Origin of the sequence: Novosphingobium sp. UBA6272 (assembly GCF_002440635.1) — a bacterium.
Classification (GTDB): Bacteria; Pseudomonadota; Alphaproteobacteria; order Sphingomonadales; family Sphingomonadaceae; genus Novosphingobium.
This window is the reverse complement of record NZ_DJUW01000011.1, coordinates 1-57,671: the sequence shown is the minus strand read 5'-3', so window position 1 is coordinate 57,671 and position 57,671 is coordinate 1. Positions and strand designations below refer to the sequence as shown.

Sequence of the window (57,671 nt, the reverse complement as noted above, 5' to 3'; positions counted from 1 at the left end):
GATCGCGGCAAAGCGGTACACATCGTCGGAAACCGGCGTCATGCTGCGGCTGTCGGTTCCGCCAACCACCAGATAGGGCGCGGCGATCACGCCTTGATGCCCGGCCTGTGCGGCGGCGACGATCAGCTGCCAGCCGAGCGATGTCGACGACGAAACCGGGGTCGGCTCACGCGGCCCTCGCTCGGTGAAATCGACGGTCACCGGCAAGCCCTTGGCCGCGGCGCGGGCGCGTTCCAGCACCTTGGCCGAGCTGTCCCATGGCGCGATGCGGTAGTTGATCAGGGCATTGGCGCTCTGCGGCAGGACGTTTTCCTTGGGCGAGCCTTCCAGCATGGTCGGCGCAACCGTGGTGTGAACCATCGCCGCCGCCGACGGGCTCTTGGCCATGGTCGAGACGATCTGTCGGCCGAGCAGCCACTTGTTGGCCGCCGCGATCTTTGCCGTGCCTCCGGCCTTGGCGGCCAGCACATCGACCATGCCTGCCGCCGGGCCGCGCAGCTCCATCGGGTGCTGGTCGGCATGAATTGCGACCACTGCCTTGGCCAGGTTGACGGTGCCGATCTCCTCGGGCGGCATCGAGGAATGTCCGCCCGGCGCACCGGCCCGGACCCGCAGCGTCACATAGCCCTTTTCGGCCACCCCGATCATTATCGCCGGAGCATTGATCATCGGGGTATCGGTGGTGATCACCCCGCCTTCGTCGATCGTGAACAGCGCCTTGACCTTGCGGCTGGCGAGCAGCTTCGCGGCCGCCGCCGCGCCGGTCCCGCCGACTTCCTCATCATGTCCCGAGACCACGATCACGGTCCGCCTGGGCTTGAAACCCTGCGCGGCCAGTGCCTCCATCGCTTCGAACATGGTGACCAGCTGGCCCTTGTCGTCGATCGTTCCGCGGCCCCAGACTGCCCCATCCGCGATCGTCCCGGCGAAGGGATCGTGCTTCCAGTCCTTTTCGGTGCCGGGAGTGACCGGAACCACGTCCTGGTGGGCCATCAGGATGATCGGCTGGGCGGCGGGATCGCTGCCGGGCCAGGTATAGACCAGCGTCTGGCCCAGCTTCTCCTGCTGCATTGCCGCATGGGCCTTGGGGTAGGTTGCGGCCAGCCAGGCGTGGAGCTTGTCCCACTCCGCCAGTTCGTTCTTGGCCGGATCCTGGTTGCTGATGGTGCGGAACCGGACTGCTTCGCTCATGTGTCGGGCGGCCGTCTGGGTATCGACCGGAACGGCGGCCGCCACCTTGATCGTCGAGCCATCGGCGACCGCATCGGGCGTGAAAGTCGCTGTACGAACCGCCACGACCCCGCCCAGCGCAACGACCGCCGCGCCGGCGGCCAGAACCCATTTCTTCATCGAACCCGCTCCTCTGCCCCGTTTTGCCAATGGCTAGGCGGGATGCGGGATCAAGGCAATCACCTATCCGCTGGCCATCAAACTGGCATTGCCCCCGGCGGCAGTGGTGTCGATGCAGGTCACCCGCTCGGTCGCGAAACGGGCCAGATAGTGCGGTCCGCCAGCTTTGGGTCCGGTGCCTGACAGGCCCTCGCCGCCAAACGGCTGGCTGCCGACCACGGCGCCGATCTGGTTGCGGTTGACGTAGAAATTGCCGACCCGGGCCTTGGCCTCGATCAGGCGGCGGGTTGCGTCGATCCGGCTGTGCAGGCCCAGCGTGAGGCCAAAGCCGGTGGCGTTGATGTCGGCGATCACCTGATCGAGCGCTTCGGCCTTGAACCGCACGACATGCAGGATCGGGCCGAAATGCTCGCTCTCCAGCTCGCGGATTGATCCGATCTCGATAATGGTCGGGGCAACATAGGTCCCGGCCTTGCAGGCCTTGGGCAATTCGCGCTGCCACACCCGGTGGCCGCGCTTCTTCATCGCCGCGATGTGCTTGTCGAGCTTGGCCTTGGCCTCGGCATCGATCACCGGGCCGACATCGGTGGCCAGCTCCTCGGGATTGCCGATCACCAGCGCTTCGAACCCGCCCCGGATCATGTCCAGCATGGAATCGTAGACATCGTCCTGCAGGAACAGCACCCGGCAGGCCGAGCAGCGCTGCCCGGCGCTCTGGAAGGCGCTGGCCAGGACATCGCGGGTAACCTGTTCGGGCAGGGCCGAACTGTCGACGATCATGGCGTTCTGCCCGCCGGTTTCGGCGACCAGCGTTGCCAATGGCCCATCGCGCCCAGCCAGGCTGCGGTTGATCGCGCGCGCGGTTTCAGTCGAGCCGGTGAAGGCCACCCCGGCAACGCGCGGATCGCCGGTCAGCATCGCGCCGACCTTGCCATCGCCGGGGGCAAGCTGGACCGCTTCGATGGGAATTCCAGCCCGGTGCATCAGTTCCACAGACAGCGCGGCGATCAGCGGGGTCTGCTCGGCCGGCTTGGCGATCACCGTGTTACCTGCGGCCAGCGGCCCGGCAACCAGCCCGGTGAAGATCGCCAGCGGGAAGTTCCACGGGCTGATCGCCACAATCACGCCTCGCCCGTGCAGGGTCAGGCGGTTGCTTTCCCCGGTCGGGCCGGGAAGGGCGGTACCCTCGGCAGTGAAGTGAGCGCGCGCCTCGGCCGCGTAGTAGCGCAAGAAATCGACTGCCTCGCGCAGTTCGGCCACGCTGTCGATCAGGCTTTTGCCGGCCTCGCGCTGGCACAGCGAAAGGAACTGGCTGGTGTGCGCCTCGTAGAGGTCGGCTGCTGCCTCCAGCCGCTCGGCGCGCGCTGCACCGCCCAACGCGTCCCAGCCGGGCTGGGCAACAACCGCGCGCTCAATCATTTCCGCTACTTCGGCCGCGCTGGCTTCGCGCACATGGCCGATCGTAGCGCCATTGTCATAGGGTGAGAGCACCGCTGCTATCGCTCCGCCGCGCTTGTGTTCAAAGCTCGGTCCAGCCCGCCAGTCGTTCCGCTCTGCCAGTGTTGCCAGTTCGTCCAGAAGCGGCCCCCGCACCAGCGGATCGGCCAGATCCACCCCTGCGCTATTGATCCGGCCCGGGAAGATATCGCGCGGCAAAGGGATCGCCGGATTGCGGCGCGGCGACAGGGCCGTCAGCTCCACCACCGGATCGCCAACCAGTTCGGTCACCGGCACTTCGGCGTCGGCCATGCGGTTGACGAACGACGAATTCGCGCCGTTTTCCAGCAGGCGGCGGACCAGATAGGCCAGCAGCTCCTTGTGCCCGCCCACCGGGGCATAGATCCGCACTGGAGTGCGGGGGTGATCGGCCTCGGCCTCGATCCGCGCCAGTTCCTCGTAAACGTCCTCGCCCATCCCGTGGAGGCGCTGGAATTCGAACTCGGCCAGGCCGGCCAGCGCCTTGATCGCTCCGATGGTATAGGCGTTGTGCGTGGCGAAGGCCGGGTAGATCGCATCGGGTGCGGCCAGCAGCTTGGCCGCGCAGGCGAGGTAGGACACGTCGGTCGCGACCTTGCGGGTGAAGACCGGATAGTCCTGATGCCCGCCGACCTGACTAAGCTTGACCTCGCTGTCCCAGTAAGCGCCCTTTACCAGCCGGACCATGATCCGGCGGTGGTACTTGCGGGCCAGCGCCGTAACCCACTCGACAAGCGGCACCGCACGCTTCGAATAGGCCTGCAGCGCCAGGCCAAAGCCCTGCCAGCCGCTGCCGAACAGCTCTTCATCGGCAACCAGCTCTTCGATGATGTCCATCGACAGCTCCAGCCGTTCGGCCTCTTCGGCATCGATGGTGAAGTGGATGTCGGCGCGGCTGGCCTGCAGCGCCAGTTCCTTCAGCATGGGTACCAGCACTGCTCGCGCGGCGGTCGCGTGGAAGAAGTCATAGCGCGGGAACAGCGCCGAAAGCTTGACCGAAATTCCCGGCGAACGGACCACGCCCGAGCCAGCCTCCTGGGCGATTCGCACCAGTGCACCGGCATAGGACCGGCGATAGCGCTCGGCATCGTCAAAGGTCATCGCCGCTTCGCCCAGCATGTCGAAGCTGTGGGTCAGGCCTTGCTTGCGTTCGGGCGCGGCGCGCTCCAGCGCTTCGTCAATCGTCCGGCCGAACACGAACTGGCCGCCCAGGATCTTCATCGCCTGCAAGGTCGCCTGACGGATCACCGGTTCGCCCAGGCGGCCGACCGCGCGCTTCAGGCTCGCGCCGAACCCGCCAGCCTGCTTCTGCTGCAGGACCTGCCCGGTCAGCATCAGCGAGAAGGTGGCGGCGTTGACGAAGGTGCTTGCACTTTCGCCGACATGTTCGCCCCAGTCGATCCCTGACAGCTTGTCGTGGATCAGCGCGTCGGCGGTCGCCGCATCGGGCACCCGCAGCAGGGCCTCAGCCAGGCACATCAGCGCGATGCCTTCATCGGTGCCGAGGCCATAGGTTTGCAGGAAGGCATCGAGCCCACTGGCCTTGCGGGCCCGCGCGCCTTCCACCAACCGCGCGGCGATCCGGCTGGCTTCGCCGTGGACCGCGCTGGCCGGAGCAGCTTGCCTGATTCGCTCGGCAAGGCAGACTTCCTCCTCCATGCGGTAGGCGGCACGCAGGGCGGAACGGTCAATCTGTCCAGGCATGGGACAGGCCTCTAGCACCGGTTGCATTGGAAACCAATCCGAGGGGGCAACCTGTAGAAAAACTTAGTCTCCGCGCGGCACAGACGCTATTCTCCTGCCTGCAACACCGCGCTAGGGCCACAGCTGCATGAAGCTGAAAGCCGTCTTTCCTGTCTTGCCCTTGCTGGCCCTGACCGCGCCGCCCTTGCTGGCGATGGCGGACATGCCGCTTGGCTCGCGTTCGAACGGTGGCAGCGTTTACACCGGGGCAGTGGCCCGGACAGTCCGGGCAATGATCGAGTATACCCGCTGGCCATCCCGCCAGGAACCTGTCCGACTCTGCGTTGCCGGTGCGGCTCAGCACGCGGGGCAGTTGGACGGGATCAGGCTCAGCGACGGCCGCCGGGTTGAGCGGCGCAACGTCAGCGCTTCGCCCGGCGGAATTGCCGGCTGCAACGTGCTCTACCTCGGCAATCTTTCGATTGCCCAACAGCGCCAGCTGACCACAGCGGTGCGCGGACGCGGCGTTCTGACCATTGCCGAAGCCGATCCGGGGAACGCCGCCGAGGCGATGTTCGCGCTGACCTATCAGCCCAAGGGCCTCAGCTTCCGCATGAATATCGACGCGATCTCGCGCTCAGGGCTAAAGGTCGATCCGCGCGTGCTGCGCGTGGCGCAGGGAGGGCTGTGACCATGGCTGATCCCGCCAAGCGCCTGCCGACTTTGCGCGATCTGCTGGCCCGGGCGCACCTGCGGCTGATCCTGTTCACGATCCTGCTTGCCACGCTCAGCCTGGTGCTAAGCGGCGGGCTGGTGATCCGCAACTATGCCCAGCGCAATCTGGAACTGGTCGCGCGATCTGTTGCCTATACGGTTGAGCCGGCCGTGCTGTTTGAAGACCGCGATGCGATCCGCGACGGCGTGGTTTCGGTAGCGGCCGGGCGCGGGATCGAGCGGGTCGAAGTGCTTGACCCCACGGGCCAGATGCTGGCTGAATGGCAAAACCCGGCCAGCGGCCCTCTGGCCTCGCTCAGCCGCGCCGCCAACCGGCTGTTCTGGCCCCAGCCTGCGATTGATCAGATCCACCGCGGTGAGCAACACATCGCCGAAGTGCGGATCTACGGCAATTCGGAAGGGCTGCTGCGCTACATCCTGGCCGGGACAATCATCGCCTTGTCGTGCCTCGGACTGACGGTGCTGGCGACGCGCGTGCTGGCCCGGCGGCTGCAAAATGAGGTGGTCCGCCCGCTTGAGCACGTTGCCGAAGTGGCCCACGCGGTCCGCGAAGATCGCGCATTCGAACGGCGCATTCCGGCCTCTGGTATCGCCGAGATCGACCGTTTTGGACAGGATTTCAACGCGCTGCTGGCCGAGCTGCAAGGCTGGCATGCCGGTCTGACGTCAGAGAACCGCGAACTCGCCTGGCGGGCCAGCCATGATGGTCTGACCGGCCTCGGCAACCGCCAGCTGTTCGAAAGCGTGGTCGGCGATGCGATTGCTCAGGCCCAAAGGGGCGGACATTCGTTTGCCGTGCTGTTCTTCGATGTCGACCGCTTCAAGTCGATCAATGACAGCCATGGCCATGAAAGCGGCGACGCAGCGTTGATCGCGGTGGCGGACCGGCTGCGCGGCGCGATCCGCCAGCACGATTTGGCCTTCCGGATGGGCGGCGACGAATTCGCCGTGCTGCTCGCTCCGCTCAGCGACCAGGGCAATGTCGATCTGGTGCTCGAGCGGATCCGGACCGAAATGGACAAGCCCTATCGCCTGCCCAGCGGGATTATCGCCCGGTCCAAGCTCAGCGTCGGAGTTGCTCTGTTCCCCGATCATGGGGAAACCATCGAAGACCTCTTGCGCAAGGCCGATGCCGAGATGTACCGCGACAAACGCGGCGACGCGGGATCGGGAGCACTGGCAAATGCGTAATATTATCCTCATGTTGGTGCTGGCGGCGCTGGCCGCCTGCGCCACGGTTCCCAAGAAGCCCGGATTTAACAAGGCCCAGGTCGCGGCGATGACCGAACTGGGGTTCAAGCCGGTCTCCGACAATTACGAGCTCGGTCTGGAAGACCGGGTGCTGTTTGCGGTCGACAAGAGCGACCTCAGTCCTGAAGCCAGCGCCGTGCTTGGCAGGATTGCGACAAGCCTGGTTGCGGTCAACATCCGCGGTGCCAGCGTGGTTGGCCACACCGATTCGACCGGATCAAGCGAATACAACCTTGGCCTGTCCCAGCGCCGCGCCGCGTCGGTCAAGGGTGGACTGGCGGCCTCCGGGATGGATGCAGCGCGGATTCGCGATCAGGGTGTGGGTGAAACCCAGCCTGTCGCGAGCAACGACACCGACGAAGGCCGCGCGCAGAACCGCCGGGTGGTGATCATCGTCAGCCCGGAAGACGCGAACTGAGATTGCCCCGGCCGCGCCAGCGCTTATGAGCAAGCAATGAGCGCGGCCTGGCAATTCTGGATCGATCGCGGCGGGACCTTCACCGATGTCGTCGCGCGCGCACCCGATGGCACGGTCCGCACCGCCAAATTGCTGTCGGAAGACCCGGCGCGCGGCGAAGACGCCGCAATCGCCGCGATCCGGCAGCTGACCGGGACCCCCGCAGGCCCGCTCCCGCCATGCGCGGTGCGGATGGGTACCACCGTCGCCACCAATGCCCTGCTCGAGCGCAAGGGCGAGCCTTGTGTGCTCGTGATCACCAGGGGCTTCGGCGATGCGCTGACCATCGGCAGCCAGGACCGGCCCGAACTGTTCGTGCGCAAGATCGTGCTGCCCCAGCCGCCCCACGCCCGGGTGATCGAGATCGATGAGCGGGTGACGGCGGAAGGAGAAGTCCTGCGCCCGCTGGACGAGGCGGCGGCTGCCACTGCCTTTGCCGCGGCCTTCACCGAAGGCTTCCGCTCGATTGCAATCGTCCTGATGCACGGCTGGCAACATACTGCGCACGAGGCGCGACTGGCCGAGCTGGCGCGCGAAACCGGGTTCAGCCAGGTCTCCGTCAGCCATGAGCTGGCCCCGTTGATCAAGCTGGTGCCGCGCGGCGACACCACGCTGGTCGATGCTTACCTGTCCCCAGTGCTGCGCCGCTATGTCGATAGCTTCAGCGCGCAGCTCGGCGGGTCTGGGCAAGCGTTGTTCATGCAATCGAGCGGCGGGCTGATTGAAGGCGCGCGGTTCCACGGCAAGGATGCGATCCTCTCCGGCCCGGCCGGCGGGATTGTCGGCATGGCCCGAACCGCTAAGGCCAGCGGTGCGGACAAGATGATCGGCTTTGATATGGGCGGCACCTCGACCGACGTTTCGCACTATGCCGGACATTATGAGCGAGACAGCGAAACGCGGGTCGCCGGGGTCCGGATCCGCACCCCGATGCTGCGGATCAACACCGTCGCTGCCGGGGGCGGGTCGATCTGCCGCTTCGATGCCGGGCGGCTGGTGGTCGGCCCGGAAAGTGCGGGAGCTGTGCCCGGCCCGGCCTGCTATCGCCGCGGCGGGCCGCTGACCGTGACCGATTGCAACGTCATGCTGGGCAAGCTGATCCCGGATCATTTCCCGCGCCTGTTCGGCCCCGGCGGCGATGAGCCGATTGATCGCGCGGTGGTCGAGGAAAAGTTCGCCGAACTGGCCGATCAGATCGCGGCCGAGACCGGCCAGCGGATGGCTTCGCAGGCCATCGCCGAGGGCTTCGTGCGGATCGCGGTGGCCAACATGGCCCAGGCGATCCGCCAGATTTCGGTGGCGCGCGGGCACGACGTGACCAGCCATGCGCTGGCCTGCTTCGGCGGGGCGGGCGGGCAGCACGCGTGCCTGGTCGCCGATGCACTGGGGGTCGAGACGGTGCTGATCCATCCGCTCGCCGGGGTGCTTTCGACCTATGGCATGGGCCTCGCCAGCGAAGCAGCAGTGCGGGAGGCAAGCCTGGGCCTGCCGCTTGATTCCGGCGTGGAAGGCGCGGTAGAGGCGCTGCGCGCGCGGCTGGCAGATGAGGCGCAGGCCCAGCTTGGCCGCACGCCAAGCCGGATCGAGGCGAGCCTGTTCGTTCGCCCGCAGGCATCGGAGAACGCGATCGCACTGCCGCCCGGACCGGCGGACGAGCTGACCCAGGCCTTCGCCGCCGCGCACCGCGCCGAGTTCGGCTATGACGGCAGCGGTCCGTTGGTGATCGACCGGGTCCGGGTCGAAGCGGTGATCGAGGATGCCTCGGCGCTGGATATAACCTGGCCCTTGCCGGCGAAGACCGGCGCGCCACTTGAAGCGGCAGAGTGCTGGCTGGATGGCGCGGCGCACGCGGTACCGATCTGGGATCGCGCCGCGCTCGCCGCCGGGTTCAACGCGTCCGGTCCCCTGGTGGTGATCGACGAACTGGCGACCACGGTGGTGGAGCCGGGCTGGGCGCTGCGGGTCGATCCGGACGGAACCCTCAGGCTGTCGCGCCTTTCCGAACAGGATCACCCTTCGACAAGCACAGGGAAGGCAGGGGCGGTAGAGGCCGACCCGATCCGGCTCGAAATCTTCAACGGCCTGTTCATGGGCATTGCCGAGGAAATGGGCACGGCGCTGGCCCGCACCGCCAGCTCGGTCAACATCCGCGAGCGGCTCGATTTCTCCTGCGCGCTGTTCGATGCGGCTGGGCGGCTGGTTGCCAATGCTCCGCACATGCCGGTGCATCTGGGCTCGATGGGCGAGAGCGTGGCGCGGATCATCGCGGCGCGCGGGCAAGGTCGCGACGGGAGGGGCATAAGGCGCGGCGACGCCTATGTCCTCAACGCGCCCTATGCCGGGGGCACGCACCTGCCCGACATTACCGTGATCGCCCCGGTCTTCGTCGCTGGCGATCGCGAAGTGCCGAGCTTCTACGTCGCCGCGCGCGGGCATCATGCCGATGTCGGCGGGATTGCGCCGGGATCGATGCCGCCGACCAGCACCTCGATCGAGGAAGAGGGCGTGCTGCTCGACAATGTCCTGTTGGTCGACGAGGGCCGCTTCTGCGAGGCGGAACTGCGCGCGCTGCTTGGCTCAGGACCATGGCCGGCGCGCAACATCGATCAGAACATCGGCGATCTTTCTGCCCAGATTGCCGCCTGTCGGCGCGGCGCGGTCGGGCTGGAGGCGGCCTGCCGCGAACATGGGCATGAAGTGGTCAAGGCCTATATGGGCCACGTCCACGCCAATGCCGAAGAAGCCGTGCGCCGCCTGATCGGGAGGCTGGAAGACGGCACGTTCCGGCTGGAAATGGACAGCGGCGCGGTGATCGCAGTAGCGGTCTCGATCGACCGGAAGGCGCGCCACGCCACGATCGACTTCGCCGGGACCAGCGCGCAGTTGCCTGGCAATTTCAACGCCCCGTTCAGCGTGGTCCGCGCGGCGGTGATGTACGTGCTGCGGACCATGATCGACGATCCGATCCCGATGAACGAAGGCTGCCTCGCCCCGGTTACGATCCTGGTACCCGAGGGCTCAATGCTGTCCCCGCGCTATCCGGCAGCCGTTGTCGCTGGCAATGTCGAGACCAGCCAGGCGGTGACAGATGCCCTGTTCGGCGCCTTCGGCGCCATGGCGGCCAGCCAGGGGACAATGAACAACTTCACCTTCGGCAATGACCGCTACCAGTATTACGAAACGATCGCCGGCGGCTCTGGCGCTGGACCGGGCTTCGCTGGGGCCGATGCGGTCCAGACCCACATGACCAACAGCCGCCTGACCGATCCCGAAGTGCTGGAAAGCCGCTTCCCGGTGCTGGTCGAGGCGTTCCACATCCGCAGCGGATCGGGCGGGGCAGGCCAATGGCGCGGCGGCGACGGCGCGGTTCGCCGGATCCGGTTCCGCGAAGTGATGGAAGCTGGCATACTCTCCAATCGCCGCCGCACCCGGCCTTTCGGCCTAGCCGGCGGCAGTGATGCCTTGCCCGGAGAAACCCGGGTCAAACGAACCTCAGGTGAAGTTGAGGTTCTTGGTTCGACCGCTGGTGTGACGGTCGGCCCGGGCGATGTCATCGTGATCGAGACGCCGGGCGGGGGAGGGTACGGCAGTTTGTGAGCAAAGCCTTCGCCATTTACTCGGAAGCCTTCGCGGATACCCACGCCTTCTATCGCGAGCACCATCAGGGCCTTTGCGACCGCGGCTATTACTTGATGTACGGCCCGTTGCTCGATGCCCCGCCAATACTCTTTGTCGGCTACCAGCCGGGCGGAGACCAGACCGATCCCGAGCTTCATTTGCGCGAGCCTGTGCATGATCTTCCGGCAGTCTCCTACTATGCCACCGACGATTGGAAACTTGCGGTTGTCATGCGCAAGTTGTGGGGACGCGAGCTAATGGCGGCCTCCACCGGGCTCAACGCAATCTTCTTCCGTTCACCGCGCGTCAGCGTCTTCGAACGGGAGGTCGCAAGTCCGTTGCGAAGAAGGATCGAAGCCCACTGTCTGCCAATTGTCGAGGCTCTGGTTGAAGCCATGGAGCCGCGTTTGGTTGTGGCAATCGGCTTTCGCACATTGGAGCTTTTCGGGCCAACTTTGCCTGCTCTCTCGAGTCCGAATGGAAGAGTCCTTGTAAGGAGCGGAAGGATCGGCAAGCATCAGGCGATTGGCACTCTTCACCTCAGTGGAGCGCGAATCTCGGCCGTTGATCTTTCGGCGATCGGAAGCTTTGTAATGGACAATCTTGCACAGGCTGGCAGCGCGTGAACTACTGGGTCCTGACCGGCATCGCGGTGATGATCGGCGGCTTCATGCTGCGGCTCAATGCGCTGGTGGTGGTCGTGCTGGCGGCGCTGGTAACGGGGCTCGCGGCGGGGCTCGATCCGGTCGCGATCGTGTCTGCCTTCGGCAAGGCGTTCAACGATACCCGCTATGTCAGCGTGGTCTGGATCGTCCTGCCGGTGATCGGGCTGATGGAGGCGCGCGGCCTGCAGGAGCGTGCTCGCGCGCTGATTGCGGGAATGAAAGGCGCGACCCTGGCGCGGCTGCTGACCGGCTACCTGCTGCTGCGCCAGGTCACTTCGGCCATGGGCCTAACCTCGATTGCCGGGCACGCCCAGACGGTGCGGCCGCTGCTTGCTCCGATGGCTGTCGCTGCCGCCCAGCCGCAGGATGAAGCCGAAGCGGAGCAGATCAAGGCGATGGCCGCCGCGACCGACAATGTCGGGCTGTTCTTTGGCGAGGACATCTTCATCGCGATCGGATCGATCCTGCTGATGAAGGGCTTCATGGAGCAGAACGGGATCGTGCTTTCGCCGTTCGAGCTTTCGGTCTGGGCGATCCCCACCGCGATCGCGGCCTTCGCAATCCATGGTTTCCGGATCTGGCGAATGGGGAGTGCGCGCAAGTGATCGGGCTGTCGGAGGTTTATCTGCTTGCCGGTGCGGTCTTCGCGGCATTTGCGGCGCTTTCGGCGCGCGAGGCCGGCAACCCCAAGCGCTGGGGCAATGCCGCCTTCTGGGCGCTGTTGGCGCTGTCGATGCTGACGGGTGACCGGCTCGGCGATTTCGCCAATGGCCTGCTGGTGCTGGCGCTGGTGGCGATTGCCGGGCTGGGCGGGCTGGGCAGGGGCGCGGCGCAAGGTTCTGCCGCAATGCGCGAAGCCGAAGCCGCGCGCCACGGCAACCGCCTGTTCCTGCTGGCGCTGGTGATCCCGCTGGTCGCGCTGATTGGCACACTGGGTTTCAAGGCGCTGCCAGATCTTGTCGATCCCAAGAATGTCACCCTCGTCAGCCTGGCACTGGGGGTGCTGATTGCCTTGGCGATCGGCATGGCCTGGCTGCGCGCCGGTCCGGCCGAGCCACTCCACGAAGGCCGCCGCCTTATGGATTCGGTCGGCTGGGCGGCGATCCTGCCGCAGATGCTGGCCAGCCTGGGCGCGGTTTTCGCGCTTGCCGGGGTCGGAAAGGTGGTCGGCGCGGTGATGACCACGGTGATCCCCGATGGCAGCCGCCTCGCCGCAGTGATCGCCTATGGCCTGGGCATGGCGCTGTTCACCATGGTGATGGGCAATGCCTTTGCCGCCTTCCCGGTGATGGCCGCCGCGATCGGCCTGCCGCTGCTGATCGGGCAATACCACGGCGATCCGGCGGTGGTGGCGGCAATCGGCATGCTGGCCGGCTTTTGCGGCACATTGATGACCCCGATGGCGGCCAATTTCAACGTGGTTCCCGCTGCGCTGCTTGAGCTGAAAGACCGCAATGCGGTGGTCAAGGCGCAGATCCCCACCGCGCTGCCGCTGCTCGCGGTCAATATCGCGCTGATCTGGTTCCTGGCATTCTGATGCAGCTGACCCCGAAAATCGCCGCGCAGTTCATAGCGCTGACCAGCGGGCACCTGACTCGCGAATACCCGCACAAGCTCGATCACGTGATGGACGGACCGGACGATGTGCTCGCCCCTTCGGTCCTGCATCCAATCTTTCACGGCAGCTTCGATTGGCACTCCTGCGTCCACGGCTGGTGGCAGGTGCTGCGGCTCGCACGGCGCTATCCGGAACTGCCCGAGGCTGAGGACGTCCGCTCGCTCGCGGGGCGGATGCTGACGGCAGACAATTTCGCCGCCGAATGCGCTTATCTCGACCGGCCCTCAGCGCGCGGGTTCGAGCGGCCTTACGGCTGGGCCTGGGCCTTGGCGCTCCATAGTGAGATGGCGCGGCATGATGCCGAATGGGCGCGCCATGCTGATGGCTTTGCCCATCGCTTCGCGCGCCGCTTTGCCGCCTTCTTGCCCTTGCAGACCTATCCGATCCGCACCGGCACCCATTTCAACAGCGCCTTTGCGATGATCCTGGCGCGCGACTGGGCGCTGGATCACGATCCCGCGCTCGCCAAGCTGATCGATCGCCGCGCCCGCGACTGGTTCGGCGCGGACCGGGCGGCACAGGCGTGGGAGCCCGGCGGTGACGAGTTCCTGTCAGGCACTCTGTGCGAAGCCTTGCTGATGAGCCGGGTGCTGGGCACTGACTTCGCGGTCTGGTTCGACGCCTTCCTGCCGAACCTTGCACAGCGCGAGCCGGCGACCCTTTTTGCCCCAGCCACGGTCAGTGACCGCAGCGATGGCAAGATCGCGCATCTCGACGGCCTCAACCTCAGCCGCGCCTGGTGCTGGCGCGGCATAGCGGCGGCGCTTGGCGAGGGTCACGCGGTCCATGATGCTGCTCTGAACAACGCCGAATTGCACCTTGCTGCTGCTCTGCCTCACATCGCGGACGATTATATGGGTGAGCACTGGCTGGCGAGTTTTGCGCTTTTGGCCTTTGTGGGGGCCGAACCTTAGATGTTGCCTTAAATGTCACTTTTTGATCGAGATTTTGGCTGCTCGGGCAGATTTTCTTCAGTGAGTTTGGAATCAGGAATTGCGTTTCACATGCCCCCGATTGGGTTGTTGCGAAAATCCGGACAGTCATTACAACGGTGGGGCTTTTTGAATACAATTCGTCACGAATAGATTAGCAGAGGGAAATTGCATGCGAACCAGTTTGCAGCGTCAGCAACGCGGTTCCTTGGCATTTCTGATAGGATGCATAGTAATATTCGCCGGAGGTGCGCTGCATTTGCCAATGCTGGTGATGGCGCATGAGATGGGCAATCGGCTGGTCGGCATGCCGATGGACCAGCCAATGTACGCCGGCATGGTGCTGATCGCCCTAGGTGTTCCTCTCGCCATTTTTGGCGCCCTGTCGACGCGAGAACGAGTCAAAGAGCTGGACAGCTCCGTACGTTTCGAAATCAGCGATGAAACGCCGCTAACCGCACGCCATTACTTAGTATTGGCTGTACTGTCCGTGGCGCTCGTCATTGACCTGATGAAGCCTGCAACCTTGAGCTTCGTTCTTCCCGGAGTTCGCAGTGAGTACGGACTGGACAAGGCCACAACCGCCTGGTTGCCGTTCTCGGCCCTTTCCGGAACCACCGTTGGTTCATTTCTTTGGGGCTGGATTGCCGATCGTTATGGCCGCCGAATTTCGATCCTGCTTGCGGCGGTGCTGTTTGTCGCCACTTCGGTTTGTGGTGCGATGCCAACTTTTGCCTGGAATCTTGTGATGTGCTTCCTGATGGGCTGCTCGGCCGGCGGAATGTTGCCGGTCGTATACAGCCTGGTGGCAGAGTTTGTACCCACGAAATCGAGAGGCTTGGCCCTGGTTCTGGTCGGCGGTCTTGGTGCGGTCGGCGGGTATCTTGCCGCAAGCCTGGCAGCCCAGACGCTGGAGCCAACCTATGGCTGGCGCGTACTTTGGCTGCTTGGTGTTCCAACCGGTCTGATCCTGTTGATTTTCGCTCGGATCATCCCCGAAAGTCCGGGATTCTTGCACGCCAAGGGCAGAACCGACGAACTCGATGAAATGGCAAAGCAGTACGGAATCGTGCAGGTTCCAGGTCATCGGGAAGCGGGTGGAGATGCTTCGCTGGCCACTTGGCTCACCTGGACCTTGGTGCTGACTGCCCTGACGTGGAGTACGATCAACTTCGGATTGCTGCTTTGGTTGCCGAGCGAACTTGCCATGCGTGGCTATGAAGCGGGAACAGCAAGCGGCCTGCTGGCGCGCTCTGCCCTGTTCGCACTTCCCACGATTATAGTGGTCTCGCTGCTTTACAGTCGGTGGAGCAGCAAATGGACTCTGGTTGTCACGATGGCGGTGACAGTTGCGGGATTGGTAGGTACGGCACTGCCCAGTGAAATTCTGGCAAATCGGACAAGTCTGATTGTCGTCATGGCGGTCCTGTTGGTCGGAACCAACGGCATGATGGTGGTCCTGATGCCATATGTAGCCGAAAGCTATGCAACCGCAGTTCGCGGGCGGGCGACAGGCTTGGTGGCCGGATCAAGCAAGCTGGGCGGAGTCGCAATTCAAGTCTTCGCAATGGGCGGGCTGGTGCCGGGGCTTGCAATTGCTTCGTGGATTTTGATTGTGCCCATGCTGTTGGCGATCATTCTGGTAGGCTTGCTAGGCCATGAAACGCGTGGTGTCGCTTTGGAGCAAAGCTCCGCTTGAAGGCGGTCCCGGCACCCGAATCCAGTTCCACAACGCTGATTTGATTATGTATGATGCGCTTCGATTGATGTTCAAGCAGTGTGAGGATGTTCTAATTTAATCGGATGCTTGGGCAGTTGGGTTGTTTGCTTTTGGATGTAGCGAATCAAATGCCCGCAGTACCCGCCAAGGAAATGACAAATATCAAGACCAAATTTTGCTTGATTCCAAACTTTGCAGTGGCATTCTTCCTTTGAATTGCTTTTTTTGAAAAAGAGATTCGCCAGCCTGGGTTTGGCGGGGCGGCTCTGTGCGTCTGTTTGGAATGGGGTGGGTTTATGGGGCATGGCAAAGGTCAAGCATTGTCAGGTCCGATAAATGCTTATGCTGAGTCGGTCTTTTGATACAGCAGAACCCAATTTGTGGAATTTTCCACCATACACATGTATGGCTTGGGTTTTTGCTTCGCAGGCTGAATGATTATTGCAGTGGTAGTTGCAGCACCTTACGCGCAGCTGAGGCTTTTGCGCCATGTTGACGCGGGCACTCAAGCTTCGATCAGACGCCGCGTCGTCAGTGGTTCTTAGCCTTCATAATGGGCCTGCCACAGCGAAACTGGAAGCAATCGGCACAACCTTTGTTGATGCTTTTAATGCTTACATGGACGATCCGAGGCCAAAGCAACTGGCAGGCCGAATTCAGGCCACAGCGACTGAATTGCAGGGCTTCTATGCCGAAGGAACCACGATGGCCGCTGCCATTGCGGCCACGGTTTTGCCTTGGGGAAACCGGCTCGGCAAAGTCCTGGCCGAGCTTGAGCCGAGATTTGTGCATCTTGCGCATGTTGGCGCAGGATGGGCGCTTGCCCGCGTCGGAATTGCCGGAGCGCCGGTCCGTCGCCAGTTGGATCCAGGTTACCTGGGACTGGCTTGGGACGGTTATGGCTTCCACGAAACCTTTTTCTCGCGGCGGAACTGGCAGCAGGCCCGGGGCAAGTCACAGTTTGAAGCCCAGGCTTATTACCAGGGGGTCGGGCGGGCCCTGTGGTTTCGCTCGGGCGGCGATTGCGCGCATTTGATCCAGTCCCTCGAGCAGTTCCCAGAGCGTTGGAAATCAGATCTCTGGTCGGGGGTTGGCCTGGCCTCGTGCTATGCAGGCCCGGCGTCGAATTCCACCGCAGGGGCGCTGAAGGCGGCAGCGGGGGAACATCTCGGTTATCTGCGGCAAGGAGCGGCTTTTGCGGTCTCTGCTTTTGCCCGGGCTGGTCATCAGCCCGAACACTGTATCGCCACAGCCAGCGCGCTAACGGGCAAAGAGTGCCGTGGCCTAACAGCGATGGTCGAGGATCACCGCCTCGCCGCCTTCGCCAGCAAGACTGACGGACTGGCTGGCTACCATCTTTGGCGAGACAGAATTGCGACGACCTTGGAGGGAACATGAAACGGATCGGCGGGCGAGCTCTTGCAGGGCTGATAACTCTGGCCATGGCGACCGCCATGTTTGCGGCGGCAAAGACCTCGACCGCCCAGCCGCCTGAGCCAGTCAGTCCGATTGCCTTTGCCGAAGTTCCTATCAGTCCGCCAAATCGCGCTGATCTGGTTCCCTTGCGGCCGGTCAATCCGAATTATCAAGAGATTGCAGGGTGGATTTCCGCTGTCGGCGCCGGCATCGCTGCTGGCGACATTGACGGAAATGCAAAGCCCGATGACGCCTGCCTGGTCGATCCCAGAACCAATCAAATCAGCATATTGGCTGCACCGGGAACCGAGGGCCGGTTTTCCTCATTCTCCCTGCCGATCTTGGCAGGTGGCCACAATCCTTCAACTATCGCTCCGATGGGGTGCCTGATCGGGGATCTCAATGAGGATGGATTGCCCGACATTGTCAGCTATTACTGGGGAAGGGCCCCGGTTATCCATTTTCGGGAAGCTGGGCGGCCCCTGTCAGCAGACGGCTATCGGGCTGTTTCACTGATTGCATCCGACGAAGCCTGGTTCACCAACGCGGCGCTCATCGCCGATATTGATGGCGATGGCCATGCCGACCTGTTGTTTGGCAACTACTTCCCCGAAGATGCGAAAGTGCTCGATGCCGCGGCGGAAGACGGCGGCAAGATGCAAAAATCGATGTCGAGGGCCTACAACAGCGGCCGCAAGCGGCTGTTCCTTTTCGATCCTGCCTCTTCGCACGCTTCAGGCTTTACCGATCATTCTTCGGCACTGACCAAGAAAATGGCCAATGGCTGGACCTTGGCGCTTGCCGCTGCTGACCTTGATGGCGACTTGAAGCCGGAAATCTACGTTGCCAACGATTTCGGTCCGGACCGACTTTTGGTCAATCGTTCGCAGCCAGGCCGCCCTGCATTTATCCTGGCCGAAGGAGACCGCGGCTGGTTCGATACCCGTTCGCGCGTAATAGGCCGCGATTCCTTCAAAGGAATGGGCGCGGATTTTCTCGATGTAAATGCTGACGGCCAACTCGATCTGGCCGTTAGCAATATCGCCCAGCCTTATGCATTGCTGGAAAGCCATTTCCTTTGGATTAACCAAGGTGACCCCGATAGTCTGAAAAACGGCCATGCCGCATTTACGGATGCCAGCGGCACCCTTGGTACAGCCCGCAACGGCTGGGCATGGGACATCAAAGGGGCCGATTTCGACAACGACAGCCGGCCGGAGATCGTCCAGGCAGTCGGCTTTCTGGCCGGCAAGGTGGATCGCTGGCCCGAGCTGCAGGAATTGGCAACAGCCAACGATGACTTGCTACCAAACACGCAGATTTGGCCGAAGTTTCGCGATGATGCGGACCTTTCCGGCCACCTGACCAATGCGTTCTACATTTCCGGACGAGACGGCCGGTTTCGCGATATGGCGTCGAAGGTCGGGCTGGGCCGGACCGGCGTTACCCGCGGAATCGCAGTCGTCGATGTCGATCTCGACGGACGCCGTGACCTCTTCATCGCGCGGCAATGGGACCAGTCTTCGTTCTACCGCAACCGCACCAAGGGCGCTGGAAATCAGCTGACCCTTGATCTGCGATTGCGCAATCCAAACGGCAGCTCGCGGCTTGCCTATGGTGCAAAGGTCGTCGTGACCGATGCCGCAGGGAAACGCCAGATTGGATATGTTGATGGCGGCAATGGCCACAGCGGCAAGAATGCGCCGCAGGTCCACTTTGGCCTCGGCAAGCAAGCGGGACCCATCCGTGTTGAAATCAAATGGCGCGGTTCGCAAGGCGTGCTGCGGCGTAGTTTCGATCTGACTCCCGGTTTTCACAGTCTAATTCTGGATTGAGGCGATTATGAACCATCCTGTCATTCCGTCAGAGCTCGCGAATGCCGTGCCGATCGAGGCAATGCCAGATCCGGATGCCATTCGGCGCCGTGATGCTGCGCTGTTGCGGTTCGCGATTGCCATTTCAGTGCTCAATATCCTTGGTCATCTGTGGTTCGGGTTCGAAGCGAGCTGGGTGACGCCATTTGTGGCGCTTGCCTGCACCTACACCACAGAACTGGTTGGCGAATGGGCTCGGGCGCGGGGTGAAGGCCGCCTGCCGCGATATCGCGGTGGCCTGCGTGCCTTTGCGAAGTTCCTGCTTTCTGCTCACATCACCGGTTTGGCCGTTGGAATGCTGCTGTTTGCGGCCGAACAACTATGGGTCATCGCCTTTGCTGCGGTCACAGCGGTGGCCTCCAAATATGTTTTCACCGTGGGCACCGGTGGCGGCAGGCGGATCCATTTTCTGAATCCGTCGAATTTCGGGATTGCCGCGACTTTGGCCCTGTTCCCCAACGTCGGAATTGCGCCGCCATACCAATTCGGTGAGAATCTGGTGGGCGCGCTCGATTGGTTGTTCCCCCTTTTGATCTGCACAACAGGATCGCTGATCAACTACAAATTGACCAAGCGGATGCCATTGATCCTGGGGTGGTTGGGTGCTTTTGCGCTACAGGCCATTCTGCGTTCCCTGGTCAATGACACACCGCTGTTTGCCGGCCTGGCACCGATGACGGGCTTCGCCTTTGTGCTGTTCACGTTTTATATGGTGTCCGACCCCGCGACCACGCCCAATGACCCGCGCCGGCAAGTGTTGTTCGGTGCCGGCGTTGCGCTTGCCTATGCGCTCTTGATGGAATTGCACATTGTCTTCGGGTTGTTTTTTGCGCTTGTTGCGGCCTGTTGCGTAAGAGGATTGGGTCTGGCCATTCGGGGGTGGTCACATGATCCTACCCCCATCTGGCCCCGCCCCGATGCCAAGGCGGCCTGACAGTGCCCGAAGCAGGTCAGGTTTTTCTTGCCGGTTATGCGTGCCGCTACCCCGACGCGGACGAACCCGCCGCATTGTTGGCAAACGTCATTTCCAGACGCCAGAGCTTCCGCCGCATCCCGGAGGAGCGGTTGCCGATGGCCAGCTACCTTGGCTCGGCAATTGGCGAGGTAGATTCAATCACGCCGGTTCTGGCTGGCTTGCTGACTGATTGGCAGTTTGACCCGCAGCAATTTCGGATCCCGAAAGACGCCTTCGCCAGCACCGATCTGGTCCATTGGCTTGCACTTGAGGTCGCCAGTGCCGCGATTGCCCAGTGCGGCGGTATCGATGGCCTCCCACGCGACACGACCGGCGTGGTAGTTGCCAACACGCTGACTGGAGAATTCAGCAGGACCAGCCAGTTGCGGCTGCGTTGGCCATGGTTGGACAGCCAGCTTGCTGCCGCTCTGGACGGGCAGGACATCGACCCGGCGCTGCGGCAACAAATTCGGGAGGGCTTTCGCGACCGGATAAATTCAATGTTGCCAGCGCCGAACGAAGAGACTCTGGCCGGGGGGCTGGCAAACACGATCGCAGGACGAATTGCCAACTACTTCGACCTCCATGGCGGCGCCTGGCTGGTCGATGCGGCCTGCGCTTCATCCATCGTGGCAGTTGCCAATGCGGCTGAGCAAATTGCCTGCGGCCGCGCCGAGGCCATGGTCGTGGTGGGTGTAGACCTCAGTCTCGATCCGTTCGAACTGGTAGGTTTTTCGCGCAATGGCGCGTTAACGGCGCAGCGCATGCGGGTGTTCGACCGCCGCGCGGATGGCTTTTGGCCAGGCGAGGGGGCAGGCGCGATCGTGCTGGCTTCCGAGGACTGGGTCCAGCGGCGCGGGCTCGACAGGCCAGTCAAACTCGCCGGATGGGGGCTTTCGAGCGATGGCAGCGGCGGACTGACACGCCCCGAGGTATCGGGCCAGTTTAGAGCATTGAGCGAAGCCTATGGCAGATTTGGGCTTGATCCATCCGATCTTGCCTTTGTGGAAGCACACGGCACGGGGACCGCAATTGGCGATCCAACTGAAGTCGAGGCACTGGCGCAATTGCTTGGTCCCGCTGCCGATGGACGCAGGCTTCCAATTGGATCGATCAAAGGCAATATCGGCCACACCAAGGCCGCCGCAGGCATGGCGGGCCTGATCAAGGCGGCCGAGGCGCTGCGTGCCGGGATAGTGCCACCCCATGTTGGTTGCAGCGAGCCGCACCCGATATTCGCAAGGACCGCCGATCGGCTGGCCGTATCCGAGGCTGCAGAACCGCTGCCGCGCGGAGCAAATGAAGTCTTGGCCGGGATCTCCTCGTTTGGCTTTGGAGGCGTCAACGCCCATGCGGTCCTGAGTGCGCGCCCGGTTGCGCATTTCGCGCTGCCTGCACTCCATCCCTGGTCCGAGGATGAATTGTTCGTCTTTGGCGCAGAAAGCGCCGCTGCGCTTGATTCAAGTCTGGAACAGGTGGCCGAGCGCGCCAGAAGCCTCTCGGTCTCGGAAATGCGCAGTCTCGCAGGTGAGCAAGCACGTAGGGTTGCCCAGGGTCCGTTTCGATTGGCCTTTGTTGCCGGACGGCCCGACGAGTTGATCGATCGGATCGCGCGGGCCCGCCAGGTCCTGACAGGCGATCACGATGTCTCCATCCAATTTGGTGTGAGCGAAAATGTTCCACGAATTGGCCTGCTGTTTCCAGGGCAAGGTGCCCCAAGCCGGATCAAGGGCGGGGCCTGGGAACAACGTTTCGCTTTGCCGCAGGTCAGCCTTGAGCTGGTCGGCGATCCTGCACACACCAGGAATGCCCAGCCACTGGTTATCGGCGCAGCGCTTGCAGGCCTGGATTTGCTCGATCGGCTTGGCGTCACGGCGCAAGCCGCGCTGGGTCACAGCTTGGGCGAGATTGCGGCATTGCATTGGGCGGGCTGGCTTGACCGGTCACAGGCGCTGGAGATTGCTTTGGCCCGCGGCCAGACGATGGGTGATTTGCCGGCTGGCGCAATGTTGCTGCTTGCCTGCGAGCCAGAGCTTGCGCGATTGCTGGTTGACGGTACCGAGGCAGAAATCGCCTGCCTGAATGCGCCGCGGGAAACAGTCGTTTCCGGTCCTGCTGACGCTGTTGCAGAGGTACAGCGCCACGCATCGCGCCGCGGCATCGCGGCACAGGCGCTGCCGGTCTCCCATGCATTTCATTCCCGCATGATGGCGCCGGCTGCGGCAAATCTCCGTGCGGCAATTGCGGCGTGTGAGAATTTGCAACCCGGCGGCCAGATCTGTTCCACCGTGACCGGCGGGTTGCTCGGTTCACGCACTGATATTGCGCAGCACCTTGTGGACCAGCTGACCCTGCCGGTTCGCTTTGTCGAAGCGGCTGAACACCTGGTCAAACAATGCGACTTCCTGATTGAAGTGGGGCCGGGCGCAAGCATGACGCGTCTTGTCCAATCCCATGGCCTTAGCGCCGCCAGCCTCGATGTATTTGCCGTCTCTTGCCGTCCCGCGTTTGAATGCCTGGCACAGCTGCATGCCGCCGGCCTGAAATTGGATCTTGCCTCGATTTATCCCGAGGCCGCATTTCCTAATCTGGCTGTCACGCAGCCCAGCTTTTTGTCAAATCCGTGTGGCGGGGGCAGCGCGGCGTCGGCAATTACGCCTTCGCTCGACCCAGCTTTGGAAAACGATGGGGCTGGCGATCTCAAGCCTATTCCGGCCGGGCAGGATTGCTTGGAACAGCTTTGTGCTCTGGTTGCGGAAAAGACCGGATTGGCGCCACAATCGCTTAATCCGGAACTGCGATTTCTGGATGACTTGCACCTCAATTCTCTGGCCGTAAGCCGGATTCTGGCCCGATTGGCCCAGCATCGGGGGATTCAGCTTCCAGGGCATCGCACGGCCTTTGCCAACGCATCGCTGCAGGAAGTTGCGGAGGAATTGGTCCAGCTTGAAGTATTGGGTCCGGTGGCCGTGCCAGAGCGGATTGCCGGTATTGCGCCATGGGTGCGCAGGTTCAGCCCGGTCTGGGCAGACCATGGTTCCGGTCCGCTCGATCTGTTCGACTGGTATGAAATTGCGCTTGGAGATCCAATTCCTGCCGGGCCAACGGCATTGGCGATCCGGATTGGAAGCTGGGACGCAATGCGTGACGCGGCAGCGCTGTTTGCGGCGGTCAGACAGGCCTGCATTTCTGTTCGGCACCTGGCACTGTTGCACTGCGGAGCGGCGCTGGACGGGTTTGTCGGATCATTGCAGGCTGAAGGGCTGTTCGATTCGATCCGGGCAGTCGATGTTTCCGAATGGAGCGGTCCGCTTCCGGCGCTGCCGAGTGATCACCCGGTCATCTCGCTGGATGGTAACGGCATCGTGCGATGCGGCTCAATTCGCCTTGAGCCGGAGCCAGACCGAACCGGTCAGCAGCAAGATAGCAAGGCGAGCGTTATTGTGGTTACTGGGGGCGCACGCGGGATCGGTGCGGAAGTCGCTATCGAACTTGGCAAGCGAACCGGTGCGGCACTTATCCTGATCGGCAGGTCTCCGGCTGATGCGCCCGATGTCATTGCCTTGCTGGATCGGGCCGCAGCCCTGAACCTTAGAGTCGGTTACGGCCAGGCCGACGTCGAGGATGGTGCCGGGTTAATGGCCGCGGTCCGGCGATGGACGGAAAAACTCGGCCCGCCCAGCCATCTCGTTCACACTGCAGGCGTCAACGAACCGGCAACATTCATGGATCTCGATCCGGAGCGGCTCCGTCAGACGTTGGGGCCGAAGTGTCTAGGCCTGCTCAATGCTCTCGACGCATGCGGTCCCAGTCTCCGCCGAGCGGTTGGTTTTGGTTCGATTATCGGCCGCCTCGGTCTGGCGGGCGAAGCGCATTACGCACTGGCCAATGCCGAGCAAGGACGATTGCTTGCCAGGGCAATGGAAAATTTCCCGGACCTGCTTACTCTCAATATCGAATGGTCGGTCTGGGCAGGAGCCGGAATGGGAGACCGTTTGGGCGTGATCGACCAATTGCGAGCCGATGGGATCGATGCGCTGCCGCTTGGCGAGGCGATCGATCAGGCTTGCGACCTGATCCTGTCGCCCATTCACGGCGCGATCCTTGTGGCGAGCCGGTTTGGCAGAATGGAGCCGGTTCCGGGTGCGGGAACTTTGCGGTTCCTTGATCAAGTCATTGTCCATACACCCCAGGTGGAACTGGTTGTGGAATGCACCATCAATCACGGACGAGACCCCTACCTGCTTTCTCACGTTGTTGACGGTGTCCCCGTGCTGCCAGGCGTGCTGATGCTGGAGGCCATGTCCCAGGTAGCCGCTCAGTTGGAGGGTGATGCGCAAAAGCTGGTCCGGATTGAACAGCTTGATTTCATGTCCGCGGTAACGGTTGGGATCGAAGCTCGGAGAATGCGGGTTGCAAGCTTGCGCAACCCGGACGGCTCGGTCAGCTGCGAAATTCGCAGCGATGAGGACCAGTTTATCGAACCCGTTGCCCGGGCCACCTTGCATTACGGCGCAAGACGCTCCGCCGGGCGGGCTGATGCTGTATCAGGCGGTGCCAGCCTTTCGAAATTGTATGGACCGCTGTTTTTCCATGGGCAGGCTTTCCAGCGCCTTGGACAACTGGGATTGCTTAGCTCTCGGGTGGTTGAGGCGAGTCTATTAGGAGCGCAGCCTGTTGCACTGTTCGGAGCATTCGAACCGCAGACCGTGCTGCTCGGCGACCCGCTGGCCCGCGATTGCGGATTGCATTTGCTGCAGGCCTGCGTGCCACACCGACGGGTGCTGCCGATCAAGGTAACGCAAATCGAATTCCACGCGGCTGGCGGTGCGGCCGGCATCCGGGCAGTTGAGCGATGGGCGAAGGCGGGAGACTATGCCTTCGACATCACTTTCTTCGATGCTGAGGGTGCCATAATCGAACAATGGAACGAAGCCGTGTTTCGAACCATCGGATCAATCGCAATCGAACCGGTGGTTGCGGCGGTGCCTGAATTGATTGGCCCCTATTTGGAACGTCTCGCTCGCGAGACAACGGGTGAAGATTCATTGCAATGCGCGCTGGTTAGCGACCCGAAACTTGAGCGAGGCGACCGCCGGACCGAGGCCCTGGAAGAAATCGGCCTTGCACCGCCGTCGGATCGGCGTGGCGATGGTTCACCGGTTTTCCCCGAAGGCGTTCATTGCTCGCTTTCCCACACCCATTCCGCAACCCTGGCGGTGCGCAGCAGCCATCCGGTAGGCTGCGACCTGGTGATGCTGCAGGACTTCGAGGAACGCGGAGATGCCCAAAAATGGGCTGCGGCGGAATCGCTGCGTAAGATTGGAGCGGTTGGAGAGCCAAAGAGCTCAGGGGATTCGATCTATCGGCTGCCCACAGGGGAATGCGCGCTAATCCTCTCGCCTTTCAGTGTCGATGGTGTTCCGCACCTCGCCTCGATCGCAATTTCCAGTCTGGATCCGCGTTGATGCAGGGATCGTCCGAAGCCCCAGCTTTCCGCTGGCGGCCATTCGTTTCCTTCGAGGACACAAACCTGGTTGGTAATGTCTATTTTGCCAAATACATCAGTTGGCAGGGCCGTTGCCGCGAAGCCTTTTTGGCAGAGCATGCTCCGGATGTTTTGGCGCTGCTGGCTGACACCCTGCGTCTGGTTACCATCAAGGTTTCGTGCGAATATTTCGAGGAGCTGGCCGCCTTCGATCCATTGGAAATCGAAATGCGATTGCGGGCCCAGCGCGGCAACCGGATCGAGCTGGAGTTTCGCTACTGCCTGGAACGGGACGGACACCGGCGGTTGGCTGCGCTGGGTTTGCAAGAGATCGGCTGCATGGATCAACCCCGACCGGGCGCTGCGCTGCTGCCAACTGAAGTCCCGGCATCGTTGCAAAACGCTCTGCGCGGCTTCACGGTTTGAACTTGGCTATCGGAACCGGCGACCGCTTTGATCGTAACGGCTCTCCCCAGTTAGCGCGATCAGGAATTGTTCGAGATCGTCCATGTCGGATTCAGTCAGATGGAGCGGTCGCATCGATGGGCTGCGGCCCGGTCCCGGTCCGCCGCCACGATTGAAGAATTCGATGACCTCGCGCAAGGTCGCCAGCCTGCCGTCATGCATATAAGGGCCGGTCAAGGTCAGATCGCGAAGTGTCGGAGTTCGAAACTGCCCGGTCAGTTCGCTGGTGCCGAGGGCGCCGGCACCTTCATCGACGTAAGCACCAAGAGCAGCGTCCCATCCCCAGCCAGTGGCGTGGAGCTGCCCGTCGCTGAAGAACGGGCTCTCTTGCGTCCAGGTATGACAGGTTGAGCATCCTGCTCGCCCGCCAAAAAGGGCAAATCCCCGCCATGCCGACGCACTCATGGCCTCTGGCTGGCCGCCAAACATCGCTCTGTCGAAGGCGGAATTGCCGGAGACGAGTGTCCGGACATAGGCGCCGATCGCAATCTCAATTTGCGGAAAATCGACCTGCCTGGATCCGAAAACCCGTTGAAAGCCAGCGGCGAAGCCAGGATTTCCCGCCGCACGGCGTGCGGCAGCCGGCAAATCATGTGCGTTCATTTCATCCCGGCCGCTGACCGGATACTTTATGAACTGTTCGATCGAAGTCGGATATGCGTCCCAACGCAATCCGGGCCGGAACGCGACATTGAGCAATCCGGGGGCGTTGCGCTGCGTTTTACGGCCGCCGGCACCGGCGCTCGTTGGCTGGTTATCGGCAAAGCCAAGTTCGGGCTTGTGGCAACTGGCACACGAGACTTGGCCGTCGGCCGAAAGAACCGGACTGAAGAAAAGCCTACGCCCCAATTCGATCAGGGCCGGGTCCACTTTGCTGCCGGCCGGCCAGGGCACGCGGCTCGGCAAGCCGAGGGCACTGGGTACACCCTGCGTCTTGCTGCGCCACAGAGTAAGTGTGGCCTTGTCGCCAGAGGTCTGCGGGCCAGAGGCTGGCAAAGCCAGGCTGTCAGGGCAGGGGGAAAGGGACTGGCAATTCGGCAGCAGGAACAGGCTTAAGCCAAGCGATCTAGCCTTGCTGGACAAGTGCTGGACTTGTCTCGGCTCAAGCAGGTCAGTAACAACCAGCACCAAATCGACACCTAGCTCGGCCATGCGATCCAGCACCAGTTCGTCGCGTGCGATAGTTGCAATGCCAAGACGAAAACCCCGGAATTCAGCGTTGGCAAACTGCTTGCCGGCATCGGTGGACCTAAAGGCCATGCCGGCCGCGGGAATGCGCGGAGGCGCGATATCGGCCCGCAGCACTACCCGGCCATCGGGTGCTATCAATACCATCACCGGCCCCTCGGGCTCGCGCAAACGTGCCGCGACAAGGGCATTACGGACCAATGCAGTGGCTTGAGCAGCCTCCAAGCCATTTTGGGCTGCCGCTGAATGCTCGAGGATCAAGAGGTCAGCCTGGGGGGCGCTTGCGGGCATCGCTGGTGAAGCCATTCGGACGGTAAACGATCGGCGCTGTTCGGCACCGGCTGACAATGGCTGGAATGCGGTGAAGGCGATTGCGAGCAAAGCAGCAATCGCTGATACCATCCGGATTGGGTAGGTCACGGCGAACGTGATCCGTGACTGCTGGACATTGGCAGGCTCCAGTATTCCACCCTTTGCCGTGAAATTGGCAGCAAGGCTACCTTGCCGTTTCCGGTCCGGTTCATCCCTGCCGCCCCTGGGAGATCATAGAACTTCTTGGTTGAACCGTCGGCCATGCGCCGAACCAGATAGGTCGAGCCCAGACAAAGGTCGCTCTCAATCCACCAGACAGTCCCATCGCCATCGAGTTGAGGAAAGCGCCGCTCAATCGAGTCGGGTTCGACCAGCACCCTGGCTTCGCCACCCGCTGCCGGAATTGCGAATAGGCCCCAAGTCCAGCTGCCTCCGCGGGTCGACATGAACACGATCGATTTCCCGTCCGCTGACCAGGTCGGCCCTTCGTCAAACCAGGTGTCCTTGGTTATATTTCGGACGGCCCCGCTTGGCAGATCCGCAACGAACAGGTCGCTCTCATAGGGCGCGGTATTGGCGGCGAATGCCAATTTCTGACCGTCTGGCGACCAACTTGCCGGCGCGTCAAACTGCCACTCCGTGCCGCTTCCATCGCGGAGAATCCTGAGGCCCGATCCGTCCGTTCCGACAACTGCCTGTGCCCAATGTCCGTCCTTTCGCAGGCTAAGGGCCAATCGTTTGCCATCCGGTGCCCATGACGGATTGCAGGTGCTTTCATCGACCTGCAGGGGCCAGTCCTTGCCATCTGCGATCCGAAGCAGCCTGACGGAGGAGCGATCGCCTTCGACCCGGCAATAGGCCACCAAGGTACCGTCCGGAGAAATCGCTGCTGAGGGCCCCAGTTTTCCCGCCGGCTCAAGGGTCTGGACGTTGCCATTTTGCAGATCCAGCAGTTTGAGCCCAACGCCCTCGTTGACGGTCCTGTGAAATATCAGCTCACGGCCATTCTTGGCAAATTGCGGCCAACTGCCCTTGATCGCCGGGCTGGGCAGCGGGTCGCCAGTGCCACCCGCCGGCATGAAACGGATCATTTCGCCATCGCCGCCGATGACCGTGACAGCCACCCAGCCATCGGGTGCGACATCTGGTTTGTAGAACCACCAGCCGCCCCGCGTTATCCGCCGCTCCTTGTGCGTTATGGGGTCGACTTCAATGAGATCGCCTGAACTGCCTTGATAAACATGGCAGATCAATTTGCCATCGGCCTTGAAATTGCACGCTCCAACATGACCGGTTCGGGTGAGGGCTGGGGTTGGGGGCGACAAGATGCGACCGTCTTTTTGTCCGATCTTGAAGGTGTAGAAATTTCGTTCCTTCCATGGCCCACCCGTAAACACGATTTGCTTTCCGTCTTTTGACCAGGCTGGGTATTCCTCTTCGGCGGAATCTTCGGTCAAAGCGAATTGTCGACCCGATCCGGTATCGATTGCCCAAAGATCGGTGCGATTCTTGCGATCGGAAATGAAGACCACAAAGCGGCCATTTGGCGAAATTGCGGGCTCGCGATCACCATTTCCGGGTTCGGTTAGCTGCCGCCAGGTGCCGACTTTCCGATCGAACAGCCAAATTGAGGACTGGCCCTTAAGCCTGGTCGATGACGCCACCAAATACCGTCCATCCGCAGAGATGGATCCGTCTCCGGCTCCCTTGTCATCACTTGCAATCAAGCGGGCCTGGCTTTGCACATCAGTGCTGGCGAGCGGCTGGGCCTGCGCAGCACAAATGCCCATCAACGATACGGTGAGCGCAGGAATCAATAAGGATCGAGCCATTTCACCCACCTCTAAAGCATCAGCGGCAATTGAATTGCAGCCATTGGAGTCTTGATGATTGTACAATTCGCGATCATGATACCGATGCAAGAACAAATCCATGATCCATGAATTTCCAGAATCTCTTCATTTGGGCAATTGGCAAGTGCAAATTGCGACGCTGCACCCCGCGCTTGGAAACGGCATCCATTGAACTTGAAAGCGGTTGTGCCGCGCTGGCTTTGGGAATTTTCCGTTCTATGGTCGACGATCTGTCCATGCCAATTCATGCTCTGCAGCAGAGCAATGGCAGGATGGAGCTCTGAGGAAGCGCAACTTGGCCGCGATCGATCCGCTCTTGCTTGGACATAGCCTGGGCCAAGTTTCCGGAAATGGGATCACTGCTCATGCCAAGCCTTTTGGCGCTGGATTTGTTGCCAGCTTTTCCGAGCCGCCCAGCGATCCCAGCTTGGGCACATATCGCCACCAATTCTCATGGTTCAACCACCTCGTAATGGCGCATCGCTTGGCGATTCCAATTGCAAAGGATTGGCTTTCGCTGCCAATCGACCATGGTTTTGCGATAAGTTCGATGCATCTGACGGTTCGGTCCGGTTCGAGCAGGCCGTCCGATGTCTTGGCGATGCGGTTCCTGGCAGAACGAAATGCGCGTGGCACAGCAGCTGCTGTCGTGGCGCGCTATTGGGCTCGCGGGTCCGGTCAATGTTGCCGGGTCGAAACGCGCTTCCAACTCGTGCCGGCGGCTTTGGCCGGCTTTATCAGAAGAGGGCGCAATTTCGCCGATTTCGATCAGGTTTCGATCGACCAGCCTCAAGCCGGTCTGGTGCGCATTCGGGCAGACCGCTGGACCTTTGTGCCGGGCGAATCGGACCGCCTGGTTGATGGCAACCGAGTTGATCATGTTCCAGCTCTCATCCTGATCGATAGGTCACTCGACGCATTGGAGCAGCTTCGTGGGCCAACATTTCTGCAGAGCCTGAGCGCCAGATTCATGCATTACGCCGATCCGCGCCACCCGATTGAAATCGAACTTGACGCAGTTGGTGATCTGCACTTGCATCAAAACGGCGAGGAAATTGCACGCCTGAACGTGGTTGCAGGAGCAGGTGACCGGGCATCAAGTGCGGTTTGAGCAAGTAAAGCGCTTACGAGCAATTCAAGAGAGGAAATATCCCCTGCGTAGGCAATAGTCTCGCCCTTGCACGGCGAAACACTTTGATGGGGATGAGCAATGAGAAAGCACAGTTTGCTCGGTATGCTGGCGATTTCTTGTGGAATTGCATTGGTGCCGGCTGTCACGATTGCGCAAGAAAAATTCAGCAGGACCCAACTCCAACGCATCGTCAAGACCGATATGGCAACGTGCGACGCGATCAATGGTGGGGCGCCGACCAAGTTGGTCGAAGATGCCCCGATCAGAAAAGAGGCCATTGTTCCTCTTTCGAACCGGACTGCGATCCCGCTTGAGCGGGTCAGGAAGACCATGCATGGGATTTGGCGCGGTGAAGTGAAGGGCGATCACGGCGACGTTCATGTCGACTATTTCTGGATCATTGATACACAATCGAACGAGGCGCTGATTATTGCGCAGAGAAGCGGCAGAACAACCTTGCCTGCGCAGCTTTCAAAGACGCAGACCAATCCTGTGAAGCTTAGCTATCTGATGTGCGCGCACGATGGTTACTCGCCTGGTTCGAATACACCTCAGATCCATGAATTTACGAAGGTCTCGGACACGACTGATGGTTCGATGGCGATCGTGCAGCGGGCGACCGGGGTGAAATTCGCTAAGGGTGAACGTACCCTCTCGGGAATGTGGCGCAAGCTGATCGCTACCGGCTATTTCGACAAGCTCAAATATGTCGCCTATGCTGGTGGGTTCTTTAAGCCACTGAAGATCGAGTCGATCGAGACTGGCAATGGCCCGCCAATGATTTCGCTCAACTGGGAGTCGGAATATCGCGGCGGCGGTACTACCAAGCTGCGCTACACCACAGGTGTTCCGATGCGCGGCAGTGAACGTACACAGTTCATCGGTGTCGAAACTGGAGGAGCTGGCCAGTTCATGCTGTCCTCCCCAGGCAATGGCAAACTCTGGAAAGTTGAAGTTGTCGACGGAGGAAACTACGACCTTTCCTTCGATCAGGTCTCAATGGGGCCAATGCAGTAGAATGAACCTGCGCTCGACGATGCAATCAACTGGTTGACAACTTTGGCCAGTCTGGAGATGTGATATTGATCTGTCTTCAGGCTGGCCATTTTGCGTCCGCCGAGTCGACGAAAGCTGACCTGATTGATCTGGCATTCGAACACGGAATTCTTGCAAGGGAGTAGTATCGATGGGAGATGACGCAAAAAAAGTTGGCCAGATCGTTTGGGTCGACCTCACCGTTGGTAATGCCAAGGATGTTCGTGAATTTTACCAGTCTGTCACTGGATGGGATTCCGACGAATTCAACATGGGTGACTACAGCGACTATGTAGTATCAACGCCGCAAGACAAAGATACCGTGGCCGGGATCTGTCATGCGCGCGGTAGCAATTCCGAGCTTCCTCCCTATTGGCTGGTTTACATCAAGGTGGCTAATCTTGAGGAAAGCCTTGCCGAAGCGCGTAAGCGTGGCGGCGAGCTGGTTAGCGGACCCAAAGAATTTGGCGCGGCGCAGTTTTGCATTCTGCGCGATCCAGCTGGTGCCTATTTTGGCATTATCGAAGGCGATGCCGAAGGCTGACGATCACTTGTTTTGTAGCCTTTCTCGTAAGACCTGGTTTTGCGGGCTTTCTCCACGAGGCAATGCAAATGGCGCCGCTGAATTTGCCTGTCGGGCGGGCAGCAGGCCTTTTCGAACCGGGCCGCCGAGTTGAGTGATCGGGTGCGCTAGGCAGCTGAAGCGTGGATCGTTACGGTTTCGGTGCCCTGTGGTTTTGCATGCAAATAAATAGTGATTAAGTAGTTGATCAGCCTGATTCAAATTTGTGCTCAATTGATAAAAGATCGCTAGACTTCCAAGCGGTCAGGCATATTATCTAGACGAAGCAATGATTCTTAGCGATCAATTGGTGCCCGCTTGTGACTGAGCGGACATCGCTGATCGGCTGCGTCAAACACGTCCCTGGGTCGCGCGAGGGGTATCAAATTGTTCAATCCGTCTTGGTGCGGCAATCGGAGTCTGGCATGATGGAAGCGCGAACGGTACCGTCAAAGCATCATCATCGAGATGCGACTGTCACCGTATACAGACGTGCCGTTGCCCGGGTGATTGAATTTCTCACGGACAACCTTGGGGAGGAGCATACTCTTAACGGCATGGCTTCGGTGGCTATGCTCAGCCCCTTTCATTTCAACAGGGTATTTCGTGAACTGACCGGCGTGCCACCGGTCAGATTTCTCTACGCTTTGCGGATCGCGGAGGCCCAGCGCCTCTTGCTTACAACATCGATGAAGGTCATCGATGTATGTTATTCTGTTGGTTACAATAGCTTGGGCAGTTTCAATAACCGCTTCGCTGCGCTGGTCGGCTATTCGCCGCGGTCAGTCCGCAAGCTGGTTTGTACAACCGATCTTGCAGGCCTGCGTCAGGAATTGGAGTCGGGTTATAGTCCGAATTGCACTGAATTGAATGAACCCTGTTCCTTGCGTGGAAGAATTCACGTTCCAGAGGATTTCTCCGGGGCAGTTCTGGTAGCCTTGTTCCGCGGAACGCCATCGACGTCCTACCCAGTCGCAGTTACGGTTGCCCAAGACGGGATTTATGTTTTGCCACCGGTCCGGCAGACTGGAAATTACTTTGTCATGGCTGTAGCTTTGGCATGGCAGAGCCGGGTTGAGGATTTCCTGCTCGAAGCCGATCAACTTCGCGCAGTCTTGCCGCCGCTTCGCATAACGCCGGACGGCACCACAATGCCGATGGACTTCGTGCTTGAGCCGCGCCGCCCTACAGATCCGCCCGTGCCGCCAGCCTTTGCGCTCCATTTGATCAGCTTGGCCGCGTCCGGTGATGTGCTCGTGGATCCGGAGGTTGAATTTGACCGCTCACCTCTGTCAATTCCAAGGCTTCCGGTTGAGAATGTGGCCGCGCTGAGCCAGGCATAGGTGCATTGGATGGAATTCTTGAGTTTATCAGGGCAAGCCTTTGCAATCGCATCGCGCCGGCCTGCAGCCAAATTGCTCCGAGCCATCATTCTGAGCGTAGTGGCAGTCGCCGCAATCGTGCCAGCAACGCCAAGTGGGGCCCGGGCTAACAACCGAAAAGCAAACGAAGATTCCGATTTCGCAAAAACGGAATTGCTTCGCTGCAACAAGGCAGGTGCAGGATATCGCCCCGTCCCGGCCAACGGCATGGGCAGCATCAAAGAACTGGCGGGCTTGCTGAGGGGGACTTGGGTACGGCGGCTCTCCTTCGGCGGATCTTTGATCGAGACCAACTCCTTCTGGTATTTCGATTTGCCCGACCTGGAGTCGGGGCAAGGCACTGCCATGATGATCGACCGGGTCAACCAGGGCTGGGACAGCCACGAATTTGGCGATCGCAAGGCGTCCACGAAGCGTGACGACAGCATCGGTTCAGCCACGACCGGCGGATTTTGGAAAGTGAAAATTGAGCCGGCCGGAGATGGCTTGGCCATTCGCGGCGTCAGTGGCTTCAAATTGTCAATGGCCGGGCAGTATCGCGGATCGGCGGCCGAATATCCGAAAGGAGGATTCGAATTTGTCGAATCCGGAATGCTGTTCCGAACCGGTGCTGGCTATTCGACACTTACGCCGTGGCGCGCGCCGCCGATGGCGGAGGCGGCAAATCAAACGTCGGAAACCGGGGACAAATTTACTCCGGTCGATGCGTTCATCGCCCGATTTGGCGCCAAAGCGCGGCGACCCAGTTTGACCTTCGTGTTATGTGGGGATGGCATTGTCGATCGCTATTACAAGATTTCCGATAAAGCTCTTCCCGACGGTGGCGGTTCATTGCTAGCCGCTTGGCAAAACGCTGTTGATTCTGGGATATTCGACCGATCCAATCTTGCCGGAGCGGAATCTTCCGCGGGAGAGTCAAAGCGTTAGGGTGAACGCGGCAGTTGCGCTTGGTCCGGCCGCGTGTGAATTCCAGGAGGCGATGTGAAAGCTAACGCGAGCGTTCCGGCAACTGATCCGATGCTGAGCAAGAACCGCGAGATTTACGATCATTCCGACGATGAGATCTGGCAACGCGCAGTATACGAGCCGGTTCATGATGGATGGCATTTCACCAACATTGGCGGAAGGCGCGCGCTCAGACGCATTGCCGAGCTCGTCGACCTCAAAGCGGATATGCAAGTTCTCGATTTGTGCTGCGGTTCGGGCGCGGCCCTGAGGTATCTGAAGCTGAACTATGGAATTTCTGCAACCGGACTGGATATCAACCCAAGCCAAATTGCACGCGCATGTGAGAGGACTGCGGACCTGGAGGGTCTACAATTTGTCGTGGCCGATGCCACAAACTGGATATCCGAAAACAGATACGACCTGGCTTTCGCACTCGATTCGCTGACGCTCATTCCTGACATGGAGGGCTTCTTCTCTACCGCGCGCAAGTCGCTCAATGCCGGTGGACTCTTTGCTTTGACCGATGTTGTTGAGGGACAGAACTTGAGTGAATCGATGCGCGCCTTTGCTTCGCAGGAAGATGGGATTGTTACCTTGGCTTCGTCGCAGGCGATCGCCGAAGCGATGGCTCAAAGCGGCTTCGATCGAATCGAGATATTCTCCGACAATGCTGAAGCGGTGCGCGTGTTCTCATTGATTTTCAATCGGGTGCATAGCGAGGAGGGATGGGGCGAATTGCCACGGGACAGGGTCGATAGCTGGAAGGAGCTCTCCGCCCGATACCTGGCGGCATTCCAAGCGGATGAGTTGGGCTATGCGACTGTGATCGGCCGTGCTGCATGAAGCGACGCCAGGCCACTCGACCAACGCCAAGTGCAATTTGCTCCAGGCTAGAAATGCAAATGAGCAATTGCAGAGGAGTTTGTGATTTTGGCGGCTGATAGCACCGTTAAAGAATTAGAGCCCTTGTTGCTTTGAGCGATCTGGTAGTTTTCAAGAACCAATGGTTTGAGAAGGCGTCATACGAAAGTTCTAAGCGATAATGACATCGTACCGCTCAAGCCTTGATCGGTGCGCAATGTTGTAGGGCGCGGTTCTAAGCCTCGCATCTGCTATCGGGGGAAGTCAAATGAATGCCTTGGATGGAATTGCCAAGTACGTAGCGACCAACGAAGTCAAGAGCCGCGACATTCCCACCCGAATGCTGGCAAGCTTGAATGACTATACGCTGGATGAAAGCATCTTGCGGCGCTTTAAGCCTGAGACTCGGTCTGAGATTGAAGCGGCGATCGCAAGAATGCGGCAGCTCTTCGTAAAGAAGGCTGGCGTCAATATCAGCCGGATTTTCTCGCGAGACGAACGGGATTGCGTCGCATCGCATGATCCAATTGCCCGCGATCAGGCTCTTTGGTCGATCGTTGATTCCGTTAGCGATAATCTCAATATCGTAATCCGGTCATTTGAGACGGCGCGGACCCATCATGCGGAACTTTCCGCTCTGCTGGCGCTGCGCAAGCTGGCTCATCATAATATCGATCGGGCCAGCTCGTTCCTGCAATCGGTCGCCGGCGATCAGACCCGCACCGATATGGCGGAATGGGCTGCCTTGGCTCTTCAGGAAATCCACTACGAAGATGGCAACAACCAGTTCGTTCTTGGTGACGCGGTCGCCAAGCGCAGCTGGGCGCATAATCCCAACCATCGCTTCGATGTGACCATGCCGCTGCACTTTGAGTGCATCGCAGTTACCCGCATCGGTGGCGCAACGGTGCGCACGGTGATTTCACCGCAGTGGTTCAGCCAGATTTTCGGCAATGCAATGGCTCTGGTCCGTGCCGATACCTTCCAGGATCAGATTATCCTCGAAAAGCAAGTCGAGGGTCTGCATGCCGATGGCAGTATGCATTATGAGCACTTCCCATTTACCGGCGAAACCCGGAATCTCGGTGGGAACCTCCATCTGCACAATTACTGGTCTGAAATCCGGCGTCCATTTTACCTATCGGGTACAGCGGAAGTCGTGGACGAGAAGCATCCTGTTCTGGTCGATGTCCCGATGACGTTCTTCCGGATGGCGATCACGTCTGCGCCGGCGGTCTATCGACTGAATGACATGCCGGTGCCTGAAAGCGTCCGGGGGATTTTCTTCGGCTTCGGCCATGTTGAACCCCGGGTGTTGATGGCTCGAGGTGGCAAGATCGGCGTGGGAGACTTCCAGATCTCGTCGTCGAACAATCCGGCCACGGGAGAGCCCGCCAACACGTCTTACTACGGTACATTCTACGGCAAGATCACGGACACCAACGAATCCGGTCAACTGGTGAGCAATGCGCGGGATGTGCACTGCGATCTGAAGGGGCGGCTCGATTATATGGGCGATGGCTCGATGGCTCCCGATCCGGTTCGGCCAAACGACTGGAACTAGCAACAAGCCTGGTTGGTTTGTTACCGATCAAGGATGCGATTGCCGGGGACGCAAGTCCCCGGCAATTGTGTCTGTAGAGATTGCATGTTGCGATCGCGGCGAACCGAGCACAGGTTTGGTGGAGGCATCGGCGCGAATCCAGAAGTGATCCGGTGACAGGTCTGTATCGCTCGGAAATCGAAAGGGTGTCTGTGACAGCTTGGTTGCAAGGGCATTGGCGGCGAGTTGGACTCATTGCAGCCGCCGCGGTCCTGATTCTAGCAATGGTCACCTGGCATTACAGCAATGCCATGCGAAACGCTGAGCTGGAGCGGGGCCGCTATCTGGTCGAAGCGGTCATGGCTTGCGATAGCTGCCATACGCCGCGGGGGCCGAATGGACTCGACATGACCCGGCGTTTTTCCGGGGGAACTGAGGTCTGGGATACGGCCTACTTTCGGGTCCGTGGTTCGAACATCTCCGGTGATGACGAAACCGGCATCGGTGCCTGGAGTGAGAGCGATCTTAAGCGTCTCCTGACGCAAGGGATCCGCCCCGACGGTCGGCGTGTTGCGTCGCAGATGCCATCGCTACTCTACAGTGCCCTGACTTCAGATGATCTCGACGCAGTCGTGCGGTTCGTCAAATCGGCGCCCGCGGTTCGCAACAAGGTGGAACTTCCGATCTACAAGCAGGAAGGATATGCCGGCCCGGCAATTCAGCCCCGGCCGGCTGCCGCGATCATGTCTGCAGATCCTGCGGTGCAACGCGGTGCCTACCTGGGGTCTTTGGCCTATTGCATGGCTTGCCACGCCCGCCGACCGGATGGGCGTGTCGATTTGGCGAACTGGGCCGGAAAAGGTGGCTTCCGCATGGTCGGCAGCTTCGGAGAAGTGGTGGTGCCCAACATCACTTCCGACCCCACTATCGGCCTCAAATCTTGGTCAGATGCCGAAATCGCCCGCGCCTTGTTTGAAGGCGTAGGGCGGGACGGTCGCCACTTCAAACTGCCAATGGCGCGCCAGATTTTCTATCGCCGAATGACCCAGAAGGATCAGGCGGCATTGGTCGCCTGGGTGCGCAGCCTGCCACCGCGATGATCGCGCGCAAGTTAGCAAGTAGGGAGAGGATGATGGAGAGTGCTTGCCGCACTATTCTAGCACCATTTCCAAACGAACGATTATTGTTACAGTCAATACTCCTGGCAGCGAAGAAGCGAATGGATACTTTCTTGTAGCTTTGCGTCGACGCTTGGAGACCGGATCCAAAATAAGCGCTGGAGTGACGATATGAAGGTCAACTATCCCCGCCGCCAGTTTTTCGGCATCGGTGCCGCCGTGGCATCGGCTGCAGCTCTCGCGGGTCGCCCCGCGTTCGCTGCGTCCGGATCTGCCAACTCGGTCGTTGAGTGGGACAAGAAGGCAGAGAAGGAAGTGCTCACGCTCCTTCACCACATGCATCATGCCTGGAACGATGGAGACGTCGAATTCATCAAGGGCGCGGTGGCTGATGAGGGGTTTGTCGGCACATTCGAGCTGACCGGAGATGAAAGCCCCGTGGTCCTCACTTCTCGCAGCGAACTGATCGCATTTGTCGAAAAGCTGGTTGGCGATATCAAGGCTTCTGGATCGAAGACCGAAGCATCGCCGAACCGTACGCACCAGGTCCGGGCAACCTCGACCTTCGCAATCTGCACCGAGCAATGCGATTTGATCGAAAGCCATGCTGATGGATCGCGTTCGATTCTTCCGCATCGCGGAACATCGGCATTGGCAAAGACCGAAGATGGCTGGAAATTCGTGCATTGGCATGTTTCCGAAGGCGGAAACGGCAAGCACTTTGATGCTGCTGGAAAGCAGATCGCTTAAGCCCCTTGGCAAGCCTCAACCCACATGCCGGCATGGGTTGGGGCTTGTCGTTCCAGAGAATGTGGGGCAGCCTGCAATTGTAAAGAGCCTGGGAGTCTACCTTGGACGAGCTGCCAGAAGCGAACACCGAGATTTTTGAGGCCGAGCAAGAGCTCATCGAGTTGCAGGCAAAGCTGGCGCAGCTTCGGCAGGCCAAGGTGCGCGGCACGCCTGTAGAAGATTACAGCCTGACTGGGTGGGATGGCCAACCCACTCGCCTATCCGATCATTTTGGCGATAAGAAACAGATGATCCTGATCCATAACATGGGGATGGGCTGTTCGTATTGCACCCTGTGGGCTAACGGATTTACCGGACTATTGCCCTATCTTGAAAGGGTTGCCGCCTTTGTCATGGTCAGCCCGGATGACATCGCAACGCAGCAGGCCGGAGCGCAGGCTCGCGGTTGGAAGTTCAAAATGCTCTCCGCAAAAGGCACAAGCCTATTTCGGGACATGGGCTTCGAACTCAATGACAACAGCCCATGGCCTGGGATGACCACGCTGTACAAGGATGACGGAGGCCAGCTGCGCCGCCACAGCCTGGCTTCATTCGGCCCAGGGGATATGTTCTGCCCTGCATTCAGCTTTGTTGAGCAACTGCCATTCGGTGGTGATCTGGGGCTTGATTGATGGCAGGCGCAGATCGACTAGCGATCCGTCAGGCGTGCGAGCGGGCTAGGGGCCTGTTGGCCTGATTGCGAGTTGAGCCGCCGGAATTTCCTCATTTTGGCGAATAATTGCGCCGCTTAGCCGGTGTCCTCCCGTGTCAGTTGACCAATGCGAAATCGCCATTGCCGCTGAAACCCCTTCATTCTCAAACCAGAATGCAAGCAGCGCTTCGAATGCCAGCGATGCATTTTCAGGCGGCATCGTCAGGCAAATGGTCGGCCCACGGATCTGTAACTGGATGGCGGTAAGTCCTGCCAGAATGCTCGGGCTCGATCCGGCAAAGCGGAGCGGCGATAGCACGCCCCGTTCAAGAGACTGGGCCAGCGTGCGGACCGTCGCAAGACTGCAGTCATCGCTTGCGACAACCAGGCCGAAGTTCTGCATGTCGAATCGGCCGCCTGATTCAATCAATTCTCCGGCAAACTGGGCAACGGCCCAGGCCGCCGGAGGAGCAAAAAGCGATGGGCCATTCCGCCCCGCTACCGCGGCATAATGGGCAACTTTCATCCGTTCACCCGTGCAATCAGTGCGGAATTGAATCCCCCGAATCCAAGTTTGACGCTGATGCCGCATTGCCCTTTCAGCTGACTGGGCGCAGCCAAATGCAGGCGGTCAGCAACGCTGGCCAGCGGATCGGACAGGCCCGCGATCGGTGCGCCTTTCCCATGGCGCAAAGCTTGAAGAAGCAAAAGAAACTCAACCAAGCCGCATGCGCCCAACGAGTGACCGATCGAACCCTTGACTGCCATCATCACCAGATCTGGGTGAGCCGTGAAGCACTCCGCGACAACCTTCGCTTCCGTCAGGTCGTTCAGTTCGGTTCCGGTTCCATGGGCAAGGTAAACCGCTATATCTTGCGGATCGAGGGACCCAGACAACAGTGCCCGTTCTATTGCCAGCCTGACGGAAAGCCCGCTTTGGTCGGGTGCGGTTAGGCCTGACGCGTCGTTTGCCGCTCCAACGCCAAGCAGCTCGAACACCGCGATTTCCGGGCCTTCACTGCGCTGCATCAGCAATGCGCCGGCCGCTTCGCCGATCAGCATCCCGCTGCGCGCCAGGTCAAACGGCCGGACACGATCTGAAGTCATGGTTCCAAGAAGCGAGTGCGCCAAGCGTTTTCCCGGGGTCACAATATCGACTGCAACGACCAAGATCGTGTCAAAACAGTGCCGATCCAGCAAAGCCGCGGCCAGTGCAATGGCATCCGCACCGGAAGAGCAGCCAGAGCCTGCGACGAATGGTGGTCGGGTGAAACCAAGCTGGCTGGCGCAATCGCTTGCCCAAGTTGACATCGTATCCTGCCCGGGCTGATCGAGCAGGTGACCGAAACTGGTCGCAAAAACACAGCCGCACTTGTCCAGGTCAAGATCGCGATCGGCTGACGCTGCTTCAAGAGCCTGCCTGCCCACTTCAACCCCGAGTTGGCGCTGCCAGGCACCCCACGAAGCCCCGTCCTGCGGATGATTGGGCAATACGGCGACCAGGTCATTTCGCAATAGCCAGGCGCATTCCAGAGGGGCGAAGGCATCTCTGCCGGCGATTAGTGCTGCGTATGTTGCGTCAGCATCGCCAAATGGGGATTGCATTGCACTGGCGATCACGGCCAGCGGTTTCATCTCAGGTGCCGCCTGTGGGCAAGCGTTGCCGGATCACGATCCACCTGCCTGCGCGTTGTGTCGGCCTGACGCCATGGCACTGTAACTCCGATCTATCGCCGTGGCCACGGCAGCTGCCTGATCGAGCAGGAAATAGTGTTCGCCGTCAAACCAATCCAAAGAGTACTGAGAAGACGTGAACAATTGCCAGTCCGCCAGGCCCTCCGGATTTGTCATACGGTCTTCACGGCCAGCCAGCACCAAAACCGGGACATCGATCCTGGATTTGTCAGGGCGGTAACTGGAGAAGATGGCTTGATCGCGGCGCAGCGCCGTCAGGGCCGGCTGGGACATCGCGAAGCTCAACCCTTTCGGAATTCCGCCAATGCCTTTCAGGTGCTCGAACAATTCGAGGTCACTCATATCTGCCATCTTGAACAGCCAGGCATTTGCATGGTGCGGCGCATTTCGGCCCGATGCCACGAGCAGGCTGGGGGCAATCCCGCCTCGGGCCCGAATCAACTTTACCACTTCAAATGCAATCAATGCGCCCATGCAATGCCCGTGCAGAACATAGTCTCCGTTCATATCTAACTGCTCAACGGTCCGGGCGGCGCATTCCTCGATGGTCTTTGGCGGCGGCTCTTCCAAGCGCTGCCCGCGGCCTGGAATCTCAATTGGAACCGTCCGGGCCGTTTCCTTTGGAAATGCCCTGCAATAGGAACGAAAACTGGCGGCGCTGCCGCCGCCAAACGGATAGAGATAGATTGTTCTCGCTCCGATCGCAGTGGGCGTGCCTCCGCTCATTTGTGAAAAACTTCCCGACTTTGCTGGACAATCCGATCGGGCACTTCGTGCCGCCGAAGTCGCGACTTGAGAAAGAGCCGGATTGCGTCGAGATCGAGCTCTTTCCCGTCGCGCGCCCAGACTCTGGAGACCAGTTCGGATTCCGCGCCCTCGGCGGTCCGGGCGAAGCCGATGTCCGGATGCATCTCTATGATCTTGTCGATGCTTCGCGTGTTCAGCTTTTCGCCTTTTCGGACCACTATGTCCGCCCTTCGGGACACGTACCGCAAATAACCGTCCCGATCTTGCGTGAACATGTCGCCGGTTTTCAGAAAACCGTCAGCGGTAAAAGGTTGACCAGAAGAATTCTCACCGACCTTGCGGCGGCACGCGGAAGGCGTCTTCACCAAGAGCTGCCCGACACCATCGGGATCAGGACCTTCGATCCGGACTTCAACGCCATCGAAGGGGCGCCCGACCGAATCGAAAACGTCTGCCGGGGCGCTGTGGGCGGGCAATACAGAAATCCGGGGCCCCGCTTCGGTCAGGCCGTAGGTTATGTACAGTTCGTCGATAAACGGCTTGGCCAACAGCCGAGCAACGTCGTCCGCGGCAAAGCGATCGCCGCCAATGCTAAGCGATCGCAGGTTGGGCAGTCGGGTACCCTTTTCCAGCAATGTACGGGCGATTGTCGGCGTAATTCCACAGACCGAAATCTTTTCGCGCTCGATCAAATCGCCAAAGCGCCGGTCATTGAAGGGCGGGCCATCAATTATGAGCTCGCCGCCGCCAAGCATTGTTCCCAAGCTTTGAGTGACGAGGCCGTAGGTATGAAACAAAGGCAATACAACGAGTTGCCTATCCTTGTCGGTAAGGGATAAAGTCCGATTTGTGCTCGTTGCATTCCAGGCCAGTGTATCGACTGTATGGACACAGGCCGACTGAGCACCCGATGTTCCGGTAGTCAGGATGAGGACGTCATAGGGCTCATAGGCCGGCGCGACATTGTCGGTCGGGGCGACGCCCAACGAGCCGACGGTTGCTATCCGTGGTGTATTGAGCGCTCTTGTCATGGCCGGCGCTCCAGCAACGGCGGCGATATTCAACGATGCCTGCAGCGCCACAATCTGGGCTGCCTTCAACGACGGCGGAGCAGCACAGGGCACGCAGCCGACGGCCAGAATCGCGATCCAGTGCAGTAGAAATTCTGCGCTGTTGGGCGCGCATAGCAGAATCGCGCTTCCAGGCTTCAGATCAAGCCGGGAATAACCTTCAAGGATGTCGCAATAGCGGGGGCGAAACTCTGAAAAATCGGCAATTCGCCTGTCGATATCGGCTGCATTCTCGATGATACGCTGCGCAAAAACACTCATCTCCGGGGCTTTCGTTTGACAGCTTGAAGCGCGTCTCAGGCAGTTTTGGCGAAGCGCCCAACCAACTGCGCCAGACTTGCAATCGTCGCGAAGTTCTCCGGGGTAAAATCATCGTCAGGAATGGTAATTGCGAAAGCGGTTTCAACTTGGGTCTTGAGCTCTACAAAACCCAGGGAATCAATGCCGAAGTCTCCGCGGAACGTGTCAGATGCCTGAATTTGTTCGATATCCCGCTCAACGAACAAATCGTCGATCAAGATGTCCCTGAGCCGCAATTCGATTTCGTTCATCAGTTGAATTTCCTTTTGGCCTTGCTCACCGGCATGAAGTCCTATTGAGAACGCGTTGGCTTTTCACCCACGGCTACAAGCGCCTGCCGCTCAATGCGAGCAAGGTACTGCTGCCCGGATGGTTGGACGGTGATGGGCCCGAATATGTCCTCGATAAGCGGTGCCAGATCGTTAACTGGATGCCCCTCAAGGCGGACCAGATCATACATTTCGTACATATGCAGGATAGCATTTGTTCTGGCTTGCTCCGGCGAGTTGCCCAGCAGGGTAAAGGAATCGTCGAGTTGAACAATGTCGATCACAGCAAACCCGGAACTGCTCAGCAGGCTGCGCATCTCGGATTGCGAAAAATGAGGATAGGGGTGGCCGGTTCTGGAAAAGGGATCAACGACCTCCTCGAACCAGCGTGCCGTCGCTCCACCGGTTTCAAAATCGTGCAGAACCAGTCGGCCGCCTGGCCGAAGCGTTCGCCAGGCTTCCGATATGGCGATCTGTCGTTCCCCACCAACCAGATGATGGCTGCCGTAGGCGATCAGAACCCCATCAAGCATATTGTTGGCGATCAAGCTGTGGGTGGCCGACTGGCGCAAGGCACAGATGCCCTGAGCGAGGCAAGCTTCGATCATCAGCCTGGATATATCGGCGGTGATAATGTCAGGCCCAGGCTCGGCCTGTGCCGCGCAAAATCGCGTCAGGGTGCCGTCACCGCCAAGCACGTCGAGCAATTTGAACCCCGGGCCGGGGGTATGGGCTTGGCTGGCAAAGCAGCGTAACAGGGATTTCATACCTGTGGCGCGGTTGCCAAGTTGACGCTGTGCCTTGTTGTAGGCCTGGCCTCGGCCGCCTTCCCGGTTGCCTTCGAATTCCCAGGAGGCCTGATTTAAGTTAGCGATTTCCAGTTCAGCAGCTGCGCTGCGGTCAAGGTCAATCAGGGCGTAAAGTTCGGGCTGCATCTGGCGCAGCAAGGACAGGTAAGCGTTGATCCCGCCGCCATTCAGGTAAGTCGCGGTGCTGTTTCTCTCTAGAGCGGCAGGCTGCATTTCGTACTCTATCAATGAACCGGAAAAATTCCCGCCCCTAAGCCCTATCATTGCTGTTGTGTGGCTCAAAACTTCTCTTGTATTGCTGGAAAGCAGACTGAATCGAGCAATCGGAGAGAAGTTGCGGTCAATAGTTGCGCTAGTCTGGCACTCACTTCCGACCAGCACTTGCCGCTTGACCGCGGACGGAGTTCGATGTTGCAACTACGCATAGGCTCGGGCTTTCGCCAACGCGCGCATGCAGCGTTCAAGGTTGCTGCGCTGCCGTTGGCCCTGGCGGTCGTGGCGAGCGCGGGCATGGCTGATGCTCCTTATGCTGATGAGGAAGCTTTGCCGCCTGATTCAGTGCATGTCGTGCCCGATCGGCTTTCAGACATCGAGCTGCTGAGAGCAGACAAGGACCCTTTCCCAATTGTTGATTCCTATGCGTGGCGGGCATTTATCGCGCTAAATTGGCCTGCCTTGCCAGGCGCCGATCGACGCGGAGAGCCTGATCGGGCCAAGACTATCGGCGATCCCGGCCCGCGGGTCTGGGAAAGCTTCCGGTCGCGCCACGAACTCTTCCAACTGGATCAAGCTGCAAAGGCATCACCGACGCCAGGCTGGAGCAGCTACGACGGACTGAACCCGTGTGGGCCGAACGTCGATAATCGGGAAAAAACCGTCGCGGCTTTTGAGCCGTTCAAGGACTTCAATCAGCCAACCTTTGTTCTGCGAAAGCAAGGTAACCCCCTGGTTGCGCAAAACGGCACCTATGTTCGGTATGAAACGCGAATCAATCAGCTGACTTATGATGCGATTGCCAAGCCTGGCTGGAGCATGGGGCAAAACCTGCCGACACCGGACGCACCCGCGCGGATGCCCAGCGGTTCGATCGCAGTGAAGGCCGCCTGGCGTGTTCTGACAGACGCAGACACGCCGGCAATCCGGGCGCGCTATTATATCTCTCACGGCGCCAATATCGTCGACGTGGCTCGGACAAAGGCTTCGGGGAAGACCGTTTGCACAAAGGCAGACCTTGCCCTCGTGGGTCTGCATATCGTGGTCAGGACCCGGTTCAGGCCGCAAGGGATATGGAGCAGCTTTGAACATGTCGATAATGTGCCGGCGATCGGAAAAGGACCTTTCCGGGAACCTGACGCGCGCGATTCCGGGGCTCCCTATTCATTCTACAACCCGGACCATCCTGAAAGGCAGCTTTGGCCGCTTTATGGATCTCCTCAGACCAAGCCCGTAGATCTCGCCAACCCGCCAAGCTTGTCGCCGGTGCCGAACCAGGTTGTGCGCAGGCTTCCTATCCACGGTTCCACCGTAACCCTCAATCGCCAGGTTTCGGCGCTTCCGGGAATAAAGGGTACGGTGTGGGAGCACTACATGCTGGTCGCAACGCAGTGGCCTACCGTGACCAGGCCGGTCGCGCCGTTCAACGACAGTGTCTTCTTTCCAGAGCATCGCAATGAAAACCTGGCCAATACGACCATGGAAACTTATTTCCAGGACCGTCCGGCCAACTGCATGTCCTGTCACCACAAGGTGGCGAACAGCCGCGGACGCGACTTCGTTGGAATAATTGACAGTTTCCGATAGCCAATCCCGCTTGCCCTGGCGGGCTGGATTTTATCCGCAAAGAAATGGTGCCCAGAAGAGGACTCGATTTAAAATTATATCATTGTAATTAAATGATTTAATACTGCCTGAGGCCCCAATTGGAGCCCCCATCGGAGCCCCCAAAATATATTTTTGCTTAGGTTCGAGTCCCCGAAGGTGCAAAACTCATGGAAACCAATCGGGGCAATTTCTACGACAAATTGATGTGCGGACATAGCCATTTTGCGGAACTATGAGCTGCCAATCTGCCCTTCTTTGCGCAAGGTCTACACTGTTATCCATGGCCGATGTGAGAGGCAGTCGTGGCACCCCGAAACAAAAATCAGCATACCCTGCCCGAGCGCACCATCCTACAGACCGAACGAGATTGCTGCCTAGTCGGACGTCGGCGAATTTTCGGAATCGAAAGCAGAATCTAGCTGCCCATCGTTCAGCCGCGAATGTGGGCCGGGCGCTTGGCCATCTGGCGCCATAAGGACCGCAGACATTGAACCGGATTATCCAATACCGCTGGATCTACAGCCCAATGCCGCAGATCCGGGTCCGCCTCGCTCCGATTACCGCCGTCGTAAATTTCGACCACGATCAACAGCCGCCGCGCCTGATACGCGCCATTCGTCGTTTGCGGCAATTCTCACAACGCCGCCCAGTCAAAATCTTCCCGCATGCCGGACGAGGAAACCATCGTGCCGCACTCCAAACTCAGAGCGCCGTAGACTTAGATTTTCACCGCCTAGGGAATCCCCGTGAGTCAGAAACCGCGCGGATTGGTATCAGGCTGGCTCTGCAAATTCTATTTGCAACGGTTCACTCGCTGGTTCGCCAAGCGTCTTATCTAGCGCCATAGAAGCTGATCTGGCGGCTGGGCCATCTTTCGTTTGCCCGACAAAATCGAATTGCGCTCGCAGATGCTCGAGAAGCATTCGTCCCAGTACAATTGGCACGGCATTACCGATCTGGCTTCCCGCAGCCATCAGCCCGCCTTCAAAGCGGAAGCTATCGGGAAAGGTCTGAATTCGGGCGGCTTGTCGCAAGGTTATTCCGTGGTTGAGTACGGGGTGGACGAAACGCCCTTTCGAAGGGTTGATGCAGGCGGTCGTCATTGTCGGTGCAGGCTTGCTGGGATCTATGCGCCCATAGACGTCGTTATGTCCGTCGTGCTCCTCGTGGCATGCGAGCGTTCGACCGGAGTCTCGTCTACTGCCTCCATTTGCCGGCGTGCGGGCGAAGGCGGCGACCAGCTCGTTGCTGTGATTCATATGAACGTCGTTAGGATCGCCGCGCTGAGCTGGCAGAAATGCCTGACTGCAGTTCAACCACGGAAGAAGTCCGCCGCTTCCATCGGCATTGTAGGCAGGCGTCGGCGGCCAGGCAAAATCGTCCCGCATTGCGCCCGGCTGGACACCTAGAATGAACACGCGTCGCCGGCGCTGCGGAACGCCATAGTTGCGGGAGTCAAGCACGACCGGCCTGAACAGCCTGTAGCCTGCGGACCGCCCCTCATCATAAAACCGCGCTAGTGCCGCGCTATGCCGAGGCCAGAGCATCCCGGGAACGTTCTCCATCAGGAAAGCGTGCGGCTTGAAGGCCCGGACGAAATCGAAGTAGACGTGGATGAGGTCGTTGCGACGATCGCTGACCCCGGTGTCGTTGAGCCGATGGGTCGAAAAACCCTGGCAGGGCGGTCCACCCAACATGAGGTGGATTTGGCCCCGCCTGCGCAAGGTCTCGTCGGCCAGCCTGACGGGATCAAGTTGCCGGATATCTGCCTCGAGCAGCCGCGTCGGCCGCCTGCCGCGGACGAGGTTCTGCCGATAAGTCGCAGCAGCGTGGCAGTCCTGCTCGACCGCGAGCGATACCTCGAAACCCGCTTGCCGGGCCGCAAGGGATAACCCGCCGGCACCGGCAAACAGGTCCACGCACCTCAGTGCTGGAAGGTCTCGCTTGCCTATGGCCATTTACCCCCGTGCCTGTCTTTGAGACTTGCTGCAAAGCACAAAAGAGTACCGGAGCGCATGCCGGCTTGTCGAGTGCCTATTGGTTGCGATGGTCGGCCCGGCCGGATGCGACGCTGAAATAGCGCGATCGGGTGACGCCGCGGGTGAACCTCGGCTGGTCGAAGGTCTCCGGCTTGACATACCAAACTTGGCTGACCGGCAGTGCCGCAGCGACGATCGCAGCCGCGGCCGCTTGCATTTTGTTGCCCGTGAGACCGATCTCGAAGTCGAGGCCGCTGCGGATGAACCAGCGCTCGTGCTGTCGGGCGAGGCTGTTGACGAGCTCGCCGAGATTGCCGGCGTCTGCGGATGCAATGACGCCGCCCGGCGTATCCTCGAGCGCGACCCGGGCTGCGATCCCGCCGACCCGTGCCCTCGAGGTTTCGGCAATGTCGGTAATAATCTGGACAGCGTCATATTCGCGCGCTGCCGCCAGGTGCAACAATCGTTCATGGCGTGGCGAGGCGAAGGCAGAAAGCGCGCGCAGCCTGGTCCCATCAGTCTCGGCGGCGAGAAGGGGAAGCAATTGATAGGGGCCTCTCTCGCCCGTCAGCACGCCTCGCAGCGCGGTCAGCAGCTGATGGGGATCCGAAGCGCCGTAGGCTTCGAGAACCTTGCGAAGGTCCTCTTCGAGCGGATAGTATTCGTCCGCGCCGGTGTAGGCGATGATGAGATCCCTTTCCGCGCGAAGGCCCGCGCGAACCGCAGTAAACAGGGCGGGCTTTGCCAAACCGGTGATGTCGACCATCGTGCGGCCCTCGAGCGCCGGGCCGGAGCCGTCGGAAAAGTCCGGATAGGCAACCTCCTCCAGGGAAATGCCCCGGTCAGTGATCGCCTTGCGCATGTCGTCACCGTGCCCTGGATTGTCGTACCGGATGGCAATCACCCGTCGAGGTCTCAACCAAGTCAATGTCCGCATCAAGGATTCCGGAGTTCTGTCCTCGAATCCTAACCCGATGATGAGGTCGTCTACGGTTGTTTTTGCTAGGTCCTCAGAAGCCACTTCATGCACGGCCGGCGCCGGCGGAAAGACCATCGGCAGGCTATCCTGGTCAGAAGGTCCGGAGGAACTGTCGAGCTGGGCCAGCAGGTCCATCTGCGTCGCCTGGCTCTCCGGCGTCGCCCTTTGGGCATGTTCGATTGGCCGTTCCGCTATGTCATCTGAGGAAGGTTCGTCCTCACTCTCGGGCGCAGCAGTGGAAAGGTTGCGCAGGAGAATTTCCCGTCCCGCCGTCGGCTCCTTGAGCCATCGCTGCAAATCCTCGCCCGACAGCTCGAACCGGTCGCGATCGGACAGTCCGATGAAGTTTGCCAGGCCGTAGATTTTTCGAAACGTCAGCTTGAACTGCTGGACCGGATCGGAATCGTGCGTCTTGGTCCGGGCGGTGCCTCCTGTGAACACGAACACGCCAGCATCGACCAGCTCGCGTAGCCTCGTCATCTGTTCCTGCAATTCGCCTGCGGTCACTCGCACATAGAGTGAGGTGTACTGCCTGATCCTGCCCGTCGGCTTCTCCCGCCCGGACTCCATCAGCAGCTGATGCGAAGCCTCTGCGAACTGAAGCGCTACCAGCTTGAGATCGCTGCCTCTGCGGTCGAGGCTGTAAAGGTGGCGCGCGCAGAAATCCTGAAACACCTCATGCTGTCGTTCCGGCTGCACCGGCAGCGTGATTCCGCTACCGGTGAGGATTTCCTGATATATTTGGATTACCGCGCCGATGTCTCCGACGCAGACGCCCGCCAGCGCCCGAAGTCCATGGTAAAGCCGTTTGCGCTCTCGCGAGCGTGTACGCGTCTCGGCTATGGCGCGGGCTATGGACTCGAGATCCTTATCTCCGAGCACGTTTGCGGAGCTTTGCCCGGGATGCCCAGGAAACAGCCGGGCGCGTGCATCGAGAATCTCGGTGACGAAGGTCTTGCCGCTTCGATCTTTCAGCCGGGTCTGCACTTCGGCCCCCAGATCGAACGTCGTGAAATCGCGGCCGGCAGCAGCCGGGTGGACCTGCCCAGGAGACTTAAGGCTGAGGAAGATCGTCTGCGCTTCCGAGGTTAGCTTGAATGCGCAATGAGAGTGCTGAAACAGCAGCGCCGAGAGCAGTTCCTCGATGCGATCGGCATCGAGGTAGCGGGTCGAGACGTCATCGAGGAGGAAAAGGATCTGCGCATCGTGCCAGATCGGGGCCGCTTTGCGGATCGCGTCTGCGAGCAGAGGAAACGCGGTGTTAGGATTGGTTGCCAATCGCAAACCAGAATCGCTGCGGCTGACCCTGATCAGCAGGTCGCTTAGACATCGCTCGAGATGCTCGATCGTGGATGGCTGTTCGAGTTCAGGTCGCGGTGCGAGTGATTCGCAGACTGCATGGAGAAGTCCGACGCCCGCGTCGAACGCGATGGCATCCTTGGCAAGATCCTCGAGATGGGCCATCGCTCTCGCCGCCTGGGCCGCGTAGGCGACCAGCAGGCGAGCGAAAAGTTCCTCGGTCGAAGGCCGGTCGGCTCGAGGATCGACAGGGATCAGCCGTTGGGCTGAGACAAAGAGGCCGACGTACCCGTCCTCTTTCACCCGCTTCAGGGCGGCCGCATCTTCCTCCTTCGGAAGGACGGCGGCGCGGGCATGAAACTGCAACGAATGGAGCAGCATGGTCTTTCCGCAACCACGCATTCCCGTCATAACGAGAGGGCCTGGCGAACTGACTTTCCTCAACCAAGCTCCGTCGGGATCGACGATCAGCTGCGGCACATACCAAGCATCGAGCGTCTGCGCGTTGTAGGATTGGTCGAAAGTGCGCAGGACGGTTTGATTTCGCCACGGACGCCATGCTTCCGCGGTACGATGGTATTGCTCGCGGATGCCGGTAATCATGTCGGAGGCCACAGGTGTCCGCTGGTTCTCGGTCGCGGTAGCCAGGCCTTGAGCGATCCCGTGCAGCTTCAGCCCGATGCGCTTGTCCAGATCAGGTGCGGTATCGCCGCCGGACAGGAGCCGGTCGGCCATCGCGAGAATATGGTGTCCGATCCAGTGCAGGTCACCCGTGTAGCCGCCCCCGGACCGCCGATCGCCGGCGACCGAACCTAGGTCTATCGCCACGGCCCGGATAGCGGGCTCGATGGCATCGGCACGTCTTCGCCCGGGTGGAAGCTCCTCGACGATGATATTGCCCGCGTGCAGGTCGTTGTGGTTGACCAGAAGGCGCTCAAACTCCTCCTTCATCCGGAACAGGTCGCAGGCGATCTGGGCGGCCTCCGGCGCCGTTAGCGGTCGCGCGCCCGACAGATATTTTGCAAGGGTGTCGCCATCCACGAACTGAAGCACCGCGACATGGCAGCGCAGGACGAGGCCCGCAAAGTCGATGTCCGCGTCGAAGATGTCGTCAACGGCCACGACATGATCCGCGCCATCGGCAACCTCCGAGTGGCGCGCGGACTCAGCTGCAAAGTCCTTGTCGAACTTTTCGTACATGGCGACCGGCGCGACCTTGAGGACCCGCAAGGCGCGGTTGAGGCCGGTCCTCGGCCGGGCGACGAAGGTCGCGGCGTAGAAACCGCGCCCGAGCGGCCGTTCGACGTCGAAATCGCCGATCGATGTCGGCGTCGAGGTCAGCGGAAAGCCGTATTCGCGGCCGCAGTCAGGACACCGGTCGCTCAGCCGCTTCAATTCCTGACCGTTGTCAGGACAGTTGAAACAGCAGAACTTGCCAGTGTCGGACATAGATTTTCTCTTTCTCGAAATTTCACACGATTTGGTTTTAAGGCATTGTCATTCACAGATTATACGTACCGCGACGAATTGGGGAGTGTGCTGGCACGAATTACGTCGATTCGTTCAAATACCTCCGCCGCCATTTGCTTGATGGGAAACGCAGTGTCGAGACGGGTCAGTGCGGCATAGTCAAACCAGTTAGCTTCCATCACCTCGCTTTTGAGCCTAGGCGTCGTCTCGCGACTGACGCCGACGAAAACGAAGTCGACGTACATCGCGCAGCCATTGGAGGTCGTTTCCTGGATGATCGCCAGTGGTTGCGGCAAACGGACATTTCCTTCGTGTTCCCAGAGGGGAAGGTCCGAGAGATCCGACAAAACGATCGACAGGCCGACCTCTTCGGCTATCTCGCGCAGCACGGCATCATGAGGCGACTCGCCAGCTTCGACCTTGCCCCCCGGAAACATCCATTTCCTGAAGGTAGGATGGAGAACGCAGAGCAGCTTCGGAGACGATCGATGTAGCACGATAAGGCTAGCGGACTGTAATCGTGGCTGGGGATCGTTCATCTTACGTACCCACCTGTCGCACCGATTGAAATCGCCGCTTCATCAGATCGCCTGCACGAAAATCCTGGCGAACGACGAGGTCCGGGTCGGCGTTCACGAACAGTGAAACAGACATCCGCTGTTGGCCGCTCCCAAGAACGCGGTGTTCAATCGCTGGCGCAACGCCAAGCTCTTGCAGGATCTCGCCCGTCATCACGGCAACCTCATCTTTGCCGATCGCAATGGGGAGCCATTGATCGCCTGCGCGTCTCTGCAGTCCCGGTTGCGTGGCGGCCGGCAAGATCGTGAATAGGTCGATGTCGGTGTGGGGTTGATTCACTTCTCCCACATATCCCGGCGGGTACCATGTCATCCGCAATACTGGACCATCGCAGCGATCCATCATGAGAGAGAGAGGGCCAGTCAACCTCGTGGTCGTAACTTCCTCAAGCGCGCGCGCGCAGACATCCAGCCTGGCGATCAAAACCCGCCGCAGTTCCACCAGTGCAAGCGGGACATCCGTCGCACGCTCCGCGAATTCCAAGTAGCGCTTCGGGTCGGGTTGCAAAGCACCAGGCGGTGTTTCCGGAGGGCCCGGCAGCACGTCGTCGCTATGCACCATCTCTCCAAATTCGGCGTAGGCCGCCTGCAGCGGGCCGGCGAGGCCAGGGCAGGCTAGGATCAACATGATGGTAGCAGAGTGTGACGGCCAAGATGGCGGATGACTTGAAACGGGGCTATGCTACAGACCGCTACGAAAGGACTTCGAAAATTGTTGAACGACGCCATTGATCGCATCGCTGGATCAGACGCAAGTTCGCCATCTGCCGACGCCGTCGCGTCGAGCATGACGGCGCAGGAGATCCGCGAGGCCGCAATAATCCATCTTTCAGCTCTGCTGGAAGGCGCGCCGGACAGCGTTGGTGAGGAAGACATTCTCATCAATGGCCTGAAACTGAAATTCGTTGCGACTGACAAATCGGACACCCCTATTCATTATGACGACGTTGCCGTCGGCTTTGCGGTGGAAGGGGCGTCATTGGCGCGACGCGATGGGCCCACTTCGCTGGCAGCTCTGCTCCGCATCTTCCTTTATGCACGAGATTGCAGCGATAGTCTTCTGTTCCTCCCGGCGGCGATGAGATCGGAGCGGATCGCTGCACTGGCTAAAGCGACGGATGCGAGCGAGCGCTTCGTGCGCTTTGTGTTGGCGGGCTATCACAACCTGTCTGCGCGGGCCGCAGCATGAGCCTGCTCGTTGCAATCGAAGGTGCTGACGGGGCGGGAAAGGCGACAGCGGCCGAGAATGTCAAGGCAGCGCTGCTGGCGCGAGGTCTGTCGGCAACGGTTATCTCGTTTCCTCGATACAAGGACACAGTCGGCGGCGTGACGCTGGGCGAATTCCTGTCAGGGCGCATGCCGGTGCCAGTTACGCCGCAGGCTGCGGCCGTGCTCTACGGACTCGATCGTTTTGAGTCCGTCGCCGTGATAGCCGAGGCGGCGAAAGCCCACGATGTCGTGGTCTTCGATCGGTACATACCCTCAAACATGGTTTATCAGGCCTCGAAGGTGACGCCGGAGGAAAGCGTTGCGCTCATGCGGTGGATCTACGCGCTCGAGACCGAGGCATTCGCTGTTCCTGCCCCTGACCTGTCGATCTATCTGGATACGCCCTTGGATGCGGCGCAGCGTCTGATGAAACTGAAGGACAAGCGCTCTTACACCGATCGTCAATACGATGAGCATGAAGCGGACATGGCGCTTCAGCGTGCAGTTCGTCTGAACTATTCGGCGATCGCCGAACTGGGATTGTCGGGACCTTGGCGAACCGTCCAGACCATCAAGGACGATCAGCTCCGCGCTCCACTCGAGATTGCCTCCGAGATCGTAGATTTGGTCATTCACAGGCTCTGCGAGCTTCGCGACCACGAAAGCGCCAGCCAGATAGCTTCGCGCGCCTGATGAACGCGTTCCGCAGGGTCGTGCGCGAGGACGACGGCATCGGCTCGGGTCGAGAGAACCTCTGTTGCACGCGCGCCTAGCAGTCGTCTGTAGGACGGATCTTCTGATCGCAGGCCATCAACGGCGATGGGGATATTCTCGTCTACCTGCGAGAACAGGACGACATCGTAGGTTGAAATCCATCGTTCCGAAAGCGGGCTCACGGAGGTGAACCACGGATCATCCTCATATTGAACGTGCTCGCCATAATGTGCGAGGATGTCGGGCACGCCGCGGTCGCACAGCATGATTGTCTCGGTACCGCGTGACGCTTCGATTTCCCGGGAAATCTGCGTGGTCAACAGCCATAAACTCGCGGAATGGGTCTGCGCCTCGTTGAGGGGGAAAGGACAAGACCGGGCGAGGTCGGGGAGCTCGACGATCGTCAGCCCATCTTTGCGCAATTCGGTGCCAAGGGCGCGGATCAGGGTGGATTTTCCGGTAGAATAGGCTCCGGTGACGATCGCCTTCAGCATCGGCTCACGTCGTCACGATTGAATGAAGCGTGACCCCCTTAGGAGCGAGGCGAGCCGCGGCATTGTCGCCCGTTTTCACCTTCAGTTGCGGCTCGAACACGACCAGAAAATCACTGACTTCCCATCCGCATGCTCGCAGATCGTCGATGAGGCGTAAGGCCTTTCCTCCGCCCGTGCTGCTGTCGTCCACTATCAGCCCTTTGCTTCCTAACGCAGGCAGCTCGGCGAAGTCGAACATCGCGCGAGGATCGGTCGGGTCGGACCTGAACTTATGGTCCGGGTTGTGAAGCAGCAGGGGTTTCTTGAGCAATTCCGCGAAGCACGCTCCCAGGAGTGGTGAACCACTCTTGGGCGTGACCACGAAATCGAATTCACTGTTCGCGATCGTACCCCCTACGCCGGTCAGAGTCCGCCACAGCGCGGAAAGGTCGCGTGCGAACACGCGCGCCAGGCTCAGGTCCGCCGTCGCGCCCATCAGGTCGAAATAGTGATCTCCCTTTACCGCAACCTGCGATCCCACCACGACCTTGTGTCCGATCTTCGTCGTCGCCAGCCGTTTGTGCACGCGCTCGGCAAGATTGTCGCCAGCGATCTGTTCCAGTCGTGCCGCTTGGTTGGCTCGTTTCGGCGTGTCGACGTCCACTCCGAATTCTTTAAGAAGACGCATCGTCTCGCGAAGTCTATTCCGGTTTATCCATTTTGATGCCCAAGCCGGAAGGAACCCGACCATCTCGAGAACTTGGAACAACGTCGCGAGAACGAGTACCCAAAGTATCACAGTGTTGACACCACTTTGAAACAATTGATCGACCCAGCTAAAATCAAGATTAGCCGGCTGAACATGACTAGCGGCGCCAGCAGAACTGTTCATGTTGCTCCCCCTCAATCTGAAGTTCGTGACGGAGCGGAACTGCCGGTGAGAGTCAAGCTTCTCGTAATCGCGATGACCCTCTCAAAGGGATTGCACCGGATTGGCGCAGCGCGATAGGTGAGTAGAGCCAATGACACGTGGTCTTGAGCCACATAATCCGTTTCGCGATTTTCATCCGTGGCCGGGGTAATCCGCCTTGTGGTCATGATGTACGTTCGCTTCCCGCTGCGCCTGCGGAATGTTTAAAATCTACTCGTCGAGCGCGGCATCGATCTATGCAATGAGATGGTAAAGCTGTGGTGGACCCGGTTCGGTCTACTGATCGCCGCCGACATCCGCTGCTAGCGGGTAAGCCATACGCGAGGCTAGCGGCAGTGGCGCTGGCACTCGAACGAGATTTACTTCAGGCTCAATGGCGAGATGACTTCTTTGTGGCGGGCCGTCTATCACGAGGGTCAAAGCCTTGAGAGCTTCGTGACGACGAAGCGGGCGATGCAATGCTTGTGGATGAAGACAGCGCAGTAATTCGCCTCGGTCCACTACGAGCGCAACCTCGTCGATCGGCAGACTTACCGAGAACGCCGCTCGGCCACGTTGGCCAAGTGGCAGTCGCTTGCCAGTCGACTATGCGCACCCAAGGCGAATTTCTGCCGTTTAGAGAGCAGTTCATCGGGCTGACAGCTCCGGATAATCCCTTGGGAACGACATGAACGAACTTGAGCTTCCAGGCGGCCCAAAATTTTCCTCGAGCGGCGATCGGCGAAATGGAGATTGCATAGGATTTTTCGCCGCACTTGGTGAAGAGTTTGCCAACGAGGCCTGGTTCAATCGAAAACACGCCCAATTGATGTGATTCGGCGCAAAGGGTGCGCGAAGGAGCGTAAATGTAGCGCACAGCAGCGGATTCGGAACCAACTGGAGCCCCCTCTCAAAAATTTCTCCGGTCCATTTGCGTTCCCTTTCGTCCGCATGCATTCCCATATCGTCTCAAATGCATTGCGCAACGCAGTTCGTTCTATTTTTGTTCTTTCCTACAGAACGAATCGGATTTAGCCATCAACTTGTCACAGGGAACGGGGAGTTCCTGTTTCGAGGAAAGTCGCTCTCCCGCCTTCAGGATCGGCGGGGCAGCGTGGCCCGCAAGCTTCCTCGTGACCGGTCAATCCGGTCCCTGTGACACCCCTCCCTCCCAAGGACCGTGTCATGAATACCCCTGAATTGCTGACCTGCCAGGAGGTGCTTCACCTCACTGGCATCCGGAGCCGCACGACCATCTGGCGGCGCATCCAGACGGGCCAGTTTCCTTCTCCCGTTGACCTTGGCGCTGGCCGCATCCGCTGGCGCGCTTCCGACATTTCAGAATGGATCAGCGGCCTGCCGCTGCGCCGCTACTGACCCTCGTTTGGCGGGCAGTGGCCCGCAGAAAGTCTCACCCATGTCTATCTGTTCACGGATCAAGTCGGCCCTGCGTAAGCGCGGCCTGATCATCAAAACCGTTCGCCCAGCCGAAGCGGCACGCATCGGCGAACTCGTCGATCTCATCTGCCAGAGAAACCAGGATGGCAGTGCGTTTCGCTATGCCCTGCGCCATTGGCGAAGCGGCGAACGCCCGATCGTCGAGCGCTTTTCAGGGCACGATACCTCGCTCGAAGTCGAAGGCCCCTGCTTCATGAATGATGGCCGGGGCTACGCGCTTGGCAGCCAGCTTTTCGACGGCTCGCGCTGGTTCATTATCTATCCCGCCGAGACCAACGATATCGCGAACGAACTGCGCAGCGCGATCGATAGCGTGCTGCGTCGCTGGGCCGATCAGCATCCCAGCGCTGCCTACAAATTCGATCCGCGAAGGCTCCGCGACCGGTCGCACGACGACGACACCGCGCGCCATATGGTCGCGCTCCAGACCTGGTCCGACTGGCCCGAGGAGCAAGGCTCCAATGACCGATAGGGCGCAATCAACCGGTAGAATCAAGGGCCACGATGCGATGCATCGGGCCCCGATTCTGACTACACACCCCACGCACGCGTGCAGCGAGCAGTCCTGCGGGTTTGACGGGATGCGGATAGCATCTGCAAATGCCCGTCTCCCTCATTGTAGCGCAATTCCGCCATTTCAGGAGATGGCGGATCGCATCGCGGCAGGAGCAGCCCGGTGAACGCGCGGGCGCAGACGGTGCGCCTCAATCCGTCGCAATACCGGGTGCTGGCCGGGCTCGCCGCCAAGCGCGGCGTGAGCGAATACGCCATGCTCGCGAGGGTGGTCGAAGCTGGCCTGCTGCCGGTTTGGTG

General features: G+C 60.2%; 49 protein-coding genes (1 of these 49 running past the window's edge). 32 read left to right on the top strand and 17 right to left on the bottom strand.

What is annotated here, in order from left to right:
* Both B2V17_RS05800 and putA read right to left on the bottom strand, forming a co-directional pair.
* Positions 1 to 1,350: the 5' portion of a M20 family peptidase gene (locus tag B2V17_RS05800; RefSeq protein WP_292996146.1), read on the bottom strand. It extends 117 nt beyond the left edge of the window; only the first 1,350 of its 1,467 coding nucleotides appear in the window; the start codon lies at positions 1,348 to 1,350; its stop codon lies beyond the left edge, outside the window.
* Positions 1,351 to 1,413: 63 nt separating this feature from the next.
* On the bottom strand, positions 1,414 to 4,530 hold the full coding sequence (putA, locus tag B2V17_RS05795; RefSeq protein WP_292996144.1) for a bifunctional proline dehydrogenase/L-glutamate gamma-semialdehyde dehydrogenase PutA: 3,117 nt from the start codon (positions 4,528 to 4,530) through the stop codon (positions 1,414 to 1,416).
* A gap of 127 nt (positions 4,531 to 4,657) precedes the next feature.
* Here putA and B2V17_RS05790 point away from each other — a divergent pair, with 127 nt between their 5' ends.
* The 9 genes from B2V17_RS05790 to B2V17_RS05750 all read left to right on the top strand — a co-directional run bounded on the left by B2V17_RS05790 (position 4,658) and on the right by B2V17_RS05750 (position 15,484).
* Positions 4,658 to 5,200: a YfiR family protein gene (locus B2V17_RS05790; RefSeq protein WP_292996142.1), complete on the top strand. Its 543-nt coding sequence runs from the start codon at positions 4,658 to 4,660 to the stop codon at positions 5,198 to 5,200.
* Between the two features lie 2 nt (positions 5,201 to 5,202).
* On the top strand, positions 5,203 to 6,435 hold the full coding sequence (locus B2V17_RS05785) for a diguanylate cyclase domain-containing protein (protein ID WP_292996140.1): 1,233 nt from the start codon (positions 5,203 to 5,205) through the stop codon (positions 6,433 to 6,435).
* Positions 6,428 to 6,913 (top strand): OmpA family protein, encoded by a 486-nt coding sequence (locus tag B2V17_RS05780; protein WP_292996138.1) that lies wholly within the window; start codon positions 6,428 to 6,430, stop codon positions 6,911 to 6,913. Before B2V17_RS05785 ends, B2V17_RS05780 begins: the two co-directional genes overlap by 8 nt.
* A gap of 36 nt (positions 6,914 to 6,949) precedes the next feature.
* Positions 6,950 to 10,549, top strand: a complete 3,600-nt coding sequence (locus B2V17_RS05775) for a hydantoinase B/oxoprolinase family protein (RefSeq protein ID WP_292996136.1) — start codon at positions 6,950 to 6,952, stop codon at positions 10,547 to 10,549.
* Positions 10,546 to 11,196 carry a hypothetical protein gene (locus B2V17_RS05770; RefSeq protein WP_292996134.1) on the top strand — a complete coding sequence of 217 codons (651 nt, stop codon included), beginning with the start codon at positions 10,546 to 10,548 and terminating at the stop codon, positions 11,194 to 11,196. Before B2V17_RS05775 ends, B2V17_RS05770 begins: the two co-directional genes overlap by 4 nt.
* Positions 11,193 to 11,840, top strand: a complete 648-nt coding sequence (locus tag B2V17_RS05765) for a DUF969 domain-containing protein (protein WP_292996132.1) — start codon at positions 11,193 to 11,195, stop codon at positions 11,838 to 11,840. The genes B2V17_RS05770 and B2V17_RS05765 overlap by 4 nt, the downstream gene beginning before the upstream one ends.
* A complete protein-coding gene (locus tag B2V17_RS05760) occupies positions 11,837 to 12,772 on the top strand; it encodes a DUF979 domain-containing protein (protein ID WP_292996130.1) in 936 nt (311 codons plus the stop codon). The genes B2V17_RS05765 and B2V17_RS05760 overlap by 4 nt, the downstream gene beginning before the upstream one ends.
* Complete coding sequence (locus B2V17_RS05755) at positions 12,769 to 13,767, top strand: DUF2891 domain-containing protein (protein ID WP_292996155.1); 999 nt, start codon at positions 12,769 to 12,771, stop codon at positions 13,765 to 13,767. The genes B2V17_RS05760 and B2V17_RS05755 overlap by 4 nt, the downstream gene beginning before the upstream one ends.
* 190 nt (positions 13,768 to 13,957) lie before the next feature.
* Positions 13,958 to 15,484 carry an MFS transporter gene (locus B2V17_RS05750; RefSeq protein WP_292996128.1) on the top strand — a complete coding sequence of 509 codons (1,527 nt, stop codon included), beginning with the start codon at positions 13,958 to 13,960 and terminating at the stop codon, positions 15,482 to 15,484.
* A 71-nt stretch (positions 15,485 to 15,555) separates the two neighbouring features.
* Here B2V17_RS05750 and B2V17_RS05745 read toward each other — a convergent pair whose 3' ends face one another.
* On the bottom strand, positions 15,556 to 15,810 hold the full coding sequence (locus B2V17_RS05745) for a hypothetical protein (protein ID WP_292996126.1): 255 nt from the start codon (positions 15,808 to 15,810) through the stop codon (positions 15,556 to 15,558).
* Positions 15,811 to 15,994: 184 nt separating this feature from the next.
* Here B2V17_RS05745 and B2V17_RS05740 point away from each other — a divergent pair, with 184 nt between their 5' ends.
* The 5 genes from B2V17_RS05740 to B2V17_RS05720 are packed head-to-tail and all read left to right on the top strand — an operon-like array spanning position 15,995 to position 25,664.
* On the top strand, positions 15,995 to 16,903 hold the full coding sequence (locus tag B2V17_RS05740; protein ID WP_292996124.1) for a DUF1702 family protein: 909 nt from the start codon (positions 15,995 to 15,997) through the stop codon (positions 16,901 to 16,903).
* Positions 16,900 to 18,756 (top strand): CRTAC1 family protein, encoded by a 1,857-nt coding sequence (locus B2V17_RS05735; protein ID WP_292996122.1) that lies wholly within the window; start codon positions 16,900 to 16,902, stop codon positions 18,754 to 18,756. The genes B2V17_RS05740 and B2V17_RS05735 overlap by 4 nt, the downstream gene beginning before the upstream one ends.
* A 7-nt stretch (positions 18,757 to 18,763) precedes the next feature.
* The gene (locus B2V17_RS05730) at positions 18,764 to 19,729 is read left to right on the top strand and encodes a hypothetical protein (RefSeq protein ID WP_292996120.1); all 966 of its coding nucleotides are present in this window, start codon (positions 18,764 to 18,766) and stop codon (positions 19,727 to 19,729) included.
* A 2-nt stretch (positions 19,730 to 19,731) separates the two neighbouring features.
* Positions 19,732 to 25,218, top strand: coding sequence for a type I polyketide synthase (locus B2V17_RS05725; RefSeq protein WP_292996118.1), 5,487 nt, complete (start codon positions 19,732 to 19,734; stop codon positions 25,216 to 25,218).
* On the top strand, positions 25,218 to 25,664 hold the full coding sequence (locus tag B2V17_RS05720) for an acyl-CoA thioesterase (protein ID WP_292996116.1): 447 nt from the start codon (positions 25,218 to 25,220) through the stop codon (positions 25,662 to 25,664). The genes B2V17_RS05725 and B2V17_RS05720 overlap by 1 nt, the downstream gene beginning before the upstream one ends.
* A 6-nt stretch (positions 25,665 to 25,670) precedes the next feature.
* Here the strand turns inward: B2V17_RS05720 and B2V17_RS05715 are convergent, their stop codons facing one another.
* Positions 25,671 to 27,311 carry a cytochrome c peroxidase gene (locus tag B2V17_RS05715; protein ID WP_292996114.1) on the bottom strand — a complete coding sequence of 547 codons (1,641 nt, stop codon included), beginning with the start codon at positions 27,309 to 27,311 and terminating at the stop codon, positions 25,671 to 25,673.
* The gene (locus tag B2V17_RS05710; protein WP_292996112.1) at positions 27,308 to 29,137 is read right to left on the bottom strand and encodes a hypothetical protein; all 1,830 of its coding nucleotides are present in this window, start codon (positions 29,135 to 29,137) and stop codon (positions 27,308 to 27,310) included. Before B2V17_RS05710 ends, B2V17_RS05715 begins: the two co-directional genes overlap by 4 nt.
* A gap of 5 nt (positions 29,138 to 29,142) precedes the next feature.
* Between B2V17_RS05710 and B2V17_RS05705 the strand changes: the two genes are divergently transcribed.
* From B2V17_RS05705 to B2V17_RS05655, 11 genes are all read left to right on the top strand, one after another.
* Entirely contained in the window at positions 29,143 to 29,340 is a 198-nt protein-coding gene (locus B2V17_RS05705; RefSeq protein ID WP_292996110.1) for a hypothetical protein, read from the top strand.
* An 11-nt stretch (positions 29,341 to 29,351) separates the two neighbouring features.
* Complete coding sequence (locus B2V17_RS05700) at positions 29,352 to 30,167, top strand: hypothetical protein (protein WP_292996109.1); 816 nt, start codon at positions 29,352 to 29,354, stop codon at positions 30,165 to 30,167.
* A 99-nt stretch (positions 30,168 to 30,266) separates the two neighbouring features.
* Entirely contained in the window at positions 30,267 to 31,205 is a 939-nt protein-coding gene (locus tag B2V17_RS05695) for a hypothetical protein (RefSeq protein WP_292996108.1), read from the top strand.
* A 169-nt stretch (positions 31,206 to 31,374) separates the two neighbouring features.
* Positions 31,375 to 31,767, top strand: a complete 393-nt coding sequence (locus B2V17_RS05690) for a VOC family protein (RefSeq protein WP_292996106.1) — start codon at positions 31,375 to 31,377, stop codon at positions 31,765 to 31,767.
* Positions 31,768 to 32,210: 443 nt separating this feature from the next.
* A complete protein-coding gene (locus B2V17_RS05685) occupies positions 32,211 to 33,128 on the top strand; it encodes a helix-turn-helix domain-containing protein (RefSeq protein WP_292996104.1) in 918 nt (305 codons plus the stop codon).
* 9 nt (positions 33,129 to 33,137) lie between these two features.
* The gene (locus B2V17_RS05680; protein WP_292996102.1) at positions 33,138 to 34,094 is read left to right on the top strand and encodes a hypothetical protein; all 957 of its coding nucleotides are present in this window, start codon (positions 33,138 to 33,140) and stop codon (positions 34,092 to 34,094) included.
* Positions 34,095 to 34,148: 54 nt separating this feature from the next.
* Positions 34,149 to 34,958, top strand: a complete 810-nt coding sequence (locus B2V17_RS05675) for an SAM-dependent methyltransferase (protein ID WP_292996100.1) — start codon at positions 34,149 to 34,151, stop codon at positions 34,956 to 34,958.
* Positions 34,959 to 35,244: 286 nt separating this feature from the next.
* Positions 35,245 to 36,540: a hypothetical protein gene (locus B2V17_RS05670; protein ID WP_292996098.1), complete on the top strand. Its 1,296-nt coding sequence runs from the start codon at positions 35,245 to 35,247 to the stop codon at positions 36,538 to 36,540.
* Positions 36,541 to 36,803: 263 nt separating this feature from the next.
* Positions 36,804 to 37,619, top strand: coding sequence for a c-type cytochrome (locus tag B2V17_RS05665; protein ID WP_292996096.1), 816 nt, complete (start codon positions 36,804 to 36,806; stop codon positions 37,617 to 37,619).
* Between the two features lie 189 nt (positions 37,620 to 37,808).
* Complete coding sequence (locus B2V17_RS05660) at positions 37,809 to 38,387, top strand: nuclear transport factor 2 family protein (RefSeq protein WP_292996094.1); 579 nt, start codon at positions 37,809 to 37,811, stop codon at positions 38,385 to 38,387.
* A 101-nt stretch (positions 38,388 to 38,488) separates the two neighbouring features.
* On the top strand, positions 38,489 to 39,058 hold the full coding sequence (locus B2V17_RS05655; RefSeq protein ID WP_292996092.1) for a DUF899 family protein: 570 nt from the start codon (positions 38,489 to 38,491) through the stop codon (positions 39,056 to 39,058).
* A gap of 45 nt (positions 39,059 to 39,103) precedes the next feature.
* Here the strand turns inward: B2V17_RS05655 and B2V17_RS05650 are convergent, their stop codons facing one another.
* The 6 genes from B2V17_RS05650 to B2V17_RS05625 are packed head-to-tail and all read right to left on the bottom strand — an operon-like array spanning position 39,104 to position 44,349.
* Positions 39,104 to 39,604 (bottom strand): hypothetical protein, encoded by a 501-nt coding sequence (locus B2V17_RS05650; RefSeq protein WP_292996090.1) that lies wholly within the window; start codon positions 39,602 to 39,604, stop codon positions 39,104 to 39,106.
* Complete coding sequence (locus B2V17_RS05645) at positions 39,601 to 40,713, bottom strand: beta-ketoacyl synthase N-terminal-like domain-containing protein (protein ID WP_292996088.1); 1,113 nt, start codon at positions 40,711 to 40,713, stop codon at positions 39,601 to 39,603. Before B2V17_RS05645 ends, B2V17_RS05650 begins: the two co-directional genes overlap by 4 nt.
* Positions 40,714 to 40,746: 33 nt before the next feature.
* Positions 40,747 to 41,499 (bottom strand): thioesterase II family protein, encoded by a 753-nt coding sequence (locus B2V17_RS05640; RefSeq protein WP_292996086.1) that lies wholly within the window; start codon positions 41,497 to 41,499, stop codon positions 40,747 to 40,749.
* Entirely contained in the window at positions 41,496 to 42,851 is a 1,356-nt protein-coding gene (locus B2V17_RS05635; RefSeq protein WP_292996084.1) for a class I adenylate-forming enzyme family protein, read from the bottom strand. Before B2V17_RS05635 ends, B2V17_RS05640 begins: the two co-directional genes overlap by 4 nt.
* 35 nt (positions 42,852 to 42,886) lie before the next feature.
* Entirely contained in the window at positions 42,887 to 43,141 is a 255-nt protein-coding gene (locus tag B2V17_RS05630; RefSeq protein ID WP_292996082.1) for an acyl carrier protein, read from the bottom strand.
* A 41-nt stretch (positions 43,142 to 43,182) separates the two neighbouring features.
* Entirely contained in the window at positions 43,183 to 44,349 is a 1,167-nt protein-coding gene (locus tag B2V17_RS05625) for a class I SAM-dependent methyltransferase (protein WP_292996080.1), read from the bottom strand.
* Between the two features lie 27 nt (positions 44,350 to 44,376).
* On the opposite strand from B2V17_RS05625, the gene B2V17_RS05620 reads away from it, so the two are divergent.
* Complete coding sequence (locus B2V17_RS05620) at positions 44,377 to 45,768, top strand: hypothetical protein (RefSeq protein WP_292996078.1); 1,392 nt, start codon at positions 44,377 to 44,379, stop codon at positions 45,766 to 45,768.
* Between the two features lie 794 nt (positions 45,769 to 46,562).
* Here the strand turns inward: B2V17_RS05620 and B2V17_RS05615 are convergent.
* The 4 genes from B2V17_RS05615 to B2V17_RS05600 form a co-directional block, all read right to left on the bottom strand.
* Positions 46,563 to 47,708 carry a DNA cytosine methyltransferase gene (locus B2V17_RS05615; RefSeq protein WP_292996076.1) on the bottom strand — a complete coding sequence of 382 codons (1,146 nt, stop codon included), beginning with the start codon at positions 47,706 to 47,708 and terminating at the stop codon, positions 46,563 to 46,565.
* Between the two features lie 115 nt (positions 47,709 to 47,823).
* The gene (locus tag B2V17_RS05610; RefSeq protein WP_292996074.1) at positions 47,824 to 51,495 is read right to left on the bottom strand and encodes a hypothetical protein; all 3,672 of its coding nucleotides are present in this window, start codon (positions 51,493 to 51,495) and stop codon (positions 47,824 to 47,826) included.
* Between the two features lie 59 nt (positions 51,496 to 51,554).
* Positions 51,555 to 52,055, bottom strand: a complete 501-nt coding sequence (locus tag B2V17_RS05605) for an NUDIX domain-containing protein (RefSeq protein ID WP_292996072.1) — start codon at positions 52,053 to 52,055, stop codon at positions 51,555 to 51,557.
* A 1-nt stretch (position 52,056) separates the two neighbouring features.
* Positions 52,057 to 52,722 carry a 2OG-Fe(II) oxygenase family protein gene (locus B2V17_RS05600; protein WP_292996070.1) on the bottom strand — a complete coding sequence of 222 codons (666 nt, stop codon included), beginning with the start codon at positions 52,720 to 52,722 and terminating at the stop codon, positions 52,057 to 52,059.
* 87 nt (positions 52,723 to 52,809) lie between these two features.
* Here B2V17_RS05600 and B2V17_RS05595 point away from each other — a divergent pair, with 87 nt between their 5' ends.
* Together B2V17_RS05595 and B2V17_RS05590 are read left to right on the top strand one after the other, a co-directional pair.
* Positions 52,810 to 53,283 carry a hypothetical protein gene (locus B2V17_RS05595; RefSeq protein ID WP_292996068.1) on the top strand — a complete coding sequence of 158 codons (474 nt, stop codon included), beginning with the start codon at positions 52,810 to 52,812 and terminating at the stop codon, positions 53,281 to 53,283.
* Entirely contained in the window at positions 53,280 to 53,996 is a 717-nt protein-coding gene (locus B2V17_RS05590; RefSeq protein ID WP_292996066.1) for a thymidylate kinase, read from the top strand. Before B2V17_RS05595 ends, B2V17_RS05590 begins: the two co-directional genes overlap by 4 nt.
* Here the strand turns inward: B2V17_RS05590 and B2V17_RS05585 are convergent.
* Both B2V17_RS05585 and B2V17_RS05580 read right to left on the bottom strand, forming a co-directional pair.
* Positions 53,936 to 54,511 (bottom strand): AAA family ATPase, encoded by a 576-nt coding sequence (locus B2V17_RS05585; protein WP_292996064.1) that lies wholly within the window; start codon positions 54,509 to 54,511, stop codon positions 53,936 to 53,938. The genes B2V17_RS05590 and B2V17_RS05585 overlap by 61 nt on opposite strands.
* Positions 54,512 to 54,515: 4 nt before the next feature.
* Positions 54,516 to 55,382 carry a hypothetical protein gene (locus B2V17_RS05580; RefSeq protein ID WP_292996062.1) on the bottom strand — a complete coding sequence of 289 codons (867 nt, stop codon included), beginning with the start codon at positions 55,380 to 55,382 and terminating at the stop codon, positions 54,516 to 54,518.
* 420 nt (positions 55,383 to 55,802) lie between these two features.
* Here B2V17_RS05580 and B2V17_RS16520 point away from each other — a divergent pair, with 420 nt between their 5' ends.
* The 4 genes from B2V17_RS16520 to B2V17_RS05565 all read left to right on the top strand — a co-directional run bounded on the left by B2V17_RS16520 (position 55,803) and on the right by B2V17_RS05565 (position 57,330).
* Positions 55,803 to 55,907 (top strand): hypothetical protein, encoded by a 105-nt coding sequence (locus B2V17_RS16520; protein ID WP_324475870.1) that lies wholly within the window; start codon positions 55,803 to 55,805, stop codon positions 55,905 to 55,907.
* Positions 55,908 to 56,088: 181 nt separating this feature from the next.
* A complete protein-coding gene (locus tag B2V17_RS05575; protein WP_292996061.1) occupies positions 56,089 to 56,235 on the top strand; it encodes a hypothetical protein in 147 nt (48 codons plus the stop codon).
* A gap of 350 nt (positions 56,236 to 56,585) precedes the next feature.
* A complete protein-coding gene (locus B2V17_RS05570) occupies positions 56,586 to 56,777 on the top strand; it encodes a helix-turn-helix transcriptional regulator (RefSeq protein WP_292996059.1) in 192 nt (63 codons plus the stop codon).
* A gap of 40 nt (positions 56,778 to 56,817) precedes the next feature.
* A complete protein-coding gene (locus tag B2V17_RS05565) occupies positions 56,818 to 57,330 on the top strand; it encodes a hypothetical protein (protein ID WP_292996057.1) in 513 nt (170 codons plus the stop codon).
* Positions 57,331 to 57,671 lie beyond the last annotated feature (341 nt).

Excerpts from the sequence above, each read along its gene's own strand:
- putA (WP_292996144.1), bottom strand. The coding sequence starts at position 4,530 with ATGCCTGGACAGATTGACCGTTCCGCCCTGCGTGCCGCCTACCGCATG.
- B2V17_RS05790 (WP_292996142.1), top strand. The coding sequence starts at position 4,658 with ATGAAGCTGAAAGCCGTCTTTCCTGTCTTGCCCTTGCTGGCCCTGACC.
- B2V17_RS05785 (WP_292996140.1), top strand. The coding sequence starts at position 5,203 with ATGGCTGATCCCGCCAAGCGCCTGCCGACTTTGCGCGATCTGCTGGCC.
- B2V17_RS05780 (WP_292996138.1), top strand. The coding sequence starts at position 6,428 with ATGCGTAATATTATCCTCATGTTGGTGCTGGCGGCGCTGGCCGCCTGC.
- B2V17_RS05775 (WP_292996136.1), top strand. The coding sequence starts at position 6,950 with ATGAGCGCGGCCTGGCAATTCTGGATCGATCGCGGCGGGACCTTCACC.
- B2V17_RS05750 (WP_292996128.1), top strand. The coding sequence starts at position 13,958 with ATGCGAACCAGTTTGCAGCGTCAGCAACGCGGTTCCTTGGCATTTCTG.
- B2V17_RS05745 (WP_292996126.1), bottom strand. The coding sequence starts at position 15,810 with ATGCCCCATAAACCCACCCCATTCCAAACAGACGCACAGAGCCGCCCC.
- B2V17_RS05740 (WP_292996124.1), top strand. The coding sequence starts at position 15,995 with ATGTTGACGCGGGCACTCAAGCTTCGATCAGACGCCGCGTCGTCAGTG.
- B2V17_RS05735 (WP_292996122.1), top strand. The coding sequence starts at position 16,900 with ATGAAACGGATCGGCGGGCGAGCTCTTGCAGGGCTGATAACTCTGGCC.
- B2V17_RS05730 (WP_292996120.1), top strand. The coding sequence starts at position 18,764 with ATGAACCATCCTGTCATTCCGTCAGAGCTCGCGAATGCCGTGCCGATC.
- B2V17_RS05720 (WP_292996116.1), top strand. The coding sequence starts at position 25,218 with ATGCAGGGATCGTCCGAAGCCCCAGCTTTCCGCTGGCGGCCATTCGTT.
- B2V17_RS05710 (WP_292996112.1), bottom strand. The coding sequence starts at position 29,137 with ATGGATTTGTTCTTGCATCGGTATCATGATCGCGAATTGTACAATCAT.
- B2V17_RS05705 (WP_292996110.1), top strand. The coding sequence starts at position 29,143 with ATGAATTTCCAGAATCTCTTCATTTGGGCAATTGGCAAGTGCAAATTG.
- B2V17_RS05695 (WP_292996108.1), top strand. The coding sequence starts at position 30,267 with ATGAGAAAGCACAGTTTGCTCGGTATGCTGGCGATTTCTTGTGGAATT.
- B2V17_RS05690 (WP_292996106.1), top strand. The coding sequence starts at position 31,375 with ATGGGAGATGACGCAAAAAAAGTTGGCCAGATCGTTTGGGTCGACCTC.
- B2V17_RS05685 (WP_292996104.1), top strand. The coding sequence starts at position 32,211 with ATGATGGAAGCGCGAACGGTACCGTCAAAGCATCATCATCGAGATGCG.
- B2V17_RS05680 (WP_292996102.1), top strand. The coding sequence starts at position 33,138 with ATGGAATTCTTGAGTTTATCAGGGCAAGCCTTTGCAATCGCATCGCGC.
- B2V17_RS05670 (WP_292996098.1), top strand. The coding sequence starts at position 35,245 with ATGAATGCCTTGGATGGAATTGCCAAGTACGTAGCGACCAACGAAGTC.
- B2V17_RS05665 (WP_292996096.1), top strand. The coding sequence starts at position 36,804 with ATGGTCACCTGGCATTACAGCAATGCCATGCGAAACGCTGAGCTGGAG.
- B2V17_RS05660 (WP_292996094.1), top strand. The coding sequence starts at position 37,809 with ATGAAGGTCAACTATCCCCGCCGCCAGTTTTTCGGCATCGGTGCCGCC.
- B2V17_RS05650 (WP_292996090.1), bottom strand. The coding sequence starts at position 39,604 with ATGAAAGTTGCCCATTATGCCGCGGTAGCGGGGCGGAATGGCCCATCG.
- B2V17_RS05645 (WP_292996088.1), bottom strand. The coding sequence starts at position 40,713 with ATGAAACCGCTGGCCGTGATCGCCAGTGCAATGCAATCCCCATTTGGC.
- B2V17_RS05640 (WP_292996086.1), bottom strand. The coding sequence starts at position 41,499 with ATGAGCGGAGGCACGCCCACTGCGATCGGAGCGAGAACAATCTATCTC.
- B2V17_RS05635 (WP_292996084.1), bottom strand. The coding sequence starts at position 42,851 with ATGAGTGTTTTTGCGCAGCGTATCATCGAGAATGCAGCCGATATCGAC.
- B2V17_RS05630 (WP_292996082.1), bottom strand. The coding sequence starts at position 43,141 with ATGAACGAAATCGAATTGCGGCTCAGGGACATCTTGATCGACGATTTG.
- B2V17_RS05620 (WP_292996078.1), top strand. The coding sequence starts at position 44,377 with ATGTTGCAACTACGCATAGGCTCGGGCTTTCGCCAACGCGCGCATGCA.
- B2V17_RS05610 (WP_292996074.1), bottom strand. The coding sequence starts at position 51,495 with ATGTCCGACACTGGCAAGTTCTGCTGTTTCAACTGTCCTGACAACGGT.
- B2V17_RS05605 (WP_292996072.1), bottom strand. The coding sequence starts at position 52,055 with ATGAACGATCCCCAGCCACGATTACAGTCCGCTAGCCTTATCGTGCTA.
- B2V17_RS05600 (WP_292996070.1), bottom strand. The coding sequence starts at position 52,722 with ATGTTGATCCTAGCCTGCCCTGGCCTCGCCGGCCCGCTGCAGGCGGCC.
- B2V17_RS05590 (WP_292996066.1), top strand. The coding sequence starts at position 53,280 with ATGAGCCTGCTCGTTGCAATCGAAGGTGCTGACGGGGCGGGAAAGGCG.
- B2V17_RS05585 (WP_292996064.1), bottom strand. The coding sequence starts at position 54,511 with ATGCTGAAGGCGATCGTCACCGGAGCCTATTCTACCGGAAAATCCACC.
- B2V17_RS05580 (WP_292996062.1), bottom strand. The coding sequence starts at position 55,382 with ATGAACAGTTCTGCTGGCGCCGCTAGTCATGTTCAGCCGGCTAATCTT.
- B2V17_RS16520 (WP_324475870.1), top strand. The coding sequence starts at position 55,803 with ATGACTTCTTTGTGGCGGGCCGTCTATCACGAGGGTCAAAGCCTTGAG.
- B2V17_RS05575 (WP_292996061.1), top strand. The coding sequence starts at position 56,089 with ATGAACGAACTTGAGCTTCCAGGCGGCCCAAAATTTTCCTCGAGCGGC.
- B2V17_RS05570 (WP_292996059.1), top strand. The coding sequence starts at position 56,586 with ATGAATACCCCTGAATTGCTGACCTGCCAGGAGGTGCTTCACCTCACT.
- B2V17_RS05565 (WP_292996057.1), top strand. The coding sequence starts at position 56,818 with ATGTCTATCTGTTCACGGATCAAGTCGGCCCTGCGTAAGCGCGGCCTG.